The following is a 54,044-nucleotide window of genomic DNA, read 5'->3' as shown; positions in this document are numbered from 1 at the left end:
GGTACGGCGTCAGCCCCGCCGACCTGCCCTACGTCTTCCCCAACTGGGCCAACTGGAACGGCGGCGGCAGAGGGCCCGTGCCGCTGTTCGGGTAGAAGCAAGAGGCAGTGCGTGGGGCGCCGGCGCCCGGCGGCTGAAGACGATCCCGCTCGCGCAGATCTAGATCGGTTTTGGCCACGCCACTTCTGGCCAGCTCGCTAAATTTGTCATACCAAATCCCACCGAAAAAACAGCCTAAGCGGGATTTTTATCGTACTTAAGCCGCCAACATGGTTGAACGACGGCAATCCCGTAGCGCCGAAGGCGTTTGAGCGCAAATTCCGCCACGCTCGCACGACAAATGGCCTAATCAATTTCGCAAATTTGGTCATGCCAGTCTTGTCACCGGTGTCATTATTGGCCTAACCTTGGTTTGTTAGAGGGCCCCAAAGAGGGTTCGCCGCCAACCCAAAGGGGGGAAAATGAGCCTGCAGTCTTCGCGAGGCCGTCGCGCCGCGCTCTTGGCCACCGCGGCTATCGCCTTCGCGCCCGCCGTTGTTACAGCGCAAGCGACACACCAGCCCGCTCCGAGCGAGTCGCCGAGCGCTCAGGTCGACGAATTGGTTGTCACGGGCATCCGCGCCACCCAGCGCAACTCCATCGCCACCAAGCGCAACACCGAGACGATCGTCGACGCCATCGTCAACGACGAGATCGGTAATCTGCCCGACAATTCGGTCGGAGACACGCTAGAGCGGATCACCGGCGTCACCGCCGACCGCTTCAAGGGCAACGCCAACGAGCTTTCCGTGCGCGGCCTGGGCCCAACGCTCAGCTTCTCCACCTTCAATGGCCGCGAGGTGTCGACCGCCGGCCCCGATCGCTCGGTGGCGTTCCAGCAATTCCCCTCGGAGCTGATCAACGGCGTCCTGGTCTACAAGACTCAACAGGCCGACATGGCTGAAGGCGGCATCGCTGGCGTCATCAATCTGCGATCGATCCGCCCGCTGGAAGCCAAGCCGCGCATCCAGGCTGAGTTCCGCGAGATGTATTCGCCCAAGGACGACGCCGTGCGGGGTCGCGACGGGCTGGGATATCGCTACAACGTCTCGGCCACCAATCGTTGGGACACCAAGATCGGCCGCATTGGCGCTTCGATCGGCTACCAGCACCAGGACCAAGCGCAGCCCGAAGATTACTACTCAACGAACTCGGCCTTTATTCCCTGCTCGACCTCGGCCCTGGACGCGACCCTGATCACCGGAACCGCCGCGGCCCAGACGGCGGCGGGCACGAGCTTCAACTGCGCGGTTCGCTCGACCCTGTCGGCGGCCAACCAAGCCGGGACGACCGACAGCCCCCTCTATTTCGCCACCACCTCGCGGACCTTCCGCCAGATCAACACAAGCGAGATTCGCGACGGCGTCATCGGCGCCCTGCAATGGCAGCCGACCAAGAGCCTCGATTTCGTGCTGGACGGCCAGTACTCCAAGCGCTCGAGCCTGGAAAACCGCAACCAGCTCGCCATTACAGAAGCGGCTCGCGGCGTTACGCCTCTGATCATCGGCGGGCAGAACAACGGCTACAGCGACGGCGCGCTGATAAAATATACGGGCAACTCGAACCTGGAGGTCCAGCGTGAAGACCGCCTGCGCGAGGAGGAATATGTCGGCGGCGGTTTGGCCACGACCTGGCAGGGCGATCGCCTGACCCTCAGCAGCGACCTCTCCTATTCGAGGTCGCATCGTACCGAGCTGCAAAAGGCCACCAACATGCGTTCCGGGCGCCGCGTGGTCTACACGCTCGACGGCGCGAACGATGTGGTCCCGGACGTCACCTTCGTCGGCTTTGACCTCAATGACCCGGCCAACTTCCTGATCGCGACCCCGGCGGCTAACACCAACTACGCCCGCTACCGCCTGATCACCGACCGAAAGGACGCCATCAGCGCTGTTCGTCTCGACGGCAAATATGACCTGGGCGGGGGCTTCTTCCACACCTTGAGCGGCGGCTTCCGCTACTCCGTCCACACCCGCAAGAACGACGCCAACAACAATAGCGACGTCAGCATTCCGATCGCCCGCGATGGCCTGACCGCCGCCCAGATCGTCGCTCAGGCCAACACCAATTGCCGGGCCCCGTTTGCCACGACCCGCTTCATGGACAAGTCCTCGACCAACATTCGGTCGTGGGCGCAGTTCGACAACAGCTGCCTGTTCCGCGCCTATACCGGTCGCGACACGAATCCGCTGCTCGCCGATAGCCGCGGTCCCGAAGACATCAACGTCAAGGAGAAGATCGCTTCGGCCTATGTGATGGGCCAGTTCCGGTCCGAACTGAACGGCGTGCCCGTCAGCGGCAACATGGGCTTGCGCTACGTCGAGACAAAAGCCGAGTCGACGGGCTTCCGATCCGAGGTCCTGGTGACGCCATCGGTCGCCGGTTCAATCGCCACCGTGACGTCGATTCCGGGGACGATCTCGACCATGAAGGGCGAGGGCAAGTACCACTACTGGCTGCCTAGCCTGAACGTGAACTTCGACCTCACCGACAAGACCCGCCTGCGGTTTGGGGCCTCGCGCGCGATCTCACGCTCCGGCATCGAGGACTTCAACGTCGGCATTACGCCGGTCGTCGACGCCACGGCCACGACGGTCCAGGCGGCCCTGGCCAACTCCAATACCGGTAATCCAAAGCTCAAACCGCTGGCGGCGTGGAATCTCGACAGCTCGCTCGAGTTTTACCTGACGCCGGAAAGCGCCCTGTCGTTCGCGACCTATTACAAGTGGATCAAGAACGCCTCGTTCGATGCGGTGCAGCCCTTCACCACCTCGATCATCGCCAATGGACAACTGGTGACCTTCAACGCCGTCGCGCCAGCCAATGACCCAACCACGCGACATCTCTACGGCTTCGAGGCAACCGGAAGCTACATCTTCAGCATGCTGCCCAAGCCCTTCGACGGGCTTGGCGCCACCATCGGCTACAACTATGCCCACGCCGACTTTGCCTTCCCGGACCCCTCGACGGTCGCGCCCTACGTCCAGCCCGCCAATCTGCGGGGCCTTTCCAAGAACAACGTCAATGGTTCGGTGTTCTGGGAGGGCAAGAAGCTCCAGCTGCGGGCGTCCTACCGCTACCGGACGGACTATTCCAAACCCAACAGCGGCACCAATCGCAACGTCCGCGGCTCGGGCATCCTCAACCTGTCGGCCAACTACGATCTCACCAAGAACCTGCAACTGAAGCTGCAGGCCCTGAACGTCACCGGCGCTCGGGACATCATGTACAAGGCCGGCGAGGACTCGATCACCGAGGTCAGCGAGAGCGGCCCCCAATACTTCATGGCCCTGCGCTTCCGTTACTAGTCCGGGTTCTCGTCCCTCGCCGCGCAAGCAACTGGCGAGACAGGCGCGCGCCATGCGTGCGCCACGCCTATCCTGGCTGCGATCCCGAGACCGGCGTCGCACACCGCGCTCAGACCTGGGCGGCGCTTGCCGTCGCCCAGGCGCCCCTTTTTGCGCACACGACGTTAGACGCTTATCTTTCAACTCGCCCAACGCAGGATGATGTGCGGAGATGCCGGGGCTCACTGGCGCGACCTCGTCGCGCAACGGGGCAAGCATCGGAATGGGTTTGATGCGCTCCCTGTCTTATCCGAGAGACGTGAGATCGTTGCACCGACGGGGCGGGTATTTAGCCCGGCCCCTCTCGCGACTTACGCCCCGACCGTGCTCTTGAGAGCTGTGGTCGCAACCCGCGACGGCGCTACCGAATAGAGTGAACCGAAAGGACGACGACATGGCTTTGCTCGACGAACTCAAAGCTGACCAACTGGCGGCGCGCAAGCTGAACGACCGCCTGAAGGCCGACCTGCTCACCACATTGATCGGCGAATCTACACAGATCACGACCGAAGAATTCAAGCGCGGCGTGACGGAAATCACTGACGAAAAGGTTGTCGCAACCGTCGCGAAGTTCTTGAAGAACACAAAGCTGACGTTGGAAAATCTCGCAACCGAGCGCGCGCGTCTGACCGAAGCCGGTGGCGATGTGTCGAAGGTGGACGAGCGAGCCAAGGCGGCTGAGACGGAATTGGCGATCCTGTCCTCGTACGGTCCAAGGCAGATGACGGAATCGGAACTGCGCGAAGCCATCAACGACTTTCGAACCAAGAACCCCGACGCCAATGTCGGAACGATCATGGCCCACCTGAAAACTCGCTTCGGCGGTCAGTATGACGGCAAGACGGCCAGCACGTTGGCCAAGGCTTAAAGGAAGAGCGCCCTCCTCGGTGGCTGACGTCCGCGGCCGTGAAGTTGGGCGGCAGAACGCGGGCCATTTCACGTTCGCCGGTTGATCGGCGTCGAGACCGGTCCGGCGACCTTCGGTTTCAAAAAGGTCGCCGGACCGGGCCGGACGGTGGCTAGAGGACGAAGTCCGCCGCGGTGAGCGAGGACACGCCGAGCATGGTGACGTTGAAGTCGGCGACGCCGTCGCCGTTCACGTCGCCCGAGAACACGACTCCGTCCGAGGTGACGGCATAGCGAACCTGGCCCGTGGCGTGCGTGAAATCCCCCGTGCCAAGGAACACGAAGGCGTGGTTGCCTTGCGAGTTGGCCGGCGAGGCGTCGATCGTCGACAGATCGATCCTGTCCACGCCGCTGACGAAGTCAGTGATCACGTCCCAGTTGCCTTCGGTCGCGTCGTTGAAGTCGAAGACGTCGGCCCCGGCCCCGCCTGTCATGGTGTCGGAACCCAGGCCCCCGACGATGCGGTCGGCGCTGGCCGACCCGACGAAGATGTCATCGCCGGCCTTCAGGTCGATATAGGCGACCCCGGTGACCGCGATGTTCGTCAGGTTGAAGTTGTCATTTCCGTCGGTGAAGGCGACGCCGACATTGGCGTTACCCGCGCCGTCGATGGCCTCGATGTTGGTCATCGAACTGACGGCGATGATCACGCCCTGCGACCAGGCCGCCAAGGTGTCGTAGCCGGAGCCGCCATCGACCGCGTCCGTGTCGCCGTAGGCGGTGAAATAGATCCGGTCGTCGCCGGACTCGCCATAGATGGTGTCCAGGCCGCCCGTGCCCATGATCACGTCGTTGTCGTACGTCCCGTGGATCGTGTCGTTGCCGAGCTCGCCGGTGATGTATTGAATCTGGGTGAGCTTGACCCCGCGAAGATCGATCATGTCATCGCCGGAGGTTCCGTGGATCTGGGTATTGCCCGAGACGCTGCCCACGACCTCCTCGATTCCCTGGAAGTTGAAGGGCACCCATACGGCGCCCCCACCGGGCGCGATGATCTTGTCGTAGCCGGCGCCCCCTCGGATGTCGTCCCAACCGGCGCCGAAGCTCAGCTGGATGATGTCGTCGCCATCGCCCGTGTCGATGAAGTCATTGCCGGCCCCGCCATCGACGAAATCGGCTCCGGCAGTTCCATAGAAGGTGTCGTCGCCGCCGTTGAGGGCGAACACGGCGAACTTTCCGGTCACGGTCATGGTCCGCAGGTCGAGCGTGTCGTTAGCGGTCGACATAACGAGCGCGACATTGGCGAAGCCGCCGGTGGAGAGCTCCTCGACGCTGGTCATCGCGCCCAATTCGATCGTGGCGCCGGCGCCATTGGCGACCAGCTTGTCCCACCCCGCCCCGCCATCGACGGTGTCGAAGCGGTAGTTGGTCCCATCGGATCCGCCATAGACGAAGGTGTCGTCGCCCGCCCCGCCCTTGAGCGTGTCGGGGCCGCCGTTGCCGACGATCGTGTCGTTGCCGGCGCTGCCGATGATGGTGTCGCCCTGGTTGCCGCCGGAGATGTACCCGATCCCCTGGAGCTGAACGTTGGTGAAATCCCAATTGATGACGGTGAGCAGGTATTGGACGCCGATCCAGGCGCCGGCGAAGCCGCCCGAACTGATCTTTTCGACATTGGCGAGCGACGACAGGAAGATGGTGGCGTTGTTCTGGTAGGCTCGGATCTCGTCGAACCCGGCGCCGCCGTCGTAGCCGTCCTGCCCCGTGTATTCGCCGACTAGGAAGAGGTCGTTCCCGTTGCCGCCGATCAGGGCGTCGTCGCCGACGCCGCCTTCGAAGATATCGTCGCCGTTGTTGCCGTAGAGGACGTCGTTCCCGTCCTGGCCTCGAAGGATGTCGTTTCCCTGGGTGCCGTTGATGGTGTCGTTGCCCAGGCCGGCATAGACGCTCATCGTGCCGATGCCCGCCATGCCGCTGAAATCCCAGACGTCGTTGCGGTCGGTTCCCTGGAAGCCGACATTGGTGAAGCTTCCGCTGTCGATGACCTCCATCCCCGCGATCGACCTGACGGTGACGATGACGTTGCTAGCGGTGAATTTGATCGTGTCCGTGCCCGCGCCGCCATCGAAGATGTCATTGCCGCCCGAGGGGCCAATCAGGAAGGTGTCGTTGCCAGCGCCGCCGGACAGGGTGTTGTTGCCCGAGCCGCCAATGAGGATGTCGTCGCCGACACCACCGGTCAGGGTGTCGTTGCCGTCCAGCCCGGTAAGCTGCCAATCCTGAACATCGGGCACGGTAAAGCCGTCGGCGCCCGCGGTGCCGGTCCAGTAGCTATCGATCTCGTCGATCAGGGTGACGGTGATGTTGCTGCTGCTGGTCAGGGCTCCGTCGCTGGCCCGCACCGTGAGGGTGTGGCTGCCTTGCGTGTCGGCGTCCAGCAGGCTGGCGTTGGCCACGGTGACGACGCCGGTCGCGGCGTCGATGGCGAAGCGGCCTCCCGCGTCATCGGTCAGGCTATAGGTGACCGTCCCGCCGTGCGGATCTGGGGCGGTTAGGGTCAAGCCGGCGACCACGGTCCCGTTCGTGGCGTGCTCCGACACCCGGTTGGCCGCCCCGTTGATGTCGGAGGGAGCCGCCGGAGCGGCGTTGGTGACGTCGATCGTGAAGCTGGCGCTAGCGCTCTCGGTTCCACTGCTAGCCTGGACGACAATGACGTGCGAGGTCGCCGTCTCGAAGTTCAGCAGGTTGGCATTGGCCACGGTGACGACGCCGGTCGCGGCGTCGATGGCGAAGCGGCCTCCAGCGTTGTCCAGCAGACTGTAGACCAGCGGACCGCCGTTTACGTCGGCGGCGCCGATCGCCAAGCCCGCGACCACCGCGCCATTCACCGCGCCTTCGGAGACGGTGTTGGCAGCGCCGTCGCCGTCGGTCGGCGCACCGTTCGCGACGTTGGTCACGGCGATGGTGAAGTTCTGGCTGCTGAACGCGCCTTGGCCATCGGTGGCCAGGATGGTGATCTGATGCGAGGGCGCAGTCTCGAAGTTCAGCTTGGTGGCGTCGGCCACAGTGACGACGCCTGTCACCGGATCGATCGCGAAACGGCCGCCCGCGTCATCGGCGAGGCTATAGGTTACTGCCCCGGTCTTCGGATCCGTCGCCGAGGCCGTGACCCCAACCGTCGCCCCATCGGCGGCCCCTTCCGAGACGGCGTTGACCGCCGTATCGGCGTCTAGCGGCGTGGTCGGCGCGGCGTTGGTCACCTCGATGGTGAAGTTGGCCGACGAAGTCGCGGTCCCATCGCTGACTTGCACCGTGATCTGATGCGATGTCGCGGTTTCGAAGCTAAGCTTGGAAGCGTCGGCCACGGTGACGACGCCGGTCGCGGGGTCGATGGCAAAGCGTCCGCCCGCGTCATCCAGCAGGCTGTAGGTCAGGACCTGGCCCACGTCCGGATCGACAGCGCTCAGCGCGAGACCGACGACGGCGGTCCCGTTCGCCGCGTCTTCTGCGACGGTGTTGGCCGCGGCGTCGCTATCGGTCAGCGGGCCCGGGGCTGCGTTTGGCGCCGGCAGGTCGATGACCGTCGCGCCGAACCGCAAGCGTTCGACGTTGACCAGGGTGTCGGTCCCGTCGGGACCGGTGATCGTCGCGGAGATCCGATCACCGCTCCAGACGTAGTCACCCGCCGCGCCGGAGAACACCGCCGTGTCGTCGCCTTCCCCGCCATCGAGGATGTCGTCGCCCACGCCGCCGTTCAGGAGATCATCGCCCTCGTCGCCGTGCAGAATGTCGGCGTCGAGCCCTCCGGAGATCTGATCGACGCCAGCGCCGCCATAGACCACGTCGACATTGTCGGGAGCGCCTTCGTCGCCGACATAGACGTCGTCACCCGAGCCGAAAGTCTTGACGTACATGACCTGTATCCCCGCGCTTGGGACGTCTCGCCCCGGTTGAGCAAGGAACCGATGCACGTTCCAAAAAGGCCTGACTAGCGCTCGATCGCCATGTTCGGCAAAAAGTTGTGGACAACTTATGGTTACATACGAATCAACCCTACATAAGCATTGGGGACGGGGGTTCCAGGCCGCGGGCGTGGGTCCGCGTTGGAGCCGGATGAACGCGGAGCTCCCGCCCGATCGATAGCGCTGGGCGGTTGCGGGGCTCTATCGACGCTCCGGTCAGCGCGCCCCCTCGGGTCGGTAAGGGAGATCATCGACGGGTCGAAGGCGGCCGACGGCGTCGCGCTCAGGTCGGTTTCGGAAAATGCCTTCACTAGCCACCCTCTCTCCGGCGGCTGTGACGCCGATGACCCGATAGCGAAGGTGTTGAACGGCGCCGACCGTGGCGTCTTCATCCACGTACTGCGATTGGGAGAGACCGTTGGCGATCTGCTCGTAGGCCGGGGCGTCGCCCACCGCCCGCTCGACGGCGTAGGCTTTAAACCGGGGGTCGGCGCGCCAGCTTAGCAAAACGGTTTCGTACCGATCGGCGGCGATTTTCAAATCTTCGGTGAGCGGCGAGACGCTTGCCGGCGGGATCGATGTCACGACGTAGGTCACGCCTGGCGCGGTGTCGAAGCTCACATCGCCGCGTGCATCGGGACGAACCGAGACGCTCGCCCCCTTCGCCGTGCGAATTTTCGCCAGGGCTATCCCAGGATAGCGGAGCGTCAGGGGGCCGCCGACCTTGGAAAGGATTTCAAACCGATCAGCATGGCCGTTGGACCAGTCGGCGGAAACTTCAAAGGCCCCGCGGGCCAGCAGGCCACGGTAGTGGCCTTCACGCCAGGAGCTCGGCAAGGCCGCCAGAGGCGCAATCACGCCGTCCGCGCTCTGGAGCAGCATCTCTCCCACGCCCGCGCTGACGCCGAAGTTTCCATCGACCTGGAACAGTTTCGTCGTCAGGGAGTCCCGGTGATTGTTCCACAGGTTGGACATGGCGTGATGGGTCAGCCAGTACCGGTAGAAATAGTAGGCGGTGTCGCCATCCCCGAGACGGGCCCATGTGAGCATCCGCTCGGCCTGCGCCCAGCCGGTTCCGCCAACGGATCCGCGGCCTCGAAGCGAAACCTTGGCCGCGTCTCGCCAGGCGGGGGTGTCGCTGGTGATCAGACGGCCAGGATAGACGCCAAGCAATTGCGAGATATGTCGGTGCTTGGGGTCTCCGATCGAACCGTAGGTCGTTTCCTCCTGATATTCCTTGATCTGGCCGGACGCCCCGATCCGAATTGGGTCGAGCTTGTCCTTTTGAGCGTTGATCCTGGCGATCACCGGATCGTTGCTGACGCCCAGCAGGCCCGCCGCCGCAACCGTGTCGCGGTAGTTCTCGAAAATCATCTGCTGGTCGAACGTCGTACCGACTGACTGCAGGCTCGCGGCGTTCTCTGGAGATGACGACGGCGCGGCGAGAAACTTGCCGTCCTTCTCGGTCAGGAAGCGGGAGAGAAAATTGGCCTGACCGCGCATCGCCGGGTAGACGACCTCGCGCAACAGCGTCTTGTCGCGCGTGAAATCGTACCGATCCCAGAACAGCATGGTCGTCCAGGGGCCCGTACCGAAGCCCGAATGCGCGACCTTTCCGCTCGGCTCCAACGGTCGCATGGAATTGCCAAGCGCCCAGCCATCGTCGCCATCGGCCGATAGGCCGGTGGGGTGATACGCCTTCAGGTACTCGGTGGCCCGCGCCCGGTGGGCGGGCAGATAGGCCTTGTAGAAGTCGATGTAGCTGTCGAAAAGTTCCGGCAGGTTATTCACGAACGCGGGCCAGTAGTTCATCTGCTGGTTCACATTGTGCCAGTATCCCGATGACCACGGCGCATCCTGGTAGACGTTCCAGACCCCTTGCAAGTTGGGGGGTAGCGCCCCCTTCCGCGAGGACGAAATCAAGAGATAGCGGCCAAGTTGGAAGCCGAGCTCTTCCAAGTAGGGTTCGGACTCACCCTTCCTGGCCGCATCCAGCACCTGGTCGGTCGGCAGCGAGGGCGTAGGCCCGCCCAAGTCAAACGCCGCCCGACCGTAAAGCGCGCCGTAGTCGGCGAGATGTCGCGCTTTCAAAACCCCGAACGGGCGACGGGCGGCGGCGTTTAGGGTCGCGCTCACCTGCTGGTGGGGATCGGGAAAACCCTTCAGCTTGGCCAGGGGATCTTTTTCCGAAAAGACTTGGGGGTCCAGGCGATAGTTGGTCCCCAGCGCCATCAGGATAACGGCGCTGTCGGCACGGTGCACGGAGATGCTCCCTTCGCCCCCGTCGTTGTTGGCGTTAAGGACGCCCCCCTGCGGGATGACTTTGAACTGCGCCTCGAACTTGATCCCATAGTAGTCCATCACGCCGCTCAGGGTGATCAGATCGCCCCGCGCCGAGGCCGTGGCATGCTTGCCGCGACGATCGTCTTCGGTGCGACGGAACGGCGCCAGGTAAGGCGCCCGAGGGCGGAGCGTGAAGTCCAGAGCCCCGGGCCGAGAGGCCGCCAGGCGGATCACCATCACCCGGTCGGGATAGCTGGTGAAATACTCGCGTGTGAACGTCACACCGTCGTGGCTGTAGCGGACATGGGCCGTGGCGGTGTTGAGGTCGAGATCGCGGCTGTAATCCTGTGGCGTCGCGTGCGGGAACTCTAGCGCCACCTCCGCGAAATTGTTGAGTCCTCCGATGCCGTTGGCGGGCGTATCGACCAAGCTATTTTCGGTGACCTGTAGTCGCTCACGAGCGACGCCGCCGAAAACATTTACGCCGAAATAGCCGTTTCCAAGCGGCAAGGACTGGTCCAGCCATCCCTGGACACTGTCTGCCGCCGGGCTCCGGTACCAAAGCCGCATGGGCTTTTCCTGAGGGCTTCCATGCGCTGGATGCGCCTGTTCGGCGGCGTTGGCTTGCGCGCCCATCGCAATGCCAAAGGCCAAGACGATTGCCCGCATCCATCTCATAGCTTGTCTCGTCTTTGTCATCGAATGGGGATGGGTGCGGCGGGGGCGGCCGGATCGAGGTCGCGGCGCGCGCCTCCAAGCGATGGCCGACGATGTCTGGCCCTGCCTGCCCGCCGCGCCCGCGTTGCAAGGGAAGCAATGCTGACGAACGCCGTTGAACTGGCGAGACCCAGCTTGGTGCGCCCCCTCTTTTTCTAAACCGTTGCAACCCTGATGCACTCAAGATGTTCGCATGTCAATTTTAGTTTCATTTATAAATTACTCAGGACCCACCCTCGGGACTTTCGTGTTCAGAATCTTCAAGGCAAGACTGCGGCGCGCCGGCAGGTTCAGGCGTAGCCACGTCACTGCGCAACAGCAGTGGCGCTGTCGGCGGTTGACTGACATGCCGGCTAACGGATAATTTCATATCTGAATTCTACATCTCCATATAAATTAACTAACGACATTTAGACGCTCGGAGCGTCCTCGGGAGGGTCGATGAAGACGGCTATCGTCGCCGCCGCGTTGCTGATGTGGGCAGGCGCGGCCCAAGCAAAGATCGACCCGGTCATCCCGGTTTGGATTTCTTCCCCGACATTCAGACCCGCCACCGCCAAAGACGGCGACGTGCTCGCCTACGACGCACAGTCGGTGAGACAGGACATCCGCATTCAAGCGCCAACGACCCGTGTCGCTCTGCGCCTGACCAATGAACTTGGGACCTCACGCGTTACAGTCGGCAAGGTCGAGCTTCGCGTCATTCACGCGGATGGAACGCTCGGCGAGCCAAGGTTGGCGAAGTTCGGTGGTGCAGACGGCGTCACGCTCGAACCCGGGCTGGCCCGATACACCGACTTCGTCGACGTATCGCTCCCAGCGTTCAGCGATGTCGCGATCATCGTCCATTACCCTGGTCGAGCGGAGCCCGCCGCCCACCGTGCGGCGGTGCGCGTGGCCCAAGGCGACGATACCCCCGGAACTGACCTCAAAACCGTGCGAGGCGCGGCGATCGTTTCGGCTGTCGAGACCCCGGCGCCCAAGGCGTTCTGCCGTCACGTCGTCGTTGCGCTCGGCGACTCGATCACCGAAGGCTCGGGCTCGACGCCTCACAACAACTGGCCAAGCCGCATCGCCCGCCACTTCCACGGCAAGCGCTGCGAGGTCATTGTCGCGAACGCGGGTATCAGCGGAAACAAGGTCCTCTCGGACGGGGGCTCGCCCGGCTTGCTCATGCGGCTCGATCGAGATGTCTTCGCGATCCCGGGCCTGACAGACATCATCTTCTCCGAAGGCATCAATGACATCCGCGCCGCCGAGACGAAAACCTTCGACAGCGAGGCGCTGGCCGAGCAACTGCTGGAAGGCTATCGCCAGCTTGTGGTGCGGGCGCATGCGCACGGTGTTCGTGTCATTGGCGGCACGCTGGCCCCTTACAAGGGCACGGCCAATCAGACGGAAGCCGGCCTTGCCGCCGTCGAGCGCGTCAACAGCGCAATAAGGTCTGGGGCGATATTCGACGCCATGGTCGATTTCAACCGCGCGCTCGCGGACCCGACCGATCCCCAACGCATGCGCTCAGAGTTCCAGAAGGGTGACTGGCTTCATCCGAACGACGCTGGGTACGCTGCGATGGCGGCGACCGTTCGGGACTCCCTGTTCGCGTCGCGCCCCGCCCTGGGTGCTGGATCGCCGAAACGACGGCTTGATGGCCGCCGCTCGGCGCAAGCGTCAAGCGGATCCCGATAAGTGGCGAGCGATACTAGGCCGCGACGAAACTTGGCTAGCGCCTAGGCAAAGACGCCAGACAACCGGCCTTTGAGAAAATTGACGAACGCCGTCGTCTTGGCGGGCGGGCGCTCGGGCCAAACTAGGTGGACGCCGTGTCCAGGCTCGGCCGGCGCGGCCAAGTCGGCCATCACGGCGACGAGTTCGCCGCGCGCCAGGTGGTCGGCCGTGAGCCAGTTGGGCGTGTGCGCGAGACCCCCGCCGCCGAGCGCGGCGGCGACCGCCGCCTCGGGTGTGCTGACGACAATGGCGGGCGACGACGGCCAAAACCGCCCCCCCGAAAACCGCCAAGCCGCCTGGCCGCCGACGCCCTGACCGACGACGATGCAGTCGTGCGCCTCGAGATCGATCGGCCTGGCGGGCGCGCCGCGGCGGGTCAGGTAGTCGGGACTGGCGCACAGCACCCGCCGCGCCGGCCCCAAGGTCTGCACCCGCAACGTGCTGTCGGGCAGTCGTCCAATCCGCACCGCCAGATCAACGCCCTCTTCGATCAGGTCGACGAACTGGTCCTCGAGCCGCAGATCGACGCGAACATCCGGAAAGGCCTGACGAAACGCGCCCAGATGCGGGGCCACATAGCGCCGGCCAAAGCCGTGCGAGGCGCTCACACGCAGCAGACCGGTCGGGCGCTGTTCGGCCTCGCCCAAGCGCGCCTCCAAAGCCGCGGCCCGCGCAGCCAGGTCGCCGCCCTGCTCGGCCAGCACCCGGCCCGCCTCGGTCAGGCCCAAGCCACGGGTCGATCGTTTGAAAAGCCGCGCGCCGAGCCGCTGCTCGAAAGCCTCGATGCGCCGCGCCGTCGCTGACGGCGACAGGCCCACGCGGCGCCCGGCCGCCGAGAATCCGCCGCTCGCGGCGACGGCGAAAAAGAGTTCGAGATCGGAAGCGATCAGAGCCATAGCCAAGCCCGAAAGATGAATTCAGCTATGTGTCATACGCATAACTGATTGGCCAATGTCGAGCATACTCACCTGTTCGTTGCAAAGCTAAACTGGCGGGCAAGTCGGAGAGGATCTCATGCCCGCTTATCGCCTCTACCAAATCGACGCCTTCACCAACGCGCCCTTCACTGGCAATCCGGCCGGCGTCGTGCCCGATGCGCGTGGGCTTTCCGAAGCGGCGATGCAGGCCATCGCCCGGGAGATGAACGTCTCGGAGACCGCCTTTGTCTTTCCCGAGGCCGGCGAGGATCACGACATGACCGTCCGGTTCTTCACGCCGACCACCGAGGTGCCGATCTGCGGACACGCCACGATCGCCAGTCACTGGGTGCGGGCGATGGAAGGCGCGCCCGACGGCATCGTGCGCCAGAAAACCGGCGCGGGCGTGCTGCCGGTCGAGATCGATCGAACGGACGGCGTCACGCGCATCTGGATGACGCAGGCGCTGGCCACGTTCGACCCGCCGTTGCCGCACGCGCTTCGCGACGAGGTCTATTCCGCCTTGGGCGCGCCGCCGTTGGCGCTGGCCGATTTCGCGCCGATCAGCGTGGTCTCCACCGGCCACAGCAAGGTGATCGTTCCGCTATCCTCGGTCCAGGCCCTGCAGGACCTGAGCCCGGACCTGCAGGCGCTGGCCCGGCTGTCGGCGCGTATCGGCAGCAACGGGTTTTACCCGTTCGCCCTGGCCGATCCTGGCGAGGCCGTCAGAGCTTATGGGCGCATGTTCGCTCCGGCCATCGGCATCGCCGAGGACCCGGTCACCGGCAACGCGGCCGGGCCGCTGGGCGCCTATCTTGCCCACCATGGCCTGCTGGCGCTGACCGCCGACCGGCCCGCGCAATTCAAGGTCGGGCAAGGCCATGCGGTCGGCCGGCCCGGAACGATCCTGGTCGAGGTGCGGCGGGTGGCTGAACGCTACCGCGTGCGGGTGGCTGGCGAGGCGGTCGCGATCTTTCGCACCGAAATCGAGGTTGCGATGTGAAGGTCTTGAGCACGTCGTCCGCGCCGTCGCCCAATGGTCACTACAGCCAGGCCGTGGTCACCGGCGACATGGTCTATCTGTCCAATCAATTACCGACCGCGCCGACGACCAACGCGATCCCGCAGGGGATCGCGGCCCAAACCCGGCAGGTGATCGCCAATTGCCAGGCGATCTTGCACGTCGCGGGCAGCGATTTGACGTGCGTCGTCAGCGTGTCGATCCAGGTGACCGACATGGACAACTGGGCGCTGGTCGACGCGGCCTTGGCCGCCGCGTTCGGCGAGCATCGGCCGGCCCGCGGCGTTGTCGAGGTCTCGCGGCTTCACAAGGACGCGCTGATCGCCATGCAGATGATCGCCGGGCGACGACGCCCTTGGCCGCGGATCGTCACGATCCGCTGATCTTGAGGCCAAGGCGTCGCCGCCTTTAGTCACCAGGCGATGTCGAACACCGTCTTGCCGAACGCCTCGCCCTTGGCGAAGGCCTCGTAGGCGGCTTCGATCTGATCGAGGCCATAGGTCTGGGCGATGACCGGTCGCAGGCCCGTCGACGCCACCGCCCGTACGGCCTCGCGCAGGTCGTCCGCCGAGCCGGTATTGGTCCCGATGATGCGCAGGCCGTTGACGATCACCGCCATCAGATCCAGCTCGGCGACCCCGCCGGTGCGAAACCCGATGGTGAACACCGTGCCGCCCTGGCGAACCGACTTGATCGACCGGGGGAAGGTATCGGTTCCCGCGGCCTCGAACACTAGGTCCGCGCCGACGCCGTCGGTCAGGTCGAGCACCCGTTCATGCCAGTCCGGCGTGGTGCGATAGTTGACGCCCGCGTCGGCGCCCAGAGCCTTGGCCCGCTCGATCTTGTCGTCGGACGAGGAGGTGACGATCACCCGCGCGCCCTGGGCCTTGGCCAGTTGCAAGGTCGAAAGCGAGGCGCCGCCCGTGCCGAGCACCACGATGGTCGCGCCGGCGTTGATGTCGGCCATTTTCAGGCTGCTCCAGCCCGTGGTGAAGGTGATCGGCAGGGCGGCGATCTCGGCCCAAGTCAGGTGATCGGGCGCCCTCACCGCCGTCGCCGCATCGACCAGCTGGTATTCGGTCAAGGAGCCGGGAACCGTGACGCCCCGCATGATGTGCGCGCGCTCGCGCGTGGGACGCCCGCCGACCCAGATGGCTTTCGGGTGAATGGCGACGCGATCGCCAGCCTTGAGATGGGTTACGCCGGCGCCGACCTCGACGACTTCGCCCGCGCCATCAGCGACTGGAATATTAGGATAGCTGGCGGCCGGATAGTGGCCGCGGACCACGGCCACGTCGATGAAGTTGAGGCTGGCCGCTCGCATGCGCACCAGCACCTGGCGGTCGCCGGGCGCGGCGGGATCGGGCCTGACCACTCGCTGGAAGGCCTTGGTGTCGGGACGGGCCAGTTCGATGACATGCATTGCAAAGCTCCCTCGAAACGTCGAGACGCCCAAACTAGGGAACTGCAATCACGCCTTTAATGGCCGAATAACGCAGGTTATAAATGCGAATTATGCAGCAATCCTACGATTTGGACGTGGCGGAGATCGCCGCCTTCGTGGCCCTGGCCGAAGCGGGGTCTTTCGCCGCCGCCGCGGCGCGCCTTGGCCGGGATCCGACGATCGTCTCGCGGCGGGTCCAGGCGCTGGAGGCGCGTCTCGGGGTTCGCCTGGCCGAACGGACCACCCGGCAGGTGGCGCTCACCGAAGCCGGAACGGCCTATCTTGGCCGGGTGCGGCCTTTGCTCGAAGCGCTGGAGGAAGCCAACAGCGAAGCGGCCGAAATCGCCCACGGCGATCCGCAAGGGCGCTTGCGTTTGTCGCTACCGGCGAGCTTTGGACGCATGTGGCTGGCGCCGTTGATCGCCGAATTCCTCGAGCAGCATCCGCGCATCCGGGTGGAGGCCGAATACACCAATCGTTTCGTCGACCTGATCGGCGAAGGGTTCGACGCGGCCGTGCGGCTGGGCGCCTTGGCCGACTCTCGGCTGATCGCCCGAAAGATCGCGTCGCGACGGCGGATGCTCTGCGCAGCGCCCTCCTATCTGGCCCGGGCGGGAATCCCCGCCTCGCCCGACGATTTGGAGCGCCACGCTTGCCTGATCTTCACGGGCAAACCCAATCCCAACCAATGGGAGTTCTTGCGCCCCGATGGCGGACAATGGATCGTGCCGGTCGACGGCCCCCTGACCTGTGACGACGCCGAAGCGCTGGTGGCCGCGGGCGTTCGCGGCCTTGGCGTGGTCTACGCCAACGACTGGCTTGTGGGCCGCCAACTGCAGGCCGGCAGCCTGGTTCCGATCCTGGAAGACTGGTCAATGGCCGACGAGGGCGCCATCTACATCGTCATGCCTTCGCGCCAAGGCCTGCCCAGCAAGACGCGCGCGTTCACCGACTGGCTGGCCGTCCGGCTAAACGCCGGCGCGCCTTGGCTTTGATTGGCTCGACACGATCGGATCAAAATCAAGCCGTCCACCTTTCGCGATCGTCGCCGCGGCCGGTGGCGATACGATTGGCCGGCGATCAGACCTTTGGCGGTCGGACGAGATAGGCCTGGCCCTGCTTTTGGACGATGCGGATCAGCGTGCCGATCGAGTGGTCGACGTCGAGCAGATGCAGACCCCAGGACAGGTCGACACCCGTGCGCCGTATGATCTGGCCGCCCAGTTCGTCGGTGCGCGGATCGGCAGGAACCGCGTTCAGGTGCAAAGCCAGGTAGTTGAAGTCGCCGGCCTGAATGCATTCGGTCGTAACCAGGCCCGGCGTCTTGACGAAGAACGTGCCAATCGGCCGCGCGGGGCGGACCCACTCGGGCTGGATGTCTCCGCCGGAGCCATTCAGGAAGCCCTTGGTCAGGAAATAGGACTCCGGTTCGCCCTTGCCGCCCGCCAAGCTGGCCGGATTGACACAGGCCGCCCTCAGGCCGTCGCGCGCCTTGCCGAAGCGCGCGTTGGCCGGCGGCGGCAGCCGGTCGCGAAAGGTGACATAGGTGATCACGCAGTCGACCTGGCTCGCGGCGCGGCACAGCGGGGTCGACTTGAAGGATCCGCCGACGTCCTGCCCCGGCGGGACCATGACCAGTCCGCCCATCAGCAGGGCCGAGACCAGTTGTTTCTGGACCGGTTTGCCCTCGATCTCCTCGGCGATCAGCTTGGTCAGCATGACCGCGCCCTGGCTGTGGCCGATCAGCACGACACCCCTGCCCTCGTTCTCGTGAGCCATGTACCAGTTCCAGGCGTCGACCACGTCCGCGTAGCCCCCGACGCCGGGTGGCGGCGGGTCGCCGACGGGCCTGCGACCACCGGCCGGATAGCGCAGTCGTCGCAGCGTGCCTTGACGATAGAGTGGCGCGAATTGCCGACAGACCGAGCCAAAGCGGGCGAACTGCAGCCGGATGTTGTCCCATTCGTCGGCATTGGCCTCGAAGTCGGAGATCCAGCCCGGATCATTCGAGACGGTGGGGTAAACAAAAAAGCAGTCGATCTTCGGGTCCTTGGCCGGGACGTAGCGCTCGACCGTCATGCGGCCGCTGGGCGCGATCACCGTTGCGTCGAGATCGACCTCGCAGCGATTGTCCGCGAGGTCCGGCCGACATAGCCAGAGCGCCGGATCGGTATAGTCCGCATGCTGAACAGCCGGGTCGGGAACCCGCGCCAGCGCCGCGCCGTGCGCGGCCATCAAGGCCAAGACCGCGAGCCACCAGCGCATCACAGGACCTCGAACAGGCCGGCCGCGCCCATGCCGCCGCCGACGCACATGGTGACGACGACATGCTTGGCGCCTCGGCGCTTGCCTTCCAGGAGCGCGTGACCGACGAGCCGCGCGCCCGACATGCCATAGGGATGGCCCATCGCGATGGCGCCGCCGTTGACGTTCAGCAACGCGTCCGGAATGCCAAGGTTATCGCGGCAATAGAGGACCTGACAGGCGAAGGCCTCGTTTAGCTCCCAGAGGCCAATGTCATCGAGTCCGAGGTCGAAGCGCTCCAGCAGACGCGGAATGGCGAAGACCGGACCGATGCCCATCTCGTCGGGCTTGGTCCCGGCGACGGCCATGCCGACATAGCGGCCCAATGGTTCGAGGCCGCGCCTTTCGGCCAGACGCGCCTCCATCATCACGCAGGCGGAGGCGCCGTCCGACAGCTGGCTGGCGTTGCCGGCGGTGACGACACCGCCGGGCCGCACGGCCTTCAGGGCGGCGAGACCCTCCAGGGTGGTTTCGGGCCGAACGCCCTCGTCGCGCTCCAAGGTCACCTTGCGGAACGACACCGCCTGGGTGGCCTTGTCGACGACCTTCATGGTCGCGGTCATCGGCGCGATTTCGGCGGCGAAGCGCCCGGTCTCTTGCGCGGCCGCGGCGCGGTACTGCGAGGCCAGGCTGTAGAGGTCGCAGGCCTCACGGGTGATCCCGTAGCGCGCGGCGACCGTCTCGGCGGTGTCGAGCATCGGCATGTAGGCGTCGGGATGCAGCGCCACGAGCCCCGGATCCTGATCGACCCGCAACTGCGAGGTCTGGACCAGCGAGATCGACTCCACGCCGCCGGCGACGATCACGTCCATGCGGTCGACGATGATTTGCTTGGCGGCCGTGGCGATGGTCATCAGGCCCGACGAGCACTGGCGATCGATGGTCATGCCCGGCACGGCGACCGGGAACCCGGCGCGCAGGGCGGCCATGCGTCCAATGGTCTGCTGGTAGCCCTGCGGCAGGGAGCAGCCGAGGATGCAGTCCTCGATCTCGTCCGGCGCGATCCCCGCCCGCGCGACCGCGTGGGTCAGGGCGTGAGCCGCCAAGGTCGGCGAGGGCGTGTCGTTGAAGGCGCCGCGATAGGCGCGGCCGATCGGCGTGCGCGCCGTGGAGACGATGACGGCCTCGCGCATTACGCCCTCTCGGTCACGGATTGGGCCGCCGCGACCTTGGCGACGAGGCCGGCGCTGGCCAGCTCGCGCTCGGCCTGGGTGAAGCCATAGGCCGGAACGATCTCGCCGCCGCGGTCGGTGACGCCGTCCCATTGGCGGATCACCTGCTCGCCCGCGTCTGGCCCGCCACCGATATAGCGGCCGTCGGTCAGGGTGATGTTGGCGACGGCGAAGTGACCGGCGCCCGCACACAGGATCGTCCGGGTCGGCGCTTCGTCGGCGACCAGGGCCAGCAGGCCGGGGCTGACCAGGCCGGGGGCCAGGCGCCGCAGGCTCTCCTCGGACAGCACGCCCTCGGTCATGCCCGTCGCCGCCGTCGGGGCCAGGCAGTTGACTCGCACGCCATACTTCTCGCCCTCGATGGCCAGGGTCTGCATCAGGCCGACCAGGGCCATCTTGGCCGCGCCGTAGTTGGCCTGGCCGAAATTGCCGTAGAGGCCCGACGACGAGGTGGTCATCACGATGCGGCCGTAGCGCTGCTCGCGCATGATCTCCCAGACCGCCTTGGCGCAGACCGCCGCGCCCATCAGGTGGACGTCGACGACCAGGCGGAAGTCGTCCAGGCTCATCTTGGCGAAGCTCTTGTCGCGCAGGATGCCGGCGTTGCTGACCAGGATGTCGATCCGTCCCCACCGGTCCATGACCTGGGCGACCATCGCCCCGACGGCGGCCTCGTCGGTGACCGAGGCCGCGACGCCGATCGCCTGACCGCCAGCGGTCGCGATCTCGGCGGCGACGCGTTCGGCCGCGCCTCGGTCCAGGTCGTTGACGACCACCTTGGCGCCCTGGCTCGCCAGATACAGCGCATGGGCCCGGCCCAGTCCGCCGCCAGCCCCGGTGACGATCGCGACGCGTCCATCCAGCAACATCCGCTCTTTCCTTCCCTCGACCACCGCGAGCCCAGGCTCGCTCGTTAATTCACTATTCGCTTAGTGAGTATCTTTGGCAGACCTATCCGCGCAAGGGGTTCAACCCTAGGCCTCGCTCGCTTGGGCGCGCCCGCACACCGACAGGAAGCCGCCGGCCATGAAGGTGGCCATGCGATCCTTCACGGCGGAGAAGTCGTCGGACTTGCAGACCCCGCCCGACAGCTTGTCGATCCGACCCGTGCGGGCCAGGGTCAGCATCAAGGCGCCGGTGACGAAGTGATAGCCCCAGAAGATGTCGGCCTCCGAGCAGTCCGGCAGCGCCTTTTTCAGGATTGCGATCAGACGCAGCACCACCGGGTCGAAGTGTTCGTCCATCAGGGCCGCGCCCCATTCCGGCGCATTGGCGACCTGGGCGCCGAGGGCGGCGTAGTTCTTCCACCCCTCCCCGCCCTCAATATAGAGGTCAAGGTCGGTGTCGAGGAACGCGCGCAAGGCCCCCTCCACCGTGGGCTTGCCATCCGTGGCCTTGTCGTAGTCATCCAGCGCCCGCATCCGACGCTCGCTGGTGACCACCGCCCGGCGGGCGAACACCGCGTCGAACAGGGTCTTCTTGTCGTCGAAGTAGTAGTTCATCAGCGTGTGGTGCACGCCCACCCGCTTGGCCACGTCCTTGAGCGTGACCCCATACAGCCCGTGCTTGGAGAACAGATATTCGGCCGCGTCGAGGATCTGCTCCATCATCTCGGCGCGCTGTTCGGCCTTGGTGGTGCGACGAGGTTTGGCGTCTTGGGACACGAAGCGGACTTCCGTTGCGATAGGGGCTGATGCTGTGGACGGACGACCCGTCAGCCGCCGCCGTACTCCGTTCTCAGCCGAATTTTGTCGATCTTGCCGGTCGACGCCAGAGGCATGCGCGCCAGCCGGTAGACGGCGTCGGGGATCCACCAGGACGCCACGCGCCCGCGCAACGGCGCCAGCAGCGCCTCGTCGCTGACCTCGCCTTGCGTCTCGACTAGCAGGATCGGCCGTTCACCCCATTTGGCGTCGGAGCGGCCAATCACGGCGGCCAGGGACACTTCGGGCAGAGCCCCGACCACGGCCTCGATCTCAGCAGGATTGATCCACTCGCCGCCGGACTTGATCAGGTCCTTGGCCCGCCCCGTGATCATCAGATTGCCGTCGGCGTCGATGCGCGCGAGGTCGCCGGTCGGGAACCAGCCGTCGGCGTCGGTCGCCGGCGTGTCGTGGCCGAAATAGCGCTGGATCACCGCCGCCCCGCGCACCCGCAGGTGGCCCTCGACCTCACGCTGCTCAGGGAGCGCCAGCCCGTCGGCGTCGGTCAGCAACAGATCCACGCCCACGGCCGGACGGCCCGACAACGCCGCGCGGGACGGGTCGCCGAGCGGCGCCACCGTGCCGGAGGGCGACAGCTCGGTCATGCCCCAGCTGGTCTGCACCGTGACGCCCAGCCGCGTCTCGATGCGCTCCATCAAGGCAGGGGCCATCGGCGCGCCGCCGACGATGATGCGCTTCAGCGACGGCAAATCCGCTCCGGTCGCTTCGAGGTGCTCGACCAGGCCCAGCCAGACGGTGGGCACCCCGACCCCGACCGTGACCGCCTCGGCGGCAATCAGGCGGGCCAGGCTGGCGCCGTCGGTTTGGCGGCCCGGCAGGACCAGCTTGGCGCCGACGGCCGGCGCCGCGAACGGCAGCCCCCAGGCGTTGGCGTGGAACATCGGCACTACCGCGAGGACGGCGTCGCCGCCCGAGATCGCCATCACGTCGGCCTGCAGGATCCGCAGCGTGTGCAGGTAGCTGGAGCGGTGGGTATAGGTGACGCCCTTGGGCGCGCCGGTGGTGCCCGAGGTGAAGCACAGGCCGCACGGTGCGGTCTCGGCGAAATCGCCCCAGATCGCGTCCGGCCGCGTGGAGGCGATCAACGGCTCCAGCAGATCTTCGGCTGGGGCAGCGGCGTCAATGACCAGCAGCCGCGCGATACCGGGCGCGCGCGCCAGGATCTCGCGCGCCATCGGCGCGAGATCGGCCGAAGCGACCAGCACCTTGGCCTCGGACTGAACGACCATCGCCACCAGTTGTTCGGCCGTCAGGCGCGGATTCAGCGTGTGGCACACCGCGCCCATGCCCATGATCGCGAACCAGACCTCGACGTGGGCCTGGCTGTTCCAGGCCAGGGTGGCGACGCGATCGCCCTTCTCCACCCCGAGGCCCTCGAGCACGGACGAGACGCGCAGGGCCCGGTCTCGCAGGTCCGCGTAGCCGATGCGGTCCGCGCCGCCGCCCTCCCGGGCGGTGACCACCTGGCCATTGGGTCGCCACTTGGCGGCGTGATCCAGAAACTTGTCGAGCGTCAGGGCGAAGGCCTGCATCTCACCGTCAACTATCGGCACTGAGAAACTCCGGCGGGAAGCGGCGGCGAGACGACACCGACGTTCCAGTTCCAAGGGGTGTCGCCGCGCGCACGGCGGCGGCACATGACGGCCTCGTTCAGCTCGTACATGCCCGGCCGCAGGTGGACGCCCGGCTGGGGCGCGTCGGCGAAGGTAAGGTAGGCTCGCTCGGTTCCGTAGGGCTTCCAGACCGGTTGGCCGGCCGCCTTGGGCGCGCCGTTGCGGGCGAAGGACGTCCAGTAATCGATCATCGCCGCCGACAGCTTGGCCTCGGCGGGCGTGTCCGGGCTCTTCGGCCAGGCCGGCGGCGTCTTGTCCGGCGTGCCGAACACGTACGGCAGCTCGCTAGCGTGGAAGCCGTGCAGCCCCGCCGCGTCGGCCGCCGGATAGCCATGGTCGAACAGGTAGAGGTAGCTCGCCGCGCCGACGGCCGTCTGCTTGGCGACCAGCCGTTCGGCCGTCCAGCCGTAGAGCGCGTCGCGAGTCGTCAGCAGCACGCTCTCGGGCACATCGCTCGACGGGTAGAGCTTCAGGAAATCGTCGGCGAGGTCGCCATAGCGCGCCCGGATTTCCTTCTCGTAGGTCGCCGCGTCGGCGGGCGGCGGCGGTGCCAGGATGCGCAGCGAGCGGATCTCGCCGCTGTTGAAGCCGGCCAGGATCGGCACGCGGGCCTGCTCGCCGCGATCGAACGTGTCGACCAACTGGCGCGGCAGGATCTTGCCGTCGACCGCGCCGAAGGTCTGGAAGCCGGCCAGCAGGGCCGCGGTCGTGATCGCCTCGGCGTCCATGGCCCGCAACTCGGCCAGGCTCTTGGCGCCCAGCTTGGCCGCGGTCGCCGCGCCCATGGCCTCGGCCGGGACGTGGCCGAACCTTGGCTCGCGCAGGTCGGGCGTCGAGACCATATAGGCGCTCTGGGCGATGGCCCTCTGGAACAGCCCTCTGGCCCGCGGAGAAGCCATTAGGTACATGACGCTCAAGGCCCCGGCCGACTCCCCGGCGACCGTGACATTGGCTGGATCGCCCCCGAAGGCGGCGATGTTCTTCTGGACCCAGCGCAGGGCCGCGATCTGGTCGAGCAGGCCGTAGTTGCCCGAGACGCGGTCCGGCGACTCCGCGCTGAGCTCGGGATGGGCCATGTAGCCCAGCACGCCGAGGCGGTAGTTGATCGTGACCACGACCAGGCCGCTCCGCCGGGCCATGGCCGCGCCGTCGTACATACTTTCGCTGCTGGAGCCGCCGATCAGCGAGCCGCCGTGGATCCAGACGAAGACCGGAGCCTTCTTGGCCTTGTCCGGGGCCCAGACATTCAGTGACAGGCAGTCCTCGCTCATCGGCTTGAGGACCGAGGCGTAGATGCTGCCGGCGCGGGGTTTGGGTTGATAGCAGGGCGGGCCGAAGTCGAGCGCGTCGCGAACACCTGTCCAGGCCGGAACCTCGAGCGGCGGCTTCCAGCGCTTGTCGCCGACCGGCGCGGCGGCGTAGGGCGCGCCCTTGAACACCCGCAGGCCGTCTTGCTCGACGCCGCGAAGCGCGCCGGCCGGCGCGTGGACGACGGGCTGGCCGGCCCGCGCCGCCGGCGCGATCGCCAAGACCGCGAAGGCCATGGCGAAGAACGATCCGAGAAGGCCGTTGAGAAACTGGCTCATCGGCTTCCCCTTAGAATTCATAGCCGAGGCGCACGCCGGCCGTGCGCGGGCGCATGGTGGCGAACCGGTTGGCGAGGAAGGCCTCCGGGTGGACGTAGGTCACCGAGTGGTCGTCGAACAGGTTTTCGACATAGGCGCCAATCGTTGTCTGGCCCATGGCGACGGCGAAAGTGGCGTTGACGTTGTTGTACGAGTCCGTGAACGCGTAGGTCGGGCTGGTCACCGTCGGCTGGCCGGGCACGCGCGGGAACGACCCCGGATACGAGCCGACATGCTGCAGCACGACCGACAGGTTGGCCTTGGCCTTCGGCGTCAGGTCCCAGCCGTAGTTGGCGAAAAGGGCGCCCTGCACCTTGGGCGAGGCCAGACGCGATCCGGGAAGCGCGCCGGAGATCGCCGCCTCGGCCGGCGTCAGCTGCGTCACCTTGGCCTCGTTCAGAGACCCGTTAAGGCCGATGCTGAGGCCCTTGGCGGGAAAGGTCAGGATCTCGAACTCGACGCCCTTGCTGCGCGCCGCGCCGATATTGGTGGCGAACTGCACGCTGTCGGACACGCGGTTGGCCTGGACCTGGATGTTGCTCCAGTCGATCAGGTAGAGGGCGATGTTGGCCGAGACCACGCCGTTCAGCCACCGCCCCTTGGCCCCGACCTCGTAGTTGGTCAGGTCATCGGACGAGGCGCCGTTTGGGATGATCAGGTCGCTGGGATTGACCGCGCTGGGCCGCCCGGCGAAAGCGTTGACCACCGGGGTGCGAAAGCCGGTCGACACCGTGGCGTAGGTCGTTAGAGCCGGCGAGGGCTTGTAGGACAGGCTGACCTTGAAGGATGGCTTGCTGCCCTTGGCCTTGACGCCCGTGGCAGGCGCGATCGGCACGATAGTCAGCGGTCCGCGGATGCCGAACAGGGCGTTGGTCAGGTAGGCGCTGTTGTAGCCGCCCTCGGTGAAACCTTGGGAATCGACCCGGCCATAGCGCATGCCGCCGGTCGCCCAGACCTTGTCGCTGAGGTGGTAGGTCAGCTGGCCGAAAGCCGCCTTCTCGTGCGAATTGAAGTGCGTGTATTGGCGCTGATAATACTCGTCCGGCAGGCCCGTGATGCCGTGCGAGATCAGGAACGCCGGGTTCGACCGGTAGAAGTAGTCCACGTCCAGGCGGCGATCGAGATAGAAACCGCCGATCACCCAGTCGACCTTGCCGCCCGGATCGGACGCCAGACGCGCCTCCTCCACGAACGTCTTCTGATAGCCTTTGGCGTCGAGCGCGAAGGCGATGGCGCCGCCGAACGTGCCGGCCAGGTCGACGAAGAACTTCTGATCGAACTTGGAATAGGTTGACGAGCTGGTCAGGTGCGCGCCGTCGAATTGATAGTCGATCGTGGCGTTGTGGCTGCGCAGCTCGCCGACGAACAGGTCGGGCCGGTCCGAAACGCGCTTGTTGCGCCCCAAAGCCGGATTGATCAGCGACGAGTCCTTCGGGTTGCTATTCTCGTACGAGAACTGCAGCTTCACCGATAGCCGGTCGCTCGGCTTATAGAGCAGGTTGGCGCGGCCGCCCCAGTCGACCAGGGTGTTGGCGTTGTGGATCTTGGTCCCGAGGTTATCGAGATAGCCTTCCTCGCGCCGGTAAAAGCCGACTACCCGGAGGGCGAGCTTGTCCTCGATGATCGGCAGGTTGACCATGGCGTTGTAGCGCTGACGCAGCGAGTCCGAGCCGGTCAGGCCGATGTCGACCAGCGTGGCGGCCTCGCGGCTGGAGAGGTTCGGGGCCTTGGTCAGGATGCGCAGCGCGCCCGATAGGGAGCCCGAGCCGAACAGCGTCCCCTGCGGGCCGCGCAGGAACTCGACCCGCTCGACGTCGAACAGGTTGGGGTCCAGCACCGTGGTATTGCCGATCGTCGAGATCGGCAGCTCGTCGATATAGACCGCCACCGTGCTCTGCAGATTGGCGCCATAGCCGTTGGTGGCCACGCCCCGGGCGGTGAAGTTGTTGAAGTTGGCGGTGGCCCGGTTCAGCACCACGCCGGGCGTCTGGCGAGCCAGGCCCTCGTAGCCGACGATGCCCTTTGCGGTCAGCTCCTTCTGGTCGAAGGCGGTGACGCTGAGCGGCACGTCCTGCAGCTTTTCCGGACGACGGGTGGCGGTGACGACAACTTCTCCTACCAGCTCGGCGTCCTTGCGCTCGCCCTTGATCTGACCTTCGGCGTCGGCCGTCTGGGCCAAGACCGGTGTTGAAAACGTGATTATGGCGACGGCGCAGGCCGACGCGAAAAGACCAGCCTTCATGACGTTCTCCCCGAACGAGCGCCGATCGTTTCCCGTCGACGTTGTCCGGGCACGGTGCAGCCGATCCCGCCCCCTGTCAACATTCACTCTCTCGCGCGTGAATGTTGACGACCTTTCCGAATTAGGCGCATGCTCAAACCAAGCCAAGCTCCAAGAACGGCAGCTGGGAGGAAACCTTTGACCACGCGTGCGACGCCGCCGCGGACCCGTCCGCGCGCCCAGACGAGACCCGACGCCGCCCGGATGGCCGGCCGATGAGCGCCCAGTCCCCCGCCCTCGCCCCGTCCGCCGACCCGCGCCCAGGCCCGGTCGGAAGCCGCGCCTGGCTAGTCCTGGCGATGCTCTGGTTCGTCTATGTGCTAAACTTCCTAGACCGGCAGCTGATGTCGATCCTGGCTAAGCCGATCCAGGACAGCCTTCACGTCACCGACAGTCAACTCGGCCTGATCGGCGGCCTCTATTTCGCGATGTTCTATTGCTTCATCGCCATCCCGGTCGGCTGGCTGGCCGATCGCACCAACCGCGTCGCGGTGCTGTCCATCGCCTGCGGGATCTGGAGCGCGGCGACGATCGCCTGCGGTCTATCCCGAAATTACGGGCAGTTCGCCTTTTCGCGGATGACGGTCGGGTTCGGCGAGGCGGGCGGCGTGCCGCCCTCCTACGCGATCATCTCGGACTATTTCCCGTCCGGGCGGCGCGGCACGGCCCTGGGGATCTACAATCTGGGCCCGCCGGTAGGGGCGGCGCTGGGCATCGCGTTCGGCGCGACGATCGCGGCGGCCTTCAACTGGCGTTACGCCTTTGTGGCGCTAGGCGCGGTCGGCGTGCTCGCCGCGGCCATCCTGCCGCTGATGGTGAAGGAGCCTCGGCGCGGCGGCTTGGACGGCGCGACGGCAGAGGCCCCGATGCAGAAGGCCGGTTTCTGGTCGACGTTCAAGATGTTCTTCTCCCGCCCAACCCTGGTGCTCGCGGCCCTGGGCAGCGGCGCGACCCAGTTCGTGACCTACGGTCTGGGCAACTTCACCACCCTATTCCTGATGCGCGAGAAGGGCATGGTGTTGAGCCAGATCGCGGTCTGGTACGCCCTGGTGGTCGGCATCGGCATGAGCGCCGGTATCTTCGTCTCTGGGCGGGTGATCGATCGCTACACCCGCAGGTCCAAGGTCGCCTACGCCCTGGTCCCCGCGGTCTCATTGACGCTAGCCGTGCCGTTCTATCTCGGCTTCGTCTGGGCCCCGACCTGGCCTTTGGCCCTGGTCTTCCTGATCGGCCCGACCTTCCTGAACTACTTCTACCTGTCCTCGTCGGTGGCGCTGGTTCAAGAGGAGGTGAGGCCCGAGCAGCGGGTGATGTCCGGCGCCCTCCTGCTGCTGGTCATGAACTTCATCGGCCTGGGTCTTGGCCCGACCTTTGTCGGGGCGGCCAGCGATGTCTTCCGGGCTAGTCATCCGCACAACTCGTTGCAGATGGCCCTCTACGCTCTGGTCCCGTTCTACGCGATCGCGATCGGGCTCTTCCTGTGGTTGGCCAGGATTTTCGCCCGGGCCGAGAAGATCTGAGGGTTCGCGGGCTTCACGCCTTCAGCGCGATGAAGCCCGCGGCCATGAAGCGGGCGATCCGTTTCTTGACCGCCGGGAAGTCGTCGGAGTGGCAAAGACCACTGGACAGCCGGTCGATCCGGCCGGTTCGCGCCAGGGTGTTCATCAGCGCGCCGCTGACGAAATGGTAGCCCCAGAAGATCTCCTCGTCGGCGTAGTTCGGCAGGGCCTGTTTGAGGATGCCGACCAGCTTCAGGACCACCGGGTCGAAGTGCTCGTCCATCAAGGCCGCGCCTTCGGGCGTATTGCTCACCCGGGCGCAAAAGGCGGCGTAGTTCATCCAGTGCTCGCCGCCCTCGTAGTAGAGATCGAGGTCGGTATCGAGAAAGGCGTGCAGCGCGCCCTCCACCGTGGGTTTGCCGCCCGCCGACTGCTCGTACTGCTCCAGCGCCACCATCCGCCGTCCGGCCGTCACGCCGGCCCGGCGCGCGAACACCGCCTCGAACAGGTTGGTCTTGTCCTTGAAGTAGTAGTTCAGCAGCGTCGTGTGGATGCCGACGCGCACCGCGACATCGCGCAGGGTCACGCCGTAGAGGCCGTTCTGCGAGAACAGGTACTCGGCCGCGTCCAGAATCTGCTCGAGGCTCTGGGCGCGCTGTTCGGCCTTGGTGCGCCGTCGCGCCCCGACCTCCGCCTTCGCCGAAGCATCCTCCGCCAAACCGTCCTCCTGGTCTTTCCGACACGCCGGGTAGTCGGGGCGCGGCGCGCTTCTGTCAATCGTTCCCATAGCGGCGCCTGTTCCGCCCGAAGCCTACGACCACATCGCCGAACAATGATCATTGACGCCGCCAAGGCGATGCTACAACACTCACTCTTGTGAGAATGAGCGTTAAGAGACTCATTCAACGGGAGGGTTCGCTACATGAAAGTCGGGCTTATGGGCGTATCGGGCGCCGCGCTTCTGATTGGGTTCGCCGGCCTCGCGTCGCCGGCATGGGCGCAGGACGCTCAAAAGCCTTCGGACTCGTCGACCCAGGTCGAGGAGATCGTCGTCACCGGCTCCAACATCCGGGGCTCGGCGCTCGACGCCGCTCTCCCCGTGGAGGTTTATTCGCAACAGGATCTGGAAAAGCAGGGCTCGCCGACGGCGCTGGAGTTCGCCAAGAGCCTGACGATCTCGGGCCCGACGACGGGCGAGTCGTACTATTTCGGCGGTCCGGCCCTGGTCGGCTCGGTGAACTACAATCTGCGCGGCCTCGGCGCGGACAAGACGCTGGTGCTGCTGAACGGCCGGCGAATGAACCAGAACACCGCCAATGTGCCTTCGATCGCCCTGGCGAGGACCGAGATCCTCAAGGATGGCGCGGCGGTGATCTACGGCGCCGACGCCACCGGCGGGGTCGTCAACTTCATCACCCTCGACCACTATGTCGGTCTGCAAGCCCAAGCTCAGTACAAGCACATCCGAGGCTCGCACGGCGACTATTCGGTCGGCGTGATGGGCGGTATCGGCGAGGACCGGGTCAACCTGCTGGTCTCGGCCGAGTACGAGCACCGCTCGCGCCTGAACACCCTGGAGCGCGACTTCACCAAGGCCTCGCTGACGCCCGGAACCGGCTACAATGCCGCCCCGTGGTCGACCCTGACCAACCTGACGGGCTGGCAGCCGCGCGGCCCCCTGCCCGCCACGCCCACCGCCACGGACGTCGGCGAGTGGGGCGCAAACCTCGGCGGCATCGTCTCGGACTTCACGCCGGCCAGCTGCGCCGCGGTCGGCGGCCGCTACGACAACGCCTTCACCTGCGCTTACAACTACATCCCCTACTACCGGCTGGTGGAGAACCAGGACACCTATCGACTCTACGCCCAGCTGAAGGCGCAGGTCACCGACAGCATGAAGTTCCACATGGACGCCTCGTACGGCCGTGTGACCCTGCCGCAGGTGATGGGCTCGCCCGCCCAGCCGGTGTCACGCGGCCCGGCCTTGACCACGGGCGCCGTCAACCAGTTCTACGTGCCGATCGCCAACCCGTTCGCGGCCGAGTTCGCCGCCGCCCACGGCATCGTCGGCGCCTCGGGCTTCACCCCGATCACCTACCGACTGTTCGGCCACGGCGGCAATCCGTACTATTCGGGCGGCGACGGCTTCGGCGTGGCCGACAAGATCGACAACAAGGTCTGGCGCGTCTCGGCGGGCATTACCGGCGATCTCGGAGATCTCGCGCCGTTCGCCCGCAAGGTCGGCTACGACTTCGCCCTGACCTATAACGACGCCTACAACTACAACACCCATGCCGACACCATCGGCTATCGCCTGGAAGAAGCCCTGAACGGCTTTGGCGGCCCCAACTGCAAGGCCGTCGACCTGGATCCGACCCGCTTCGGCACCCAGAACCCGGCCGCCGCCGGCAAGAACGGCTGCCAGTGGTGGAACCCGTTCTCGACCTCCTTCAAGGGCCAGCCGGTGCGCGGCCTGGCCAATCCCAACTATATCGCCGGCCACGAGAACCCCGAGGATCTCTCCCTCTGGATGTTCGACCCGCGCGCGGTCGAGACCAAGTCCAACAACTTCACCGCCGATCTGGTGTTCAATGGAACGTCCGGGCTCAGGCTGCCCGGCGGGGAAGTCGGCTGGGCGCTGGGCGCCCAGTACCGCTCGTTCGAGAGCCGCCAGATCGTCTCCAGCCCGTTCAACAACGGCACGGTCCAGTGCGAATGGCCGGCCGGTACGACCAGCGCCAACGGCCCGGGCTCGCCGAACCTCCCGGCCAATCCCCTGCCGACCACCGACCCGAACTTCCGGGGCTGCACGCCCGACGCGCCGGGGCCTTTCGTCCTGTTCGCGCCGACCATCCCGGCTCAGGCCGATCAAAGCCAGTACTCGCTGTTTGGCGAGCTGCAGGTGCCGCTGTTCTCCAACGTCGACATCCAGTTGGCCGCCCGTAAGGAGAAGTTCTCCAACGACCTCGGCGCGACGGTCTACAAGGTCTCGGGCAAGTGGAATGTCTGGGGCCCGCTGACGCTGCGCGGCTCGTACGGCACCAACTATCAGACCCCGCCGCTGGGCGTGACGCCGGGCGCGATCACCGTGGCCGCGCGCACCTACACCGTGGCGGCCAGCAACTGGCTGGCGGCCCAGTTCATCACCGACGCCGACCTCAAGCCCGAGACCGCCAAGACCGCCAATCTCGGGGCGATCTGGCAAAGCCGGGGCCTGGCCGACGACCACAGCTTCCGCCTGATCGTCGACTATTTCGACATCCGTACGAAGGACCAGATCGGCCAGGTCGCCGACCCCAACCAGATCGCCAGCCTGGTGTTCAACGGCGCGGGCGGCACGATCACTACCTGCGACGTGTCCAAGCAGCCCCTGCTGGCCCGCATCAGCTTCAACGCCGGCTGCGCGGTCGGCATGAGCGGCGTCGGAAGCTTCTCGGCGGTGTCCACGCGCTATGGCAACGGGCCCGGCCAGACGACCAAGGGCTTCGACATCCAAGCCCGTTACGGTCTGCCGTTGGGCCCAGGCGATCTGGACGTCAATGTCACCGCCACCCGGGTGACCGAGCTGAAGACCGGTCCCACCACGCTGGACGGCGTGACCATCTCGACCGGCGATGACCGCCTAGGCACGCTGAACTTCGCGACCTTCGCGCAGGCGGCCCCCAAGTGGCGCGCCAACCTGGGCGTCAACTACGGCCTGGGCCGCCAGAACTTCCGCCTCGGCGTCAACTTCGTCTCGGCCGTCCGGGACGAGCGCGTGGGCGTCCAGTATGGCGAGGACGGCAAGAACTGGGTGACCACCGACTTCACCTACCGCCTTACTTTGGACGGCGACATGGCGATCACCGCGACGGTGGCCAACATCTTCGACCGCGATCCGCCGCCGGCCCAGGAAGAGTTCGGCTACGACCCGTGGACCGGTAACCCGCTGGGTCGGACCATCGAGATCGGCGTCAAGAAGGCGTTCTAGTTCCTACCTCGCGCCTGGCGGGCGGCCCCTGCGTCGCCCGCCATTCTTTGAGGCCAAAACCATGGACATCGCACGGCGAGACCTTCTGATCGGCGCCGCCGCGCTGGCCCTGCCTTCGACCGCTCATGCCGCCAGGGTCCGGCGGCCGGCGCCGAAGGGCTTTCTGTGGGGCGTAGCGATCTCGGCCCATCAGAGCGAGGGCGGCAACACCAACAGCGACGCCTGGCTGATGGAGAACCTCAAGCCCAGCATGTTCAAGGAGCGCTCCGGCGACGCCGTCGACAGCTATCATCGCTATGCCGAGGACTTCGCGATCGCCGCCGGCCTGGGCCTTAATTGCTATCGCCTGGGCGTCGAATGGGCGCGGATCGAGCCCAGCGAAGGCTTCTTCTCCAACGCCGAACTCGACCACTACGCCCGCGTGCTCGAGGCCTGCCGCGCGCGCGGGCTCAAGCCGATCGTGACCCTGAACCATTTCACGACGCCCCTGTGGTTCGCCCAGCGCGGCGGCTTCGAGGCGGCCGACGCCCCGGCCCTATTCGCCCGTTTCTGCCGCAAGGTAATCGAACGCCTGGGCGGGCTGATGCACGCCGTCACGACCTTCAACGAGGCCAATATCCGGCTGCTGGTCGACCTGATGCCGGGGTTCCAGGCCGCACTGCCTGCGGTCAAGGCGGCGGTCGCCGCCGCGGCCAAGGCCACGGCCTCGCCGCGGTTCTCGCGCCTAGCCTATGCCGATCCGGCCATCGCCACACCGATCATGCAGGAGGCTCATCGCCGGGCGTATGACGCGATCAAGGCCGCGCGGCCCGACCTGCCCGTGGGCCTGACCTTGACCACTCAGGACATCCAGTCGGACGATCCGGCCCTGGTCACGCTCTATCAGCGCAAGCTCTATGGCGACTGGGTCGAGGTCGCGCGAAGCCATGCCGACTTCTTCGGCGTCCAGACTTACACCCGGTTCGTGTTCGACGCGCACGGCATGAAGCCGCCGCCGCCGGGCGCGGAACTGACCCTCTCGGGCTACGAATTCTATCCCCAGGCCCTGGCCAACACGATCCGCTGGGCTCATGCGGCGATCGGCAAGCCGATCTACGTCACCGAGAACGGCGTGGCGACCAACGATGATGCGCGCCGCATCGCCTTCATCGACGCCGCGCTCGACGGCCTGGGCCAATGCCTGGACGACGCCATTCCCGTGCACAGCTATCTCTACTGGTCGCTGCTCGACAATTTCGAGTGGACGGCCGGCTACGGTGTTCCGTTCGGCCTAGCATCCGTGGATCGCCAGACGTTCAAGCGCACTCCGCGCCCCAGCGCCTGTCATCTGGGCCAGCGCGCGCGCGTAAATCGGCTTTAGCCGCGCTTCGCCGCGCCAGATTACTTCTCCAATCGCGCCACTAGGCTGGACGTATCCCAGCGATTGCCGCCCATGGCCTGAACTTCGGCGTAGAATTGGTCGATCTGGGCCGTGCTCTGCAGCTTGGCGCCGTTGCGGGCGGCTTCTTCCAGCGCGATGCCCAGGTCCTTGCGCATCCAGTCGACCGCGAAGCCGAACTCGAACTCGCCGCACGCCATGGTCGGCCAACGGTTCTCCATCTGCCACGACTGGGCCGAACCCTTGGAGATGGCCGCCAGCACATCGTCGGTCGGCAGCCCGGCGCGCTTGGCGAAGTGCAGCGCCTCGGCCACGCCCTGGACGACGCCGGCGATGGCGATCTGGTTGCACATCTTGGTCAGCTGGCCCGACCCGACCTCGCCCATGCGACGGACAGCCTTGGCGTAGACCTCGATTACCGGCAGCACGCGGTCATAGGCGGCCTGGTCGCCGCCGGCCATGATGGTCAGCTGGCCGTTCTCGGCGCCGGCCTGACCGCCGGAGACCGGCGCGTCGACGAAGGCGCGGCCGCTCTTGGCCAGCAGCGCGGCCATTTCACGAGCGACCGTGGCCGAGGTGGTGGTGTGGTCGACGACCACCGCCCCCTCCGCGAGCGCCGGCAAGGCCTGCGCCACGACGTCGCGGACGTCGTCGTCATTGCCGACGCAGAGCAGCACGACCTCGGCGCCGGCCACCGCCTCGGCGATGGTCTCGAAGGCCTGGCCGCCGTGCTTTTCGGCCCAGCGACGCGCTTTTTCGGGGCTGCGATTGTAGACGGCGACCTCATGGCCCGCGGCCTTCAAGTGGCCCGCCATCGGAAAGCCCATCACGCCCAGGCCGATAAACGCCGTCTTCATGCCGCAACTCCCGCAAAAGGAAGCCCGGGATTACGCGCCCGACGCGGCCTTCGGCAACCCCATCTTAACGACCTTTGGGCAGGTTGCGGCGGTAAGGTTAAACAGGCTTAAGCGCGATGGCCGTCAGCGGCGAACAGCCGATCATCATCAAGAAGGTCAAGAAGGGCGGCGGCCATGGTCACCACGGCGGCGCCTGGAAGGTCGCCTATGCCGACTTCGTGACCGCGATGATGGCCTTCTTCCTGCTGATGTGGCTGCTGAACACGACCAGCCCCGAGCAGAAGCAAGGCATCGCCGACTATTTCGCGCCGGCCTCGATCTCATCGACCACCAGTGGCTCGGGCGGCATCCTGGGCGGCACCTCGCTGGGCGACGACGGCGCCAAGGCCGACGGCAAGATGTCGGTGATCCAGCAGATGGCCCCCGAAGCGCCTGACAGCGTCAACAAGGACGGCCAGAGCACCAATACCGCCAGCCTCGACTCGGCCAGCGAGCAAGCCTTGCGCGACGCCCTAGCCAAGAAGGAGCAGGACAGCTTCGCCTCGGCCGCCCAGTCGCTGCGCCAATCGCTGCAAGAGATGCCTGAACTGGCCGAGCTGTCGAAGCAGATCCTGATCGACCAGACCCCGGAGGGCCTGCGGATCCAGCTGGTCGACCAGGAAGGCCGAGCGATGTTCCAGGAGAATTCCAAGGCCCCGAACGATCGCGCCAGAATCCTGCTGCGCGCCGTGGCCAAGGTGATCACTCAGCTGCCCAACCGCGTGACCATCTCGGGTCACACCAGCGCCAACGCCTACGGCAAGAAGCAGGACGGCGACTGGGCCCTCTCGGCCGAGCGCGCCGACGCCTCTCGCCAGATCCTGCGCGCCGCCGGCGTCGACGACGACCGGATTTATCAGGTGTCAGGCAAGGCCAATTCCGAGCCCCTGTACGCGGACGACCCGACGCTGGCGGGCAATCGCCGGATTTCGATTATCCTGTTGCGTGAAAAGCCTGTTCTACCTGACGGCTTGTAGGGCGGCCTGTGACCGTTAGCCGCGAGAGCGCTCCGTTAAGCTTGCGCAACTGAACGCTATGGCCCCTAATCCCGTTCAGGGCAGACAATGAGCTGAAAGGGGCGAGGGCTAACGTGACGCAGCATTTTCCGACGCGACAGCTTCGGTTCTTTCTGACGGCGCCCACGCCATGCCCGTACTTGCCCGGACGCGAGGAACGGAAGGTGTTCGCTCACCTCCCCCTGTCCGATGGGCCCACCGTCAATGATAGCCTGACTCAGGTCGGCTTCCGCCGCTCGCAGAACATCGCCTACCGTCCGGCTTGCGAAACTTGCCGCGCCTGCCAGTCGGCCCGCGCGCCGGCCGCCGACTATGTTCTGTCGCGTTCAGAGCGGAAGGTCCTGAACCGCAACGACGATCTCAAACGCCATCTGGTCGAGGCCGAGGCCACGCTGGAGCAGTTCGAGCTGCTGCGCCGCTATCTGCTGGCCCGCCACGCCGACGGCGGCATGGCCGAGATGACCTGGCCCGACTATGTGGCCATGGTCGAGGACACGGCGGTCCGCACGCACCTGATCGAATACCGCACGAAATCGCAGGATCGCGGCCCGGGCGACCTGATCGCTTGCGTTCTGGTCGACGTCCTCGCTGACGGGCTATCGCTCGTCTACAGCTTCTACAACCCCGACCTGATCAAGCGCAGCCTCGGTTCTTTCATCATTCTGGACCACATCGTCCAGGCCCAGCAGAGCAACCAGCCCTATGTCTATCTCGGCTACTGGGTGCCGGGCAGCGAGAAGATGGCGTACAAGGCGCGCTTCTCGCCGCTGGAGATCCTCAAGCCCGGCGGCTGGTCGCTGATGTCGGCCCGCGAGCGCGGCGCCCGCCCCCCCAGCATGCGCGGCGGCGCCAAGGACGGCTGCGACCTGCCGATGAGCGACGCCGAGCCGGCCGAGATCGAGGATCTGGGCTAGCCTCACCTCAGCGCGCGAAGCTGACCCCGCCATCCACCGTGACGGCCGAGCCCATCACATAGTCCCCCGCCCGCGAAGCCAGATAGATGGCCGCGCCGGCCATGTCCTCGTCCTCGCCGATACGACCGGCCGGGATCGCCTTGGCGACCGCATCGGCATGATCGCGGGCGACCTTGTTCATGTCCGAGGCGAAGGCGCCGGGGGCGATGCAGCTGACGGCGATGTTGTCGGCCGCCAGGCGTAGGGCCATGCGCTTGGTCATGTGCAACAGGCCCGCCTTGGACGCGCCGTAGGGATAGGTTTCGTCCTTGGTCACCGACTGGCCGTCGATCGAGGCGATGTTGATCACCTTGGCTACCCGATCCTTGGCCGCCGCGCGCAGCTGACCGATCAGGGCCTGGGTCAGGAAGAACGGCGTCTTCATGTTGAGGTCGACCGTCTTGTCCCAGCCGGCCTCCGGGAACTCGTCGAAGGTCGCGCCCCAGGCCGCGCCGGCGTTGTTGACCAGGATGTCGAGCTTTTCCTCCCGCGCCTTGATCCGATCGGCCAGGCCCTGGATGCCGTCCATGGTCGAGATGTCGCCCGGCAGGGAGACGCACTCGCCGTACTCGGACAGCGCCTCCGCGGCCGCGTCACAGGCCGCGGACTTGCGCGCGGTGATGTAGACGCGCTTGGCGCCATAGACGAGGAAGCCCTTGGCGATCATCGCGCCGATACCGCGCGAGCCGCCGGTGACCAGGGCCACGCGCCCTTCGAGCGAGAACAGGTTTTGCATGGAAGTCTCCTAAAAGCCGCGCGCGGCGGCCAGGGCGCCGAGGCGTCCGGTGATGTCGTGGAACTGGGCGATGGTCTCGTCGATGATCCGCTGGGCGGACTTGACCTCGTCGATCAGGCCGGCGGTCTGGCCCGCCAGCGCGGGCGCGGCTTCCATATCGCCGCCGAAATAGACGTCGAGGATGTTCTTCAGAACGTCGAACGGCATGACGCCGGCATCATGAATTTCCTTGGTGCGTTCGGACTTCAGGGCGCGGATGCAGGGGCTGGCCTTCTTGTTCAGCACCCAGGTGCCGGTCTCCTTCGAACCGGTGATCGCGGCCTTGTAGTTCTCGTGCACCGGGCTCTCGGCCGAGCTGACGAAGCGGGTGCCCATCTGGATCGCCTCGGCGCCCAGCGCGAATGCGGCGGCCATGCCGCGCCCATCGCAGATACCGCCTGCGGCGACCAATGGCACATCGACGCGAGCCCGGATCGCCTGCAGCAGGACGAGCGTCGAGACCTCTTCGGGGTTCTTGAAGCCGCCGCCTTCCGCGCCCTCGACCACCAGGCCGTCGACGCCCGCCTCAACGCACTTTACAGCCGCATCGACCGTCGGCACGGCGTGGTAGACGACAATGCCGGCGTCCTTCAACGGCCCGACGAACTTGGCAGGGCTGCCGGCCGAGGTGGTGACGAACTTCACCCCGCTCTCGCAGACGAACCGCAGCATGGCGTCGTCGCGCAGGAACAGGATCGGCAGGTTCACGCCGAATGGCAGGCCGCTGGCCGCCATCTTGGTGATCTCGGCCTTGCAATTTTCGGTCTCGCCCGAGGACGTCTCGATGATCCCCAAGCCGCCGGCTCGCGAGACGGCGCTGGCCAGCGGATAGCGGGCGATCCAGCCCATCGGAGCCTGGATGATCGGATACTTGGCGCCCGTATGGGCCAGGACGCGGTTCATGGGATCAGCAGCACCCGGCCGACGGCCTGGCGGCTCTCGATATAGGCGTGGGCGGCCGCGGCCTCGGACAGTGGGAAGGTCTTGTCGATCACGACTTCTAACTCGCCTCTGGCGGCGCGATCGATCATCTCCTGGATCAGGTCGTGGACCCGATCGGTCATGATCTCCGCACCGAGAAATACGCCGGTCAGCGAGCGATTGCCGCCCATCAGCGAGCTGACGTCGACCTTCATTGGCTCGCGCCCGGCATTGCCGACCAACGAAACGCGGCCGCGATAGCCCAGCGCGCCGAGGCTGCCGGCCAGGGTCGCGCCGCCGACCGGGTCGACCACCAGATCCACGCCCTTGCCGCCGGTCAGCTTCATCACCTGCTCGACGAGGTCGTCGCGGCTGTAATTGATCCCGTGATCCATGCCGAACGCCTTTAGGCGCTCTAGCCGTTCGTCGCTGGAGGCCGAGGCCAGCACCGTGGCGCCGGCCTGCTTGGCCAGCTGGATGGCGGCGATGCCGACGGCCCCTGCCCCGGCCTGGACCAGGACAGTCTCGCCGGCCTTCAGGCGCCCCGCGCCGAACAGGCACTCGTGGGCCGTGCCGAACGGCACCGGTATGGCCGAGGCTTTGAGGATGTCGAAGCCATCCGGGATCGGCCAGGCGTTGCGGGCCGGCACGGCGCGCAGTTCGGCGTGCGAGCCGAAGGCGTTCACGGTGACGACCTTCTGGCCGACCTTCAGGTGCGTGACCTCGGCGCCGACTTCGACAATCTCGCCGGCGGCCTGGTAGCCGACGATGTGCGGACAGCCCGCCATCTGGCCGCCGCCGCGATTGAGGGTGTCGCCGCCCTCGATGCTGACCGCCTCGACCCGGATCACCACGCCCTGCGGATGCGCGGCAGGATCGGCGACGTCCTCATAGCGGAGGACGTCCGGCGCCCCGGTCTCGTAATAGACGGCGGCCTTCATCGTGTTTCTCCCTGAAGTTCTTGTCTTGGTTGGGAAAGCTATTTCTTTGGATCGATCAGCGCGTCGTAGACGAGCTTGGCGCTGTCCTGATCGATATGCGCGATCGCCGGATCGCCGTCTTTATTGAGGATGTGGATCATGCCCAGGAAGAAGAGATCGTTCTTGGGGTCGATCCAGAACCAGGTGCCGGCCGCGCCGCCCCAGCTATAGGTCCCCTCGCCCTGCGGACCAGCCTTGGTGCTGTCCAGCACCACCGCGAAGTCCAGGCCGAAGCCCCGCCCCCGCGCCGCGTTGAACGGCGGAACGTCGGAATTCATGATCGCGTCGCTGAGCATGTTGGTGCGCATCAGCTTGATCGTCTCGGGCTTCAGGATCCGTTTGCCCTCCAGCTCGCCGCCGTTCAGCAGCATCTGGGCGAAGCGGGCGTAGTCGGCGTTGGTCGAGACCAGCCCGCCGCCGCCCGAGGGCACCGCCGGCGGCTTGGTGATATCCAGCACCATGAAGCCCTCGGCCGGGACCAGTTTCTTGACGCGCGGGCTCCAGACGTAGAGCGAGGCCAGCCGATCAGCCTTCTCGGCCGGTAGCCAGAAGCCGGTGTCGGTCATCTTCAGCGGCGCGAAGATGCGCTTCTGCATGAAGTCGCCCAGCGACATGCCGGTCAGCTTCTCGATAATCAGCCCCTGGATATCGACCGAGACGCTGTACTTCCAGCGTGTCCCCGGCTGGGCCACCAGCGGCAGGGCGGCGACCTTTTGAACGAAATCCTGGCTCGACTTGGCCGCCAGCACGCCGGTGTCGACATAGGCCTTGTCGACAGGATTGTCGGGAACCAGGCCATAGGCGAAGCCGCCCGAATGGCTCATCAGCTCGCGCATGGTCGGTGGGCGATCGGCCGGGACCGTGTCAAACGAGCCGTCGGCGTTGACGCCCTTGAAGACGCGCAGGGACGCGAACTCCGGCACGTACTTGCTGACCGGATCGTCCAGCTTCCACCTGCCCTCCTCGAAGAGGATCATCATGGCCACGCCGGTCACGGGCTTGGTCTGGGAATAGACGCGGAAGATCGTGTCCATGGTCATCGGCGGGCCATCGAAGCCCTTCTTGCCGTGGGCCTCGAAGTTCACGACCTTGCCGTGGCGGACCAGCATGGTGGTGACGCCCGGTAGATGACCAGTGTCGACCAAGCCCTGCATGTGGGCGTCGAGCTTCTTTAGGCCTTCGGCGGAAAAGCCGACGCTTTCGGGCGCCGCGACAATGGCCGGCTTGGGCGCGGCCAGGACCGCGGAAGAACCGCTGCCGAACAGCGTCGCGGCCAACGCCGCCGCGACCAGTTTGCGAAACGCCAAGACGCCCTCCCGAACAGATGTTTGAGGCGACCTTAGAGCGGGGCTCCGTACGTTGAAACCCGCTTTTTCGAACGACCGGCGCGCGTGTCTCCACGCATCCTCCACCGTGACGTTTTTTTCATGAAAGAGAGGGTTGATCGAACGGCGTTCATGTATATTTTTTACTGCACGAGCGATTACGAAATACAGGGTGACAGCGCCATGGCCACGATCGACAATCTAGTTTCGATCTACCGCAACGTTCATCGGCTGCCGGCCAATTCGGACCTCCCCGCCAACGCCTGGTCGCAGCTGACCCTGATGGCGCAAGGCATCGACATCGCGCGCGGCGGGCAGATAGCCGGAGACGTCTGGACCTATGCCAGCGCCGTGAGCTGGATCCAGGACAGCGCCAAGGCGACCACCGAGGTGGCGGTGATGTCTTATGGGTTCCTGGCCGACATCACGCTCGGGACCGCCGGCCTCGACTATCTGGTCTCGGCGACCGGCAGTAATCCGAACAACCTGAACAGCGCCTACTACGCCGGCTTCAACCTCGAAAATCGCTACATCAATTTCGCGACGAACCTGATCAAGTATGGTGAAGGCCACGACGCTTTCGTCGCCGCGTATGGCGAGAACGGTTCGCCGATCAATACCTTCCAGAAGACCTATCAGAAGCTATTCGGCGTCGAGAAGTCCTTGGACGAAACCCTCGCCTTCTTCAGCGCCCCGGTGCCGGACGGCCACGGCGGGACCTACGCTCGCCTGGCCTATTTCGAGGAAATCGGTGGCGACGGCTCCTTCGGCATCGGCACCCGGGCGGCCATGGTCGGCTGGCTGATGGCCGAGGCGGTCAAGAGCGGCCAGGGCCCCTATGTCGAGGCCATGCGCGCCTACCTCGCCGATGTCGGCGTGGACGGCCAGGTCTCGCCGCTGTCCACGTTCCTTTCGGTCTATGGCAAGGGCGGCGACCACGCGCCGGGCGGCGGCGCCGATCCGGGCCTGCCGGGCGAGACGGCGCGCTTTTCCCATGACTGGAACGTCGACGCGTTCAACCAGGAGCCCGACGACAACACCCACGTCCTGGCGAGCGACGGCAACGACGTGATCAAGCCGGTGGTCGGCGATCAGGGCGGTCTCGACGCCAATCGCCATATCCGCACCGCCGCCGGCAACGACATCGTCGTCGTCGACAACGGCGTCATGCGCGGCCTGATCGACACCGGGACCGGCAACGACACGATCTTCCTCGAGAAGCTGGACGGCCGCGTCATCACCGGCGCCGGCCACGACGATGTCGACATCGGTTCGTTCGCGGGCCTGCACCTGACGAACGGCAAGGCCACCGACATCGCGGTGATCGAGGACTTCCAGAAAGGCTTCGACCTGCTGAGCTTCGCGGGCGTGGCTGGTCCCGGCGAGAAGAAGCAGATCTTCTTCATCGCCACCGCCACCTTCGACGACGCCCTGACGGCCTATGCCGGCCTGACCGCCGCCAACAGCAACACGGTCTTCGAGTGGGGGAACGACACCTACATCTTCCACAACAACGCAACGGCCGGGCTCGACGCGGGCGATGGCCTGATCAAGCTGGCCGGCGTCACCGGCCTCACCGTCGGCAAGGCCACCGAGGTCGCCGACATCCTGTTCGCGGCCTAGAACTTCAGCCCTTCTAGGATCGTGACGGAGCTCCCCTCGCCAAGCGGGGGGAGCTTTCCCTTTTTAGCGCGCCGCCACCTTCACCGTCGGTGGCTTGGCCAGCTGCTGTCCCGGCGCCGTCAGCGGTGGCCGCTCAAGGGCCTGGTAGACCAAGGTTCGCGACTGGGCGTCGAGGCCAGGCCCAACGCCGCCCAAACGCTGGATCATGCCGACGAAGAACAGGTCGTTGACCGGATCGATCCAGAACCAGGTGCCGGCGCTGCCGCCCCAGCTGACGGTCCCCGCCCCCACCGGCGCGCCCGAGGCGGCGGGATCGACGGCCACGGCCATGTCGAGGCCGTAGCCCATGCCGGCGGCGAACGGGAACGGCTTGGGTCCCGGCTTCAGGACGCCGGCCGTGCCATTAGTCGTGACCACGAAGCCCGGCGGCAGGTGGTTCTGGGTCATTAGGGCCACGGACTCGGGCTTGAGGATCCGGATGTGGTTCAGCTCGCCCTTGTTGAGGATCATTTGGGCGAAGCGGGCGAAATCGCCGGCGGTGGAGACCAGCCCGCCGCCGCCCAGCGGCGCGGCGGGCGGTTTGCCGACATCGCGCCAGGCGCCCTCCACGGCCGGAACCAGCTGGCCGGTCGCGGGATCGGCGTCATAGAGCGCCGCCAGCCTGGGCTGCTTCTGCTCGGGCACGTAGAAGGCCGTGTCCTTCATCCCGAGCGGCGCGAAGATGTGCTCTTCCATGAACACTGGCAGGCTCTCGCCCGACAGCTTCTCGACGATGTAGCCCTGGATGTCGGCCGCCACGCTGTAGCGCCACAGCTGGCCAGGTTCGGCGAACAGCGGCAGGCCCGAGACCTTCTGGACCAGGTCGTTCAGCGAGGCCGACTGCAGCACGCCGGCGCGATAATAGGCCTGGTCGGCCGGGCTGTTGGGATCATCGGCCAGGCCATAGGCGAAGCCGGCGGTGTGGGTCATCAGCTCGCGCATGGTCGGCGGACGCGAGACCGGCGCCAAGATCGGCTGGCCGGCCGCGTCGACGCCGGTGGCGATGCGCAGGTTGGCGAATTCCGGCACATACTGGCTGATCGGATCGTCCAGCTTCCAGAGGCCCTGCTCGTACAGGATCATCATGGCCACGCCGGTGACCGGCTTGGTCTCGGACCGGATGCGGAAGATAGCGTCGATCGGCATTGGATCGGCGCCCAGGGCCCTTCGGCCAAAGGCTTTGGCGTGGACGACGCGGCCATGCCGGGCCAGCAGGGTGACGCCGCCGGCGACCTGGCCGTGGTCGACCATCGCCTGCATGTGCTCGTCGAGCTTCTTGAGGCGCTCGGCGCTGAAGCCGGCGTCCTCGGGCTTGGCCCTCGGCAAGGCCAGGGCCGGGGTCGCGGCGATGGCCGCGAAGCCGAAGACGCCGGCCAGCAGGCTCAGCGCGCGGCGACGCAGCCGTCCCCCAGTCATTTGGCCCCCGTCATTTGGGCCGGAACCGCTTGTTGGTGGCGAAGCCCTTCGGCGCCAGCTTGCCCGCGCCGGCGCGGCGGCCGACCCACTCGCGCCACTCCGCCCAGTCGCGGCGACGCCCGGCGGTGTCGATCCAGTAGGCTCCGCTCTCGGCGTTGAACGACAGGCCGTCACGCAGGCCGCCCTCGCGATAGGCCTGCAGCTTGACGCCCTTGCCGCGCGGCATTTCCGGCAGCTCCTCCAGCGGGAAGATCAAGATCTTGCCGTTGTCGCCGATCACGGCCATCTGGTCGCCGACGGCTTCCAGGCAGAAGGCCGCGCCGGCGGCGTCGACGTTCAGGACCTGCTTGCCGGCCTTGCGGTTCGCGAGCGCTTCTTCCTCAGGCATCAGGAAGCCGTAGCCCAGTTTCGAGGCAAGAATGCGTTTGCGGCCGGCCTTGAACGGGAAGACGTCGATAATCTTCACCTTGTCGTCCAGCTCGATCATCATGCGCACCGGCTCGCCGTGGCCCCGCGCGCTCGGAAGCTTGTCGCAGCCCAAAGTGAAGAAGCGACCGTCGCTGGAGAAGATCAGCAGCTTGTCGGTGGTCTCGGCCGGGACCAGGAAGCCCAGCTTGTCGCCTTCCTTGAACTTCAGCTCGGAGGGATCATCGACCTTGCCCTTGGCGGCGCGGATCCAGCCCCGCTCGGACAGGATGATCGTGATCGGCTCGCGGACGATCATCGCCTCGATCGCGGCGTCGGCGTCGACGACCGGGGCGTCGGCGAAGATCGAACGGCCGATGACGCCCGTCTCGCGACCCGCCTTGTCCAGCGGATGCTTAATCTTCAAGAGCGTCGCGCGGACCGCCGCCAGGCCCGCCCCGACCAGCTTCCACTGCTTGGCGTCGCTGGCCAGCATGGCCAGGATGCCGTCGCGCTCTTCGACCAGCTCGGCGTGCTCGCGACGGATCTCCATCTCCTCCAACTTGGCCAGTTGGCGCAGGCGGGTGTTGAGGATCGCGTCGGCCTGGATGTCCGAAAGGGCGAAGGCCTCGATCAGCTTTTCCTTCGGCTTGTCCTCGTAGCGGACGATCCGAATGACCTCGTCGAGGTTCAGATAGGCGATCAACAGGCCGTCCAGGATGTGCAGACGGGCTTCGATCTTGGCCAGGCGGTGGCGGGCCCGGCGGGTCAGCACCTCGCGGCGATGGGCGAGGAAGGCCAGCAGGGCCTGCTTGATGCCCATGACGCCCGGCGTGCCCCGCGCGTCCAGCACGTTGATGTTGACCGGGAAGCGGCTCTCCAGCGCCGAGAGCTTGAACAGGCTCTCCATCAGCACTTCGGGTTCGACGTTCTTGGACTTCGGCTCGAGGACCAGGCGGATGTCCTCGGCGCTCTCGTCACGGACGTCGCCCAGCAGGGCGGCCTTCTTGCTATCGATCAGGTCGGCCAGCTGCTCGACCAGGTCGGACTTCTTCACCTGGTACGGGATCTCGGTGACGACGATCTGGTACGTGCCGCGACCGGTGTCTTCCTTCTCCCACTTGGCGCGGATGCGCACGCCGCCGCGACCGGTCTCGTAGGTCTCCAGCAGCGAAGCGCGCCCCTCGACGATGACGCCGCCGGTCGGAAAGTCTGGACCCGGCACCTTCTCCAGCAGGTCTTCGGTCGTCGCGTCCGGATTGCTCAGCAGCAGCTGGCAGGCGTCGATCAGCTCGGCGGCGTTGTGCGGCGGGATCGAGGTGGCCATGCCGACCGCGATGCCCGACGAGCCGTTGGCCAGCAGGTTCGGGAAGCCCGACGGCAGGACCACCGGCTCCTCGTCCTGGCCGTCATAGGTCGGCCGGAAGTCGACCGCGTCCTCGTCGATACCGTCCAGCAGAAGCGTCGCCGCCTCCGTCATCTTGCACTCGGTGTAGCGCATGGCCGCGGCGTTATCGCCGTCGATATTGCCGAAGTTCCCCTGCCCCTCGACCAGCGGGATGCGCTGGGCGAAGTCCTGGGCCAGGCGGACCAGGGCGTCGTAGATCGACTGGTCGCCGTGCGGGTGGAAGTTACCCATGACCTCGCCGACCACCTTGGCGCACTTGCGCGCCGCGGCGTCGGGGTTCAGGCGCATGTTGCTCATCGCGTACAGCACGCGACGGTGCACCGGCTTCAGGCCATCGCGCACGTCGGGCAGGGCCCGCGAGCCGATGGTCGAGAGCGCATAGGCCAGATAGCGCCGCGACAGGGCTTCCGTCAGCGGCTCGTCGAGGATGCGATCGCCGTCGTCGGGACCGCCGGGAGGAAGGACAGGCTTGTTCATCGAGGGGATTCGTTACTCCGGGTACCGACCCTAGCAGAACTCCCCCGTCCGATTCGACGGTTTAAGCCTGAACGATCCCCGGTTTTCCAGCCTCCAGCGCCCATTTCGCGCGGGTCGACAGCTTGCCGTCCTTGCGGGTGACCGCGTCCAGCACCTTGAACTCGGTGACGAAGGCCTTGGGCGTCACGTCGCAGATGGCGTAGCCGCGCTGGTCGTTGTTGAATTTCAGGATCGGATTGGCCGCCTGGATCTTGGCGAAGTCGTCGCGCTGGTCGACGCCGTCGCCGCCCGAGGTGATCGAGGTGATCACGAACTCCGAGGCGATCGGCGCGCCCTCGTGCTTGGCGCCGTCGACATAGAGTTCGCCGGCGAAGTTCTGGTGCTCGTCGCCGGTCAGGACCACGACGTTACCGACCTTGGCGTCCTTGATCTTCTGCAGCAGCCGACCGCGCGGGATGCGGTAGCCGGCCCAGCTGTCGGGATTGACCACCACGCCGGGACCCGGATCGCGGTCCAGATCCATCATCATGACCTGCTGGGCCAGGACGTTCCAGGTCGCCTTCGAGCCGGTCAGGCCGTCCATCAGCCACTTCTCCTGCACCTGGCCGACGACCTCGGCCTTGGGAGAGACAATGGCGTCGCACCAGGTCTGCTTGTCGTTGCAGGGCTGGTCGGTGCGGAACTGGCGGGTGTCCAGCAGGTTGAGGTTCAGGAGCTGGCCGTAGGCGGCGCGGCGATAGATCTGCAAGCTGGTCCCGACCGGGAAGCTCGAGGCGCGCAGCGGCATGTTCTCGTAATAGGCCTGGACGGCGGCCTGCCGGCGCAGGTTGAACAGCTTCGGATCGGTGCCGTCCTGGTCGATGTCGCCGACCCAGTTGTTGTCGGTCTCGTGGTCGTCCCAGACCACGAACCACGGCGCGGCGGCGTGGGCGGCCTGCAGGTCGGTGTCCATCTTGTACTGGGCGTAGCGGCGGCGGTAGTCGTCCAGCGCGTAGATCTCGGACCCGAAGTGCTGGCGGACGTTCTCGACCGGGCCGTTGGCGCCGTTGGAAGTCCGATTGCCCCGGCCCTCGTAGATGTAGTCGCCATAGCAGAACACGAAGTCGGGATTGTCCTCGGCGAGGCGGCGATAGGCCGTGTAGTAGCCCGCCTCGTAGCTCTGGCAGCCGGCGACGGCGAAGCGGACGCGATCCAGCGCCACGCCCAGCGCGGGGGTGGTGCGCGCCCGGCCGGTCAGGCTGCGCTCCTTGCCGGCGGTGAAGCGATACCAGTAGTCGCGGTTCGGCTGCAGGCCGGAGACCTCGACGTGCACGGCGTGGCCCAGTTCCGGCGGGGCGATCGTCGTGCCCTTGGCGACGATGTTGCGCATGCTCGCCGTGTCGGAGACCTCCCAGTCGACCGCCACCGGGGCCATCGGCATGCCGTAGCCGATCTCGAACGGCTCGGGGGCCAGGCGGGTCCAGATCACGAAGCCGTCCGGGGCCGGATCGCCCGAGGCCACGCCCAGCTGGAACGGGTAGGTCGCGAACACCGCCTGGGCCAGGGCCTTGCCGCTGTCCAGCGGGATCGCCAGCGCGGTGATGGCCGAGGCGCCGAAGGCGGTCAGCAGGCGGCGGCGGCCGAGGGCGTAGCGGTCGAGGACGGACATGGCGGGCTCCGAAACGAGAGTCCGGCGATAGCGCCGCTTTGTGACGGTTCTTAAAGCCGTCCCCCTTCGGTCAGGCGATCCAGCAGCCAGACCCGGGCCGGCGGCAGCGGCTTGTTCAGCGGGCCGAACACGAACTGCTCGAGGAAGTGGCCGGTGATGTCGAGACCCGCCTTCACGTCGCCCTCGGCCAGGCCGCCCTGGGAGGACAGCATGAACGGGGGCAGCGGCAGCAGCTTGTCGTGATACGGCCGACCGGCGTCGCGGCTCACGGCGCGACCGGTGCGCGGGCTGACATAGACGAGGTCGTCGAAGCTGCCGGTGGCCGCGCACTTGGAGAGGTCCAGGCCGAAACCCAGCTCCTGCAGCAGCCCCGCCTCGTAGCGGACATAGACCGCCGGCCAGATATCGGGAATCTCCAGCACGCGGATCAGGGCTTCCAGCGCATGGAAGGCCCCGGGATGCGCCTCGCGTTCCGGCAGCGCGGCGGCGGCGACCGAGGCTGCGGCCGAGAGACCGGCCAGGGCCAGGCGGTCGTCGAACAGCGACGAAGGCCCCTCGCCCATCGGCTCCAGGGTGGCCGCGCCCAGCTGTTCCGAAATCCGGGCGCGATAGCGGGCGATGACCCGCGCGCCGGGCTGCAGGAACGGCTTCATCCGCCGCGACGCCGCGCCGGCCACGTGGGCGACGAACTTGCCGCGATCCTGGGTCAGCAATTCGACGATCGCCCCCGTCTCGCCGTGCGAGCGGGCCGAGAGGACGTAGGCTTCGTCCTCCCACTCCAGGCTCAAGCGGGCGTTCCCCAGGCCACGACCTGCTCCAGCACCGGCTTCCAGTCGGTCTCGACCGGCAGGCCGATCACGTCGCGCAGGGTCGCCTCCAGCTCGGCGGCCGAAAGGTCGCGCTGCTCGACCACGGCGCCGGTGACGTCGCGATGGGTGAAGCGGTTGTTCTTCAGGGCGTAGCGGGCGGTCGGCGTCGTGCGCCCGACCGTCAGGCTCCAGGTGAAGTGCGAGCTGGGATGGGTGTAGGTGAAATAGTTGGCCTGTTCGTAGTCGATCTCGGCCCACGCGCCCTTCGACACCTGATACAGCGCCGCCCAGCGGCCGGAGAGGTCGGCCTGGACCTGACGTTCAGGGACGCCGTTGGTCTGCGTATCGACGATCCGGAACTTGCCATTCGGGCTGTCCTGGATCTCGTCCGAGAACAGGCGTAGCGGCGCGGTCAGCACGCAGCCGCCGAAGCCGGCGTCGACCAGCCAGGTCTCACCCTCCAACTGAACGCCCAGCACCTGGTGCGAGCGCGGACGCGGCGCGGCCTCCTCGGGCAGCATCCACTTCACGCGGGCCATCAGGCCCTCGACCTGGAAGCCCAGGGTCTCCAGCACGCGCTTCAGCAGGCCGTTCTGCTCGTAGCAATAGCCGCCCCGTCCGGCGCCGATCAGCTTGGCGTCGATGTCGGCCGGGACCAGGCTGATCCCACGCCCCAGCAGGACGTCCATGTTCTCGAACGGAATGGCGTCCGGATGCTTCTGGGCGATGGCGCGCAGCGTCGCCAGCGTGGGGTCCCGAGGACCGTCGTAGCCGATGCGCTTGAAATAGGCGTCCAGATCGACCGCGGCGGCCGCGCTCTCTTCGCCTAGGTGGGCGTCAAACATCGAAGTCCAATCCGATATCGCTGAAGAGACCCCGCTCCTCGGCCCAGTTCTCCTTGACCTTCACGTGAAGGAACAGGTGGACCTTGCGATCGAGGATCTCGCACAGCTCCTCACGTGAGGCTTGGCCGATCCATTTCAAGGTCTGGCCGCCCTTGCCGATCACGATGACCCGCTGGCCCTCGCGCTCGACCAGGATGGTCTGCTCGATGCGCACCGAGCCGTCCTTGCGCTCCTCGAAGGCCGTGGTCTCGACCATGGCGGCATAGGGCAGCTCTTCGTGGACGCGCAGATAGACCTTCTCGCGGGTGATCTCGGCGGCCAGCAGGCGGGCCGGCAGGTCGGCGGTCTGGTCTTCCGGATAGAGCCACGGGCCCTGCGGCATCAGCGAGACCAGCTTGGCGGTCAGGTCCTCGACCCCCGCGCCGGTCGAGGCGCTGATCATGAAGACGTCCGAATAGACGCCGGTCTCGAAGAAGTCGTGGGCGACCGCCAGCAGAGTGTCGCGCTTGACGCCGTCGATCTTGTTCAGCGCCAGGATGACCTTGCGGCCCGCGGCCTTCAGGCCCTCGATGATGGTCTGGACGTCCTGGGCCGAGCGGAATTCGCCGGGCGTCGCCTTATCGGCGCGGCTGGCCAGTTCGGCCTGCACGTCGACCAGGTGGACGGTGGCCTCGGCGTCTTCGGAGCCGGCCCAGGCCGAGCGGACCATCGCGCGATCTAGGCGCCGGCGCGGGCTGAAGATCCCGGGGGTGTCGACAAGCACGATCTGGGTGTCGCCCTCGATGGCGACGCCGCGCACGGGGAAGCGGGTGGTCTGAACCTTCTGGGTGACGATCGAGACCTTGGCCCCGACCATGCGGTTGACCAGGGTGGACTTGCCGGCGTTCGGCGCGCCGATGATGGCGGCGAAACCCGCGCGAGTGTTTTGGGAGGTGGTGTCAGTCATTGCGCGTGCGTGTAGCACCGATGGCGGACTTTCGCGATCCTTGGCTGATGGGCGCCGACGAACCGATTGAGCGCCCCCTCCGTCGCACGGCGTCGCCGCGCGCCACCTCCCCCGTTTCACGGGTGAGGAAGAAGCCGCCCTCCTCCCCTGCGAAGCGGGGGAGGTGGATCGGCGCGAATACGCGACGAGACAGAGGGGGCGCACGGCGTCTCCGCTTCACGCGGCCTGACCGCTGAAGGTGTGTGGGGAGGCGACGGAGCGGCCGGGCGAACACGGAGACCGTATGGATTTGTGTGTTTCGGCTCGGACGACCGCTCCGCCAGGCTGTTCTTTGCCGTGAGGACGGCGGGCGTGAGCGTTGTCTGCTCGGGCCTCCGTTACCCCCGGACGGGCGTGGACCAAGTCGATCGGCTACTCCGTCTCGACCCCGACGATCCACGATAGGCGGCTTGTACGATCACCGCCCTGTCGCTCCGCTGTCGGCTTGACCCCGGACGGTCCTGCCATTCGTGCGCGCTCCTAAAGAGTAAGCCGCACGACCTGGCCAGCTCGCCGGGAACCGCCAGCGGCCCCGCTCAACCTATCCCCGTCGCCGCTTTGGGCCGGATCCAAGCGCCCTCCCCTTGCGACGGGGACAGCTATGATTGTGCAGCGGGTTTGAACGCGGATCATTCAGAAGCGCATAAAAGTGAGAAGTCGTTGATTTCTCTACGTTCGATATCGCGAACGCCGGGGATGTAGCGCGCTCAATCCCCGTGAATCCCTCTCCCTCCCCCAAGGCGAGGAATTCCGGTGGGCGCTCTGGCAGCGATCGCAGGCGCTCGATGATCTCTGGAAAATATCGGGTCAAAGGTCTGGCGCTCGCGGCGAAGCTCATGACGGGCGGTACCCTCTCATGGGCTTCGAAAGCGCCAAAGCCAGGACCCGGTTCCGTCGCCTAGCCGCCCGCGGCCGAGCCGCTCCAGACGGTCCGGCCAGTCTCGTCGCGCACGGTCAGCCGCACGGCTATGGCGTCGCCCCGCGAGAGGCCTTGGTCGCGAATGATCTCGGAGACCAACAGCAATGCTTGCCGTGTCGCGGCGTTGTCGTCCGCCGCCTCGACGATTTCGGTCGTCGCGGCGCCGTCGTTGTCGATGTCAAACCGATAGCGGCTCATGGCCCCACACTCGGCCAGGCCAGATGAACGGACGCTGATCGGAGACAGGGGCCGAGGGCGCGGACGGCTTGGCCATCAAGCTCACCCTTCGAGCCGGCCTTTCGGTTAGCGGGCGGGACAACCCCACCCGCGCACGGCCCCCGCGCGCAACCGAGACAGTGAAATGGCAAGGGCATCAGATGCGGATCCTCGATCGCGAGCGGCCGATGGCGGCGGGCCCAATTCCATCCGGCCTATCGCTGGCCGATCGCCCTGCCGTGCAAGCGCCGGTCGTGGTCAGCCCGGCCGGCCCGCATAAATCCAAGCCGCCTCGGCGATGAGCGTTCCAGCGCGGCGGTGCGATCAATCAATTGATCCCCGCCGCTCATCGCCAGGCGCGTGCGTCGGCGTCCTTGGGCCGTGATCGGCTATTTCGCTCTGGGGGGCGAACACCGCCGGCTCGAAGTCGCCGAGCGCGGCCAGTCGATCCCAGTCTTGGATTTGCAGGACGCCGTTGCGCAACCGCGCCAGGCCGTCGTCGCGCAGGACCCTCAGCACCCGGTGGATGTGGACGACCGACAGCCCCAAGGCGTCGGCGAGGTCGCTCTGCACGGCTGGCAAGGCGCAATGCCCGTCCTCGGCCAAGGCCAGGGTCTTTTGCCGCCAGTAGACCTCGCAAAGCAGGTTCGCGGTCCGCGACAGCGCCGAGCGCCGGCCAAGGCTGACCATCCAGTTGCGCTGGGCGCGCGCCTCGGTAAGCACCGCGCGGCAGACCGCCGCCAGAAAACCGGGGTGGTCCTGGACCATCGCTTTCAGTTCGCCAGGGGTGGTCTTGCGCACCTCGCAAGCGCCCAGCGCGCGCACCTCGAAATCCAAACCGGCGAAGAGGCCGCCAAGATCGATCAAGTCGCCGGGCGTGGCCAGGCCGAAGATCTGGCGAGCGCCATCGCCGAGCACCGTCTGCTTGACGGCCAAGCCGCGCGCCAGCAGCCGCAGATGCGATCGTTCGCCGCGTCCGACGATCAGCGCGCCCGACTCGAAGGTTTCGGTGCTTAGGCTGCACCCGGACAACCGCTCGCGAACGCTCTCACGCAAGGGGCCGAACCGGTCGAGACTGGCGATCAAAAGACGATTCAAGCCGTCGGTCCCGAACGTTGACGCGAAACCACGGCGATGCAGCGCTCCTCGCGCCAGATCTCGATGCGATCGCAGCTGCGATGCTCGTCGAGCAAGCCGTGGGCGCGTTCGCGCGGGTCGCCGATCTCGGCGCCGAAATCGACAAAGGTCCTACGCTCGTCGGCGACGCCGACGAAGATGAGAGGATCGGGCAACAAAACCTCCAGGTGTGACGAGACCCTAGGTCCAACTGGGCGGATGCGCGTTGATCTAGGTTATCAAGCGCCGATCTTCGAGGTCGGGCGAACGCCTCAGAGGAGAGGGACGGTCGGTCCCTGCAGAACATGTCCGCATCGTCCGCCATAGCGCCGCTGATCGAGAAGATGGCGCGCCGTGACGTCGTCACGCCGCAGGAGCGTCAGGCGCTCGCGGCCCTTCTGGGGCCCGCCCGCACCGTGCCGGCCGGCAAGCTGCTGATCGAGCCTGGCGACCGTCCTGGGTTCAGCACCTTCCTGGTCAGTGGGCTGTGCGCGCGCTTCAGCCTGACGTCGAACGGCGGACGCCAACTGACCGAGATCAATGTCGCTGGCGATTTCGTCGACCTGCACAGCCTGCTGATGCGGCAGATGGATCACGGTGTCCTGGCCTTGGCCGATTGCATGATCGCACCAGCCACCCACGAGGATTTGCGCCGCCTCACCGAAGAGCACCCACATCTGACGCGCCTGCTCTGGCTGGAAACCGTGGTCGACGGAGCGATCCATCGCCAATGGCTGGTGACCATGGGCCAACAAGACGCCGCGAGCCGCTTGGCCCACCTGATGTGCGAACTCTACCGGCGGCTGGAGGCCGCTGGCTTGGCGACCGATTCAGGCTTCGCCCTGCCGATGACGCAGGCCGACCTTGGCGACGTCCTTGGCTTGACCCAGGTCCACGTGAACCGGGTCCTGATGGAGCTGCGTCGTCGGGGGCTCCTGCTCTGGAAGGCTGGCCAGGTCACGATCGGCGATTGGGAGGCGCTGGCCGCCCTGGGCCAGTTCGACCCAACCTATCTGCGACTGATCCGCGAGCCCGTTTGAGCGGCTCACCGCCAAGCCCTCCGCGTCGGATCGCGAGGCAAGGCTTGGCGAAGTGGCTTGGAACCCATTGCGCCGCTTGGGCTTATTGTCCGGCGCCGCGGGCCGCCGCTCATGGGCGGCTTGCTCTTTAGGGCCGGCGTCACGGGCCTGGTCGTTGTGTCTGGGGTCAGCGGGTTGGACGGAAAGGCGCATCAAATGAGGAGCGACCCCGTCGCGATCTGGCTGCAGGATCCGCCGCCAAGACCAGTGGCGCTGCGGGCGGTCCTGGCCTGGCTAGACGCTCATGGATACGACTTCGTCACCCCGACGCCGTCGGTGGCGCGCCGGGCGCACGAGAAGCGGTTGTCCCAAGGCGCGCCGCT

40 protein-coding genes (1 of these 40 cut by a window edge) are annotated in these 54,044 nt (G+C 66.4%); 14 read left to right on the top strand and 26 right to left on the bottom strand.

The window, feature by feature from the left end:
• Nucleotides 1–461: 461 nt before the first annotated feature.
• The gene (locus tag ABIC66_RS16135) at nucleotides 462–3,347 is read left to right on the top strand and encodes a TonB-dependent receptor (RefSeq protein WP_354071277.1); all 2,886 of its coding nucleotides are present in this window, start codon (nucleotides 462–464) and stop codon (nucleotides 3,345–3,347) included.
• A 433-nt stretch (nucleotides 3,348–3,780) separates the two neighbouring features.
• Complete coding sequence (locus tag ABIC66_RS16130) at nucleotides 3,781–4,254, top strand: GatB/YqeY domain-containing protein (protein WP_354071276.1); 474 nt, start codon at nucleotides 3,781–3,783, stop codon at nucleotides 4,252–4,254.
• A 151-nt stretch (nucleotides 4,255–4,405) separates the two neighbouring features.
• On the opposite strand, the gene ABIC66_RS16125 is transcribed toward ABIC66_RS16130, so the two are convergent.
• Together ABIC66_RS16125 and ABIC66_RS16120 are read right to left on the bottom strand one after the other, a co-directional pair.
• Complete coding sequence (locus ABIC66_RS16125; RefSeq protein WP_354071275.1) at nucleotides 4,406–8,146, bottom strand: beta strand repeat-containing protein; 3,741 nt, start codon at nucleotides 8,144–8,146, stop codon at nucleotides 4,406–4,408.
• Between the two features lie 264 nt (nucleotides 8,147–8,410).
• Nucleotides 8,411–11,146, bottom strand: a complete 2,736-nt coding sequence (locus tag ABIC66_RS16120; RefSeq protein WP_354071274.1) for a glycoside hydrolase family 95 protein — start codon at nucleotides 11,144–11,146, stop codon at nucleotides 8,411–8,413.
• A gap of 489 nt (nucleotides 11,147–11,635) precedes the next feature.
• Here ABIC66_RS16120 and ABIC66_RS16115 point away from each other — a divergent pair, with 489 nt between their 5' ends.
• Nucleotides 11,636–12,883, top strand: coding sequence for a GDSL-type esterase/lipase family protein (locus ABIC66_RS16115; protein ID WP_354071273.1), 1,248 nt, complete (start codon nucleotides 11,636–11,638; stop codon nucleotides 12,881–12,883).
• A 41-nt stretch (nucleotides 12,884–12,924) separates the two neighbouring features.
• Here ABIC66_RS16115 and ABIC66_RS16110 read toward each other — a convergent pair whose 3' ends face one another.
• Complete coding sequence (locus tag ABIC66_RS16110; RefSeq protein ID WP_354071272.1) at nucleotides 12,925–13,818, bottom strand: LysR family transcriptional regulator; 894 nt, start codon at nucleotides 13,816–13,818, stop codon at nucleotides 12,925–12,927.
• Between the two features lie 118 nt (nucleotides 13,819–13,936).
• Here ABIC66_RS16110 and ABIC66_RS16105 point away from each other — a divergent pair, with 118 nt between their 5' ends.
• Both ABIC66_RS16105 and ABIC66_RS16100 read left to right on the top strand, forming a co-directional pair.
• Entirely contained in the window at nucleotides 13,937–14,842 is a 906-nt protein-coding gene (locus tag ABIC66_RS16105; RefSeq protein ID WP_354071271.1) for a PhzF family phenazine biosynthesis isomerase, read from the top strand.
• Nucleotides 14,843–14,847: 5 nt separating this feature from the next.
• Nucleotides 14,848–15,243: a RidA family protein gene (locus ABIC66_RS16100; RefSeq protein WP_354071270.1), complete on the top strand. Its 396-nt coding sequence runs from the start codon at nucleotides 14,848–14,850 to the stop codon at nucleotides 15,241–15,243.
• 29 nt (nucleotides 15,244–15,272) lie between these two features.
• Here the strand turns inward: ABIC66_RS16100 and ABIC66_RS16095 are convergent, their stop codons facing one another.
• On the bottom strand, nucleotides 15,273–16,283 hold the full coding sequence (locus tag ABIC66_RS16095; RefSeq protein ID WP_354071269.1) for a zinc-dependent alcohol dehydrogenase family protein: 1,011 nt from the start codon (nucleotides 16,281–16,283) through the stop codon (nucleotides 15,273–15,275).
• Nucleotides 16,284–16,375: 92 nt separating this feature from the next.
• Between ABIC66_RS16095 and ABIC66_RS16090 the strand changes: the two genes are divergently transcribed.
• Nucleotides 16,376–17,299, top strand: a complete 924-nt coding sequence (locus tag ABIC66_RS16090) for a LysR substrate-binding domain-containing protein (RefSeq protein ID WP_354071268.1) — start codon at nucleotides 16,376–16,378, stop codon at nucleotides 17,297–17,299.
• 85 nt (nucleotides 17,300–17,384) lie between these two features.
• Here ABIC66_RS16090 and ABIC66_RS16085 read toward each other — a convergent pair whose 3' ends face one another.
• The 7 genes from ABIC66_RS16085 to ABIC66_RS16055 form a co-directional block, all read right to left on the bottom strand.
• Nucleotides 17,385–18,569 carry a DUF3089 domain-containing protein gene (locus ABIC66_RS16085; RefSeq protein ID WP_354071267.1) on the bottom strand — a complete coding sequence of 395 codons (1,185 nt, stop codon included), beginning with the start codon at nucleotides 18,567–18,569 and terminating at the stop codon, nucleotides 17,385–17,387.
• Complete coding sequence (locus ABIC66_RS16080; RefSeq protein ID WP_354071266.1) at nucleotides 18,569–19,741, bottom strand: acetyl-CoA C-acyltransferase; 1,173 nt, start codon at nucleotides 19,739–19,741, stop codon at nucleotides 18,569–18,571. Before ABIC66_RS16080 ends, ABIC66_RS16085 begins: the two co-directional genes overlap by 1 nt.
• A complete protein-coding gene (locus ABIC66_RS16075) occupies nucleotides 19,741–20,649 on the bottom strand; it encodes an SDR family NAD(P)-dependent oxidoreductase (RefSeq protein WP_354071265.1) in 909 nt (302 codons plus the stop codon). Before ABIC66_RS16075 ends, ABIC66_RS16080 begins: the two co-directional genes overlap by 1 nt.
• Before the next feature lie 105 nt (nucleotides 20,650–20,754).
• Nucleotides 20,755–21,444, bottom strand: a complete 690-nt coding sequence (locus tag ABIC66_RS16070) for a TetR/AcrR family transcriptional regulator (RefSeq protein WP_354071264.1) — start codon at nucleotides 21,442–21,444, stop codon at nucleotides 20,755–20,757.
• A gap of 50 nt (nucleotides 21,445–21,494) precedes the next feature.
• Nucleotides 21,495–23,036 (bottom strand): AMP-binding protein, encoded by a 1,542-nt coding sequence (locus ABIC66_RS16065; RefSeq protein ID WP_354071300.1) that lies wholly within the window; start codon nucleotides 23,034–23,036, stop codon nucleotides 21,495–21,497.
• A gap of 11 nt (nucleotides 23,037–23,047) precedes the next feature.
• Entirely contained in the window at nucleotides 23,048–24,703 is a 1,656-nt protein-coding gene (locus ABIC66_RS16060) for a carboxylesterase/lipase family protein (protein WP_354071263.1), read from the bottom strand.
• 10 nt (nucleotides 24,704–24,713) lie between these two features.
• Nucleotides 24,714–26,984 (bottom strand): TonB-dependent receptor, encoded by a 2,271-nt coding sequence (locus ABIC66_RS16055; RefSeq protein WP_354071262.1) that lies wholly within the window; start codon nucleotides 26,982–26,984, stop codon nucleotides 24,714–24,716.
• 254 nt (nucleotides 26,985–27,238) lie between these two features.
• Here ABIC66_RS16055 and ABIC66_RS16050 point away from each other — a divergent pair, with 254 nt between their 5' ends.
• A complete protein-coding gene (locus ABIC66_RS16050) occupies nucleotides 27,239–28,543 on the top strand; it encodes a spinster family MFS transporter (protein ID WP_354071261.1) in 1,305 nt (434 codons plus the stop codon).
• Nucleotides 28,544–28,556: 13 nt separating this feature from the next.
• On the opposite strand, the gene ABIC66_RS16045 is transcribed toward ABIC66_RS16050, so the two are convergent.
• The gene (locus ABIC66_RS16045; RefSeq protein ID WP_354071260.1) at nucleotides 28,557–29,240 is read right to left on the bottom strand and encodes a TetR/AcrR family transcriptional regulator; all 684 of its coding nucleotides are present in this window, start codon (nucleotides 29,238–29,240) and stop codon (nucleotides 28,557–28,559) included.
• Between the two features lie 204 nt (nucleotides 29,241–29,444).
• Here ABIC66_RS16045 and ABIC66_RS16040 point away from each other — a divergent pair, with 204 nt between their 5' ends.
• Nucleotides 29,445–32,492 carry a TonB-dependent receptor domain-containing protein gene (locus ABIC66_RS16040; protein WP_354071259.1) on the top strand — a complete coding sequence of 1,016 codons (3,048 nt, stop codon included), beginning with the start codon at nucleotides 29,445–29,447 and terminating at the stop codon, nucleotides 32,490–32,492.
• Nucleotides 32,493–32,553: 61 nt separating this feature from the next.
• On the top strand, nucleotides 32,554–33,852 hold the full coding sequence (locus ABIC66_RS16035) for a glycoside hydrolase family 1 protein (protein WP_354071258.1): 1,299 nt from the start codon (nucleotides 32,554–32,556) through the stop codon (nucleotides 33,850–33,852).
• A gap of 20 nt (nucleotides 33,853–33,872) precedes the next feature.
• Here the strand turns inward: ABIC66_RS16035 and ABIC66_RS16030 are convergent, their stop codons facing one another.
• Nucleotides 33,873–34,727, bottom strand: a complete 855-nt coding sequence (locus ABIC66_RS16030; protein WP_354071257.1) for an NAD(P)-dependent oxidoreductase — start codon at nucleotides 34,725–34,727, stop codon at nucleotides 33,873–33,875.
• Nucleotides 34,728–34,843: 116 nt separating this feature from the next.
• On the opposite strand from ABIC66_RS16030, the gene ABIC66_RS16025 reads away from it, so the two are divergent.
• Together ABIC66_RS16025 and ABIC66_RS16020 are read left to right on the top strand one after the other, a co-directional pair.
• Nucleotides 34,844–35,743, top strand: a complete 900-nt coding sequence (locus ABIC66_RS16025) for a flagellar motor protein MotB (protein ID WP_354071256.1) — start codon at nucleotides 34,844–34,846, stop codon at nucleotides 35,741–35,743.
• 113 nt (nucleotides 35,744–35,856) lie between these two features.
• Entirely contained in the window at nucleotides 35,857–36,696 is an 840-nt protein-coding gene (locus tag ABIC66_RS16020) for an arginyltransferase (protein WP_354071255.1), read from the top strand.
• Between the two features lie 7 nt (nucleotides 36,697–36,703).
• On the opposite strand, the gene ABIC66_RS16015 is transcribed toward ABIC66_RS16020, so the two are convergent.
• The 4 genes from ABIC66_RS16015 to ABIC66_RS16000 are packed head-to-tail and all read right to left on the bottom strand — an operon-like array spanning nucleotide 36,704 to nucleotide 40,718.
• Nucleotides 36,704–37,471, bottom strand: a complete 768-nt coding sequence (locus ABIC66_RS16015) for an SDR family NAD(P)-dependent oxidoreductase (protein WP_354071254.1) — start codon at nucleotides 37,469–37,471, stop codon at nucleotides 36,704–36,706.
• 9 nt (nucleotides 37,472–37,480) lie between these two features.
• Nucleotides 37,481–38,413, bottom strand: coding sequence for an NAD(P)H-dependent flavin oxidoreductase (locus tag ABIC66_RS16010; protein ID WP_354071253.1), 933 nt, complete (start codon nucleotides 38,411–38,413; stop codon nucleotides 37,481–37,483).
• Nucleotides 38,410–39,372: a quinone oxidoreductase family protein gene (locus ABIC66_RS16005; protein WP_354071252.1), complete on the bottom strand. Its 963-nt coding sequence runs from the start codon at nucleotides 39,370–39,372 to the stop codon at nucleotides 38,410–38,412. Before ABIC66_RS16005 ends, ABIC66_RS16010 begins: the two co-directional genes overlap by 4 nt.
• Nucleotides 39,373–39,410: 38 nt before the next feature.
• Nucleotides 39,411–40,718 carry a serine hydrolase domain-containing protein gene (locus ABIC66_RS16000; protein ID WP_354071251.1) on the bottom strand — a complete coding sequence of 436 codons (1,308 nt, stop codon included), beginning with the start codon at nucleotides 40,716–40,718 and terminating at the stop codon, nucleotides 39,411–39,413.
• A 201-nt stretch (nucleotides 40,719–40,919) separates the two neighbouring features.
• Here ABIC66_RS16000 and ABIC66_RS15995 point away from each other — a divergent pair, with 201 nt between their 5' ends.
• A complete protein-coding gene (locus tag ABIC66_RS15995; protein WP_354071250.1) occupies nucleotides 40,920–42,359 on the top strand; it encodes a bluetail domain-containing putative surface protein in 1,440 nt (479 codons plus the stop codon).
• Nucleotides 42,360–42,422: 63 nt separating this feature from the next.
• Here the strand turns inward: ABIC66_RS15995 and ABIC66_RS15990 are convergent, their stop codons facing one another.
• From ABIC66_RS15990 to ABIC66_RS15950, 9 genes are all read right to left on the bottom strand, one after another.
• Nucleotides 42,423–43,814: a serine hydrolase domain-containing protein gene (locus ABIC66_RS15990; RefSeq protein ID WP_354071249.1), complete on the bottom strand. Its 1,392-nt coding sequence runs from the start codon at nucleotides 43,812–43,814 to the stop codon at nucleotides 42,423–42,425.
• Between the two features lie 10 nt (nucleotides 43,815–43,824).
• Nucleotides 43,825–46,104 carry a DNA topoisomerase IV subunit A gene (gene parC, locus ABIC66_RS15985; protein WP_354071248.1) on the bottom strand — a complete coding sequence of 760 codons (2,280 nt, stop codon included), beginning with the start codon at nucleotides 46,102–46,104 and terminating at the stop codon, nucleotides 43,825–43,827.
• A gap of 61 nt (nucleotides 46,105–46,165) precedes the next feature.
• Complete coding sequence (locus tag ABIC66_RS15980) at nucleotides 46,166–47,752, bottom strand: alkaline phosphatase D family protein (RefSeq protein ID WP_354071247.1); 1,587 nt, start codon at nucleotides 47,750–47,752, stop codon at nucleotides 46,166–46,168.
• Nucleotides 47,753–47,802: 50 nt separating this feature from the next.
• Nucleotides 47,803–48,534 carry a DNA repair protein RecO gene (gene recO / locus ABIC66_RS15975; RefSeq protein WP_354071299.1) on the bottom strand — a complete coding sequence of 244 codons (732 nt, stop codon included), beginning with the start codon at nucleotides 48,532–48,534 and terminating at the stop codon, nucleotides 47,803–47,805.
• A gap of 2 nt (nucleotides 48,535–48,536) precedes the next feature.
• A complete protein-coding gene (locus tag ABIC66_RS15970; RefSeq protein ID WP_354071246.1) occupies nucleotides 48,537–49,406 on the bottom strand; it encodes an arylamine N-acetyltransferase family protein in 870 nt (289 codons plus the stop codon).
• Complete coding sequence (gene era, locus ABIC66_RS15965; RefSeq protein ID WP_354071245.1) at nucleotides 49,399–50,352, bottom strand: GTPase Era; 954 nt, start codon at nucleotides 50,350–50,352, stop codon at nucleotides 49,399–49,401. Before era ends, ABIC66_RS15970 begins: the two co-directional genes overlap by 8 nt.
• A 937-nt stretch (nucleotides 50,353–51,289) precedes the next feature.
• Nucleotides 51,290–51,508 carry a DUF6894 family protein gene (locus ABIC66_RS15960; RefSeq protein WP_354071244.1) on the bottom strand — a complete coding sequence of 73 codons (219 nt, stop codon included), beginning with the start codon at nucleotides 51,506–51,508 and terminating at the stop codon, nucleotides 51,290–51,292.
• A gap of 342 nt (nucleotides 51,509–51,850) precedes the next feature.
• On the bottom strand, nucleotides 51,851–52,612 hold the full coding sequence (locus ABIC66_RS15955; RefSeq protein ID WP_354071243.1) for a Crp/Fnr family transcriptional regulator: 762 nt from the start codon (nucleotides 52,610–52,612) through the stop codon (nucleotides 51,851–51,853).
• Between the two features lie 8 nt (nucleotides 52,613–52,620).
• Nucleotides 52,621–52,818 carry a hypothetical protein gene (locus tag ABIC66_RS15950; RefSeq protein WP_354071242.1) on the bottom strand — a complete coding sequence of 66 codons (198 nt, stop codon included), beginning with the start codon at nucleotides 52,816–52,818 and terminating at the stop codon, nucleotides 52,621–52,623.
• Between the two features lie 129 nt (nucleotides 52,819–52,947).
• Between ABIC66_RS15950 and ABIC66_RS15945 the strand changes: the two genes are divergently transcribed.
• Together ABIC66_RS15945 and ABIC66_RS15940 are read left to right on the top strand one after the other, a co-directional pair.
• Nucleotides 52,948–53,682: a Crp/Fnr family transcriptional regulator gene (locus ABIC66_RS15945; protein ID WP_354071241.1), complete on the top strand. Its 735-nt coding sequence runs from the start codon at nucleotides 52,948–52,950 to the stop codon at nucleotides 53,680–53,682.
• A gap of 195 nt (nucleotides 53,683–53,877) precedes the next feature.
• A protein-coding gene (locus ABIC66_RS15940; protein ID WP_354071240.1) for a methyltransferase crosses the window boundary here: on the top strand, nucleotides 53,878–54,044 show its beginning. The gene runs 796 nt beyond the window's last position; the window shows 167 of its 963 coding nt (coding positions 1–167); it begins with the start codon at nucleotides 53,878–53,880; its stop codon lies beyond the right edge, outside the window.

The sequence above is a fragment of the Caulobacter sp. 1776 genome (genome assembly GCF_040545685.1).
In the GTDB taxonomy this organism is placed as follows: domain Bacteria; phylum Pseudomonadota; class Alphaproteobacteria; order Caulobacterales; family Caulobacteraceae; genus Caulobacter.
Note: the sequence above shows the minus strand (reverse complement) of the source record. Positions and strands in the feature narration are given on the sequence as shown.

What these genes read in the sequence shown, in the direction of transcription:
- ABIC66_RS15980 (WP_354071247.1), bottom strand. Translation starts at nt 47,752, where the DNA reads ATGTCCGTCCTCGACCGCTACGCCCTCGGCCGCCGCCGCCTGCTGACC.
- ABIC66_RS15960 (WP_354071244.1), bottom strand. Translation starts at nt 51,508, where the DNA reads ATGAGCCGCTATCGGTTTGACATCGACAACGACGGCGCCGCGACGACC.
- parC (WP_354071248.1), bottom strand. Translation starts at nt 46,104, where the DNA reads ATGAACAAGCCTGTCCTTCCTCCCGGCGGTCCCGACGACGGCGATCGC.
- ABIC66_RS16035 (WP_354071258.1), top strand. Translation starts at nt 32,554, where the DNA reads ATGGACATCGCACGGCGAGACCTTCTGATCGGCGCCGCCGCGCTGGCC.
- ABIC66_RS16125 (WP_354071275.1), bottom strand. Translation starts at nt 8,146, where the DNA reads ATGTACGTCAAGACTTTCGGCTCGGGTGACGACGTCTATGTCGGCGAC.
- ABIC66_RS16065 (WP_354071300.1), bottom strand. Translation starts at nt 23,036, where the DNA reads ATGCAGGCCTTCGCCCTGACGCTCGACAAGTTTCTGGATCACGCCGCC.
- ABIC66_RS16085 (WP_354071267.1), bottom strand. Translation starts at nt 18,569, where the DNA reads ATGCGCTGGTGGCTCGCGGTCTTGGCCTTGATGGCCGCGCACGGCGCG.
- ABIC66_RS15995 (WP_354071250.1), top strand. Translation starts at nt 40,920, where the DNA reads ATGGCCACGATCGACAATCTAGTTTCGATCTACCGCAACGTTCATCGG.
- ABIC66_RS16005 (WP_354071252.1), bottom strand. Translation starts at nt 39,372, where the DNA reads ATGAAGGCCGCCGTCTATTACGAGACCGGGGCGCCGGACGTCCTCCGC.
- ABIC66_RS16055 (WP_354071262.1), bottom strand. Translation starts at nt 26,984, where the DNA reads ATGAAGGCTGGTCTTTTCGCGTCGGCCTGCGCCGTCGCCATAATCACG.
- ABIC66_RS15970 (WP_354071246.1), bottom strand. Translation starts at nt 49,406, where the DNA reads ATGTTTGACGCCCACCTAGGCGAAGAGAGCGCGGCCGCCGCGGTCGAT.
- ABIC66_RS16010 (WP_354071253.1), bottom strand. Translation starts at nt 38,413, where the DNA reads ATGAACCGCGTCCTGGCCCATACGGGCGCCAAGTATCCGATCATCCAG.
- ABIC66_RS16095 (WP_354071269.1), bottom strand. Translation starts at nt 16,283, where the DNA reads ATGCATGTCATCGAACTGGCCCGTCCCGACACCAAGGCCTTCCAGCGA.
- ABIC66_RS16120 (WP_354071274.1), bottom strand. Translation starts at nt 11,146, where the DNA reads ATGCGGGCAATCGTCTTGGCCTTTGGCATTGCGATGGGCGCGCAAGCC.
- ABIC66_RS16025 (WP_354071256.1), top strand. Translation starts at nt 34,844, where the DNA reads ATGGCCGTCAGCGGCGAACAGCCGATCATCATCAAGAAGGTCAAGAAG.
- ABIC66_RS16090 (WP_354071268.1), top strand. Translation starts at nt 16,376, where the DNA reads ATGCAGCAATCCTACGATTTGGACGTGGCGGAGATCGCCGCCTTCGTG.
- ABIC66_RS15990 (WP_354071249.1), bottom strand. Translation starts at nt 43,814, where the DNA reads ATGACTGGGGGACGGCTGCGTCGCCGCGCGCTGAGCCTGCTGGCCGGC.
- ABIC66_RS16135 (WP_354071277.1), top strand. Translation starts at nt 462, where the DNA reads ATGAGCCTGCAGTCTTCGCGAGGCCGTCGCGCCGCGCTCTTGGCCACC.
- ABIC66_RS16060 (WP_354071263.1), bottom strand. Translation starts at nt 24,703, where the DNA reads ATGAGCCAGTTTCTCAACGGCCTTCTCGGATCGTTCTTCGCCATGGCC.
- ABIC66_RS16015 (WP_354071254.1), bottom strand. Translation starts at nt 37,471, where the DNA reads ATGCAAAACCTGTTCTCGCTCGAAGGGCGCGTGGCCCTGGTCACCGGC.
- ABIC66_RS16115 (WP_354071273.1), top strand. Translation starts at nt 11,636, where the DNA reads ATGAAGACGGCTATCGTCGCCGCCGCGTTGCTGATGTGGGCAGGCGCG.
- era (WP_354071245.1), bottom strand. Translation starts at nt 50,352, where the DNA reads ATGACTGACACCACCTCCCAAAACACTCGCGCGGGTTTCGCCGCCATC.
- ABIC66_RS16075 (WP_354071265.1), bottom strand. Translation starts at nt 20,649, where the DNA reads ATGTTGCTGGATGGACGCGTCGCGATCGTCACCGGGGCTGGCGGCGGA.
- ABIC66_RS16050 (WP_354071261.1), top strand. Translation starts at nt 27,239, where the DNA reads ATGAGCGCCCAGTCCCCCGCCCTCGCCCCGTCCGCCGACCCGCGCCCA.
- ABIC66_RS16110 (WP_354071272.1), bottom strand. Translation starts at nt 13,818, where the DNA reads ATGGCTCTGATCGCTTCCGATCTCGAACTCTTTTTCGCCGTCGCCGCG.
- ABIC66_RS16040 (WP_354071259.1), top strand. Translation starts at nt 29,445, where the DNA reads ATGAAAGTCGGGCTTATGGGCGTATCGGGCGCCGCGCTTCTGATTGGG.
- ABIC66_RS16105 (WP_354071271.1), top strand. Translation starts at nt 13,937, where the DNA reads ATGCCCGCTTATCGCCTCTACCAAATCGACGCCTTCACCAACGCGCCC.
- ABIC66_RS16080 (WP_354071266.1), bottom strand. Translation starts at nt 19,741, where the DNA reads ATGCGCGAGGCCGTCATCGTCTCCACGGCGCGCACGCCGATCGGCCGC.
- ABIC66_RS16030 (WP_354071257.1), bottom strand. Translation starts at nt 34,727, where the DNA reads ATGAAGACGGCGTTTATCGGCCTGGGCGTGATGGGCTTTCCGATGGCG.
- ABIC66_RS16130 (WP_354071276.1), top strand. Translation starts at nt 3,781, where the DNA reads ATGGCTTTGCTCGACGAACTCAAAGCTGACCAACTGGCGGCGCGCAAG.
- ABIC66_RS15945 (WP_354071241.1), top strand. Translation starts at nt 52,948, where the DNA reads ATGTCCGCATCGTCCGCCATAGCGCCGCTGATCGAGAAGATGGCGCGC.